This window comes from Streptomyces sp. NPDC056738 (assembly GCF_042790435.1).
GTDB lineage: Bacteria > Actinomycetota > Actinomycetes > Streptomycetales > Streptomycetaceae > Streptomyces.
In genome coordinates this window covers 333,763-376,755 of sequence record NZ_JBHTZF010000011.1, presented here as the reverse complement: position 1 = coordinate 376,755, position 42,993 = coordinate 333,763, and the positions used below count along the sequence as shown (strand labels likewise).

Annotated in this window: 34 protein-coding genes; 21 read left to right on the top strand and 13 right to left on the bottom strand. The window is 72.1% G+C overall.

The window, feature by feature from the left end:
- Nucleotides 1-1,097, bottom strand: a 1,097-nt coding sequence (locus ACFRIC_RS28450; protein WP_382791264.1) for a maltotransferase domain-containing protein, incomplete at its 3' end; no start/stop codon positions are given.
- Between the two features lie 221 nt (nt 1,098-1,318).
- Nucleotides 1,319-2,605, bottom strand: a complete 1,287-nt coding sequence (locus ACFRIC_RS28445) for a S8 family peptidase (RefSeq protein ID WP_382791261.1) — start codon at nt 2,603-2,605, stop codon at nt 1,319-1,321.
- Between the two features lie 327 nt (nt 2,606-2,932).
- On the opposite strand from ACFRIC_RS28445, the gene ACFRIC_RS28440 reads away from it, so the two are divergent.
- Nucleotides 2,933-5,551 carry a glycosyltransferase family 1 protein gene (locus tag ACFRIC_RS28440; protein WP_382791258.1) on the top strand — a complete coding sequence of 873 codons (2,619 nt, stop codon included), beginning with the start codon at nt 2,933-2,935 and terminating at the stop codon, nt 5,549-5,551.
- Nucleotides 5,552-5,627: 76 nt separating this feature from the next.
- Here the strand turns inward: ACFRIC_RS28440 and ACFRIC_RS28435 are convergent, their stop codons facing one another.
- The 3 genes from ACFRIC_RS28435 to ACFRIC_RS28425 all read right to left on the bottom strand — a co-directional run bounded on the left by ACFRIC_RS28435 (nt 5,628) and on the right by ACFRIC_RS28425 (nt 10,215).
- Nucleotides 5,628-6,128: a DUF1990 family protein gene (locus tag ACFRIC_RS28435; RefSeq protein WP_382791256.1), complete on the bottom strand. Its 501-nt coding sequence runs from the start codon at nt 6,126-6,128 to the stop codon at nt 5,628-5,630.
- Nucleotides 6,129-6,198: 70 nt separating this feature from the next.
- Nucleotides 6,199-7,860, bottom strand: a complete 1,662-nt coding sequence (locus ACFRIC_RS28430; RefSeq protein WP_382791254.1) for a M4 family metallopeptidase — start codon at nt 7,858-7,860, stop codon at nt 6,199-6,201.
- A 309-nt stretch (nt 7,861-8,169) separates the two neighbouring features.
- Nucleotides 8,170-10,215 (bottom strand): M4 family metallopeptidase, encoded by a 2,046-nt coding sequence (locus ACFRIC_RS28425; RefSeq protein WP_382791251.1) that lies wholly within the window; start codon nt 10,213-10,215, stop codon nt 8,170-8,172.
- 562 nt (nt 10,216-10,777) lie between these two features.
- Here ACFRIC_RS28425 and ACFRIC_RS28420 point away from each other — a divergent pair.
- A complete protein-coding gene (locus ACFRIC_RS28420) occupies nt 10,778-11,581 on the top strand; it encodes a TNT domain-containing protein (protein ID WP_382791248.1) in 804 nt (267 codons plus the stop codon).
- A gap of 92 nt (nt 11,582-11,673) precedes the next feature.
- A complete protein-coding gene (locus tag ACFRIC_RS28415; RefSeq protein ID WP_382791246.1) occupies nt 11,674-12,072 on the top strand; it encodes a hypothetical protein in 399 nt (132 codons plus the stop codon).
- 36 nt (nt 12,073-12,108) lie between these two features.
- Here the strand turns inward: ACFRIC_RS28415 and ACFRIC_RS28410 are convergent, their stop codons facing one another.
- The 4 genes from ACFRIC_RS28410 to ACFRIC_RS28395 form a co-directional block, all read right to left on the bottom strand.
- A complete protein-coding gene (locus ACFRIC_RS28410) occupies nt 12,109-13,866 on the bottom strand; it encodes an ABC transporter ATP-binding protein (RefSeq protein ID WP_382791244.1) in 1,758 nt (585 codons plus the stop codon).
- The gene (locus ACFRIC_RS28405) at nt 13,863-15,635 is read right to left on the bottom strand and encodes an ABC transporter transmembrane domain-containing protein (protein ID WP_382791241.1); all 1,773 of its coding nucleotides are present in this window, start codon (nt 15,633-15,635) and stop codon (nt 13,863-13,865) included. Before ACFRIC_RS28405 ends, ACFRIC_RS28410 begins: the two co-directional genes overlap by 4 nt.
- A 67-nt stretch (nt 15,636-15,702) precedes the next feature.
- Nucleotides 15,703-17,568 (bottom strand): ABC transporter ATP-binding protein, encoded by a 1,866-nt coding sequence (locus ACFRIC_RS28400; protein WP_382791238.1) that lies wholly within the window; start codon nt 17,566-17,568, stop codon nt 15,703-15,705.
- The gene (locus tag ACFRIC_RS28395) at nt 17,565-19,457 is read right to left on the bottom strand and encodes an ABC transporter ATP-binding protein (protein WP_382791236.1); all 1,893 of its coding nucleotides are present in this window, start codon (nt 19,455-19,457) and stop codon (nt 17,565-17,567) included. Before ACFRIC_RS28395 ends, ACFRIC_RS28400 begins: the two co-directional genes overlap by 4 nt.
- A gap of 279 nt (nt 19,458-19,736) precedes the next feature.
- Here ACFRIC_RS28395 and ACFRIC_RS28390 point away from each other — a divergent pair, with 279 nt between their 5' ends.
- The 4 genes from ACFRIC_RS28390 to ACFRIC_RS28375 are packed head-to-tail and all read left to right on the top strand — an operon-like array spanning nt 19,737 to nt 23,299.
- On the top strand, nt 19,737-20,639 hold the full coding sequence (locus ACFRIC_RS28390; RefSeq protein WP_382791233.1) for an ABC transporter ATP-binding protein: 903 nt from the start codon (nt 19,737-19,739) through the stop codon (nt 20,637-20,639).
- The gene (locus ACFRIC_RS28385; protein WP_382791230.1) at nt 20,636-21,370 is read left to right on the top strand and encodes an ABC transporter permease; all 735 of its coding nucleotides are present in this window, start codon (nt 20,636-20,638) and stop codon (nt 21,368-21,370) included. The genes ACFRIC_RS28390 and ACFRIC_RS28385 overlap by 4 nt, the downstream gene beginning before the upstream one ends.
- A 35-nt stretch (nt 21,371-21,405) precedes the next feature.
- Nucleotides 21,406-22,671: an ATP-binding protein gene (locus tag ACFRIC_RS28380; RefSeq protein WP_382791227.1), complete on the top strand. Its 1,266-nt coding sequence runs from the start codon at nt 21,406-21,408 to the stop codon at nt 22,669-22,671.
- Nucleotides 22,661-23,299, top strand: a complete 639-nt coding sequence (locus ACFRIC_RS28375) for a response regulator (protein WP_382791225.1) — start codon at nt 22,661-22,663, stop codon at nt 23,297-23,299. Before ACFRIC_RS28380 ends, ACFRIC_RS28375 begins: the two co-directional genes overlap by 11 nt.
- Before the next feature lie 52 nt (nt 23,300-23,351).
- On the opposite strand, the gene glgX is transcribed toward ACFRIC_RS28375, so the two are convergent.
- A complete protein-coding gene (glgX, locus tag ACFRIC_RS28370; protein ID WP_382791223.1) occupies nt 23,352-25,688 on the bottom strand; it encodes a glycogen debranching protein GlgX in 2,337 nt (778 codons plus the stop codon).
- A 151-nt stretch (nt 25,689-25,839) separates the two neighbouring features.
- Here glgX and ACFRIC_RS28365 point away from each other — a divergent pair, with 151 nt between their 5' ends.
- The 6 genes from ACFRIC_RS28365 to ACFRIC_RS28340 all read left to right on the top strand — a co-directional run bounded on the left by ACFRIC_RS28365 (nt 25,840) and on the right by ACFRIC_RS28340 (nt 32,681).
- Nucleotides 25,840-27,069, top strand: coding sequence for an Ig-like domain-containing protein (locus tag ACFRIC_RS28365; protein ID WP_382791220.1), 1,230 nt, complete (start codon nt 25,840-25,842; stop codon nt 27,067-27,069).
- Between the two features lie 169 nt (nt 27,070-27,238).
- On the top strand, nt 27,239-28,486 hold the full coding sequence (locus ACFRIC_RS28360; RefSeq protein ID WP_382791217.1) for an Ig-like domain-containing protein: 1,248 nt from the start codon (nt 27,239-27,241) through the stop codon (nt 28,484-28,486).
- 168 nt (nt 28,487-28,654) lie between these two features.
- Nucleotides 28,655-29,422, top strand: coding sequence for an enoyl-CoA hydratase/isomerase family protein (locus ACFRIC_RS28355; protein ID WP_382791214.1), 768 nt, complete (start codon nt 28,655-28,657; stop codon nt 29,420-29,422).
- A 345-nt stretch (nt 29,423-29,767) separates the two neighbouring features.
- Entirely contained in the window at nt 29,768-30,271 is a 504-nt protein-coding gene (locus ACFRIC_RS28350) for an ATP-binding protein (RefSeq protein WP_382791212.1), read from the top strand.
- 431 nt (nt 30,272-30,702) lie between these two features.
- The gene (locus tag ACFRIC_RS28345) at nt 30,703-31,482 is read left to right on the top strand and encodes a polysaccharide deacetylase family protein (protein ID WP_382791288.1); all 780 of its coding nucleotides are present in this window, start codon (nt 30,703-30,705) and stop codon (nt 31,480-31,482) included.
- Nucleotides 31,482-32,681, top strand: coding sequence for a YncE family protein (locus tag ACFRIC_RS28340; RefSeq protein ID WP_382791209.1), 1,200 nt, complete (start codon nt 31,482-31,484; stop codon nt 32,679-32,681). The genes ACFRIC_RS28345 and ACFRIC_RS28340 overlap by 1 nt, the downstream gene beginning before the upstream one ends.
- A gap of 22 nt (nt 32,682-32,703) precedes the next feature.
- Here the strand turns inward: ACFRIC_RS28340 and ACFRIC_RS28335 are convergent, their stop codons facing one another.
- Nucleotides 32,704-33,339, bottom strand: coding sequence for a GNAT family N-acetyltransferase (locus ACFRIC_RS28335; protein ID WP_382791205.1), 636 nt, complete (start codon nt 33,337-33,339; stop codon nt 32,704-32,706).
- 57 nt (nt 33,340-33,396) lie between these two features.
- Here ACFRIC_RS28335 and ACFRIC_RS28330 point away from each other — a divergent pair, with 57 nt between their 5' ends.
- From ACFRIC_RS28330 to ACFRIC_RS28320, 3 genes are all read left to right on the top strand, one after another.
- Nucleotides 33,397-34,311, top strand: coding sequence for a MerR family transcriptional regulator (locus tag ACFRIC_RS28330; protein WP_382791202.1), 915 nt, complete (start codon nt 33,397-33,399; stop codon nt 34,309-34,311).
- Nucleotides 34,312-34,370: 59 nt separating this feature from the next.
- Nucleotides 34,371-34,583: an EF-hand domain-containing protein gene (locus tag ACFRIC_RS28325; RefSeq protein WP_103553197.1), complete on the top strand. Its 213-nt coding sequence runs from the start codon at nt 34,371-34,373 to the stop codon at nt 34,581-34,583.
- Nucleotides 34,584-34,729: 146 nt separating this feature from the next.
- On the top strand, nt 34,730-35,392 hold the full coding sequence (locus tag ACFRIC_RS28320; protein WP_382791199.1) for an NADPH-dependent F420 reductase: 663 nt from the start codon (nt 34,730-34,732) through the stop codon (nt 35,390-35,392).
- A 63-nt stretch (nt 35,393-35,455) separates the two neighbouring features.
- Here the strand turns inward: ACFRIC_RS28320 and ACFRIC_RS28315 are convergent, their stop codons facing one another.
- Nucleotides 35,456-36,631, bottom strand: a complete 1,176-nt coding sequence (locus ACFRIC_RS28315) for a N(5)-(carboxyethyl)ornithine synthase (RefSeq protein WP_382791197.1) — start codon at nt 36,629-36,631, stop codon at nt 35,456-35,458.
- A 144-nt stretch (nt 36,632-36,775) separates the two neighbouring features.
- Nucleotides 36,776-37,333 (bottom strand): glycoside hydrolase family 25 protein, encoded by a 558-nt coding sequence (locus tag ACFRIC_RS28310; RefSeq protein WP_382791194.1) that lies wholly within the window; start codon nt 37,331-37,333, stop codon nt 36,776-36,778.
- A gap of 398 nt (nt 37,334-37,731) precedes the next feature.
- On the opposite strand from ACFRIC_RS28310, the gene ACFRIC_RS28305 reads away from it, so the two are divergent.
- From ACFRIC_RS28305 to ACFRIC_RS28285, 5 genes are all read left to right on the top strand, one after another.
- Nucleotides 37,732-38,817, top strand: coding sequence for a hypothetical protein (locus ACFRIC_RS28305; RefSeq protein ID WP_382791191.1), 1,086 nt, complete (start codon nt 37,732-37,734; stop codon nt 38,815-38,817).
- 216 nt (nt 38,818-39,033) lie between these two features.
- Nucleotides 39,034-40,122: a hypothetical protein gene (locus ACFRIC_RS28300; RefSeq protein ID WP_382791189.1), complete on the top strand. Its 1,089-nt coding sequence runs from the start codon at nt 39,034-39,036 to the stop codon at nt 40,120-40,122.
- A 21-nt stretch (nt 40,123-40,143) separates the two neighbouring features.
- Entirely contained in the window at nt 40,144-40,872 is a 729-nt protein-coding gene (locus ACFRIC_RS28295; protein WP_382791186.1) for a hypothetical protein, read from the top strand.
- A gap of 11 nt (nt 40,873-40,883) precedes the next feature.
- Nucleotides 40,884-41,651: a hypothetical protein gene (locus ACFRIC_RS28290; protein ID WP_382791183.1), complete on the top strand. Its 768-nt coding sequence runs from the start codon at nt 40,884-40,886 to the stop codon at nt 41,649-41,651.
- Between the two features lie 95 nt (nt 41,652-41,746).
- Entirely contained in the window at nt 41,747-42,865 is a 1,119-nt protein-coding gene (locus ACFRIC_RS28285; protein WP_382791179.1) for a M14 family metallopeptidase, read from the top strand.
- Nucleotides 42,866-42,993 lie beyond the last annotated feature (128 nt).

Sequence of the window (42,993 nt, the reverse complement as noted above, 5' to 3'; positions counted from 1 at the left end):
ACCGGCGCGTCGACCCGACCGCCCTCCGAACGCGGGAAGAACTCGTACCACGCCCCGTAGAGCGCCCGCTCCCGCTCCACCAGCAACGGCAACGGCTCGGACGAGGTCACCAGCTCGCGCAGCGGGTGCTCCGCGAGGACGGCGTCCACCTGCGGGGTCAGCGCGGCGGCGAGACGGGAGGCCACCGGGCGGCCGGTGTCGCGCAGCGCGTCCACGGCTCCGAGGAGCGTGTCCCTGCTCCTCTTGCCCCGGGTCCCCTTCGGCAGGCCGGCCACCGCCCGCTCGTACAGCAGGGCGCCCTCCTCCAGCACCAGCTCGGTGTCGAGACCGGCCGGGATCTTGATGCCCGCGTGATGCCGCCAGGTCGTGACCGGGTCTCCCCACGCCTCCACCGTGTACGTCCAGCGGCCCTCCGTGCCGGCACTCACCCTCGCCCCCCAGCGGTCCGTGCCGGGGGCCAGCTCGCGCATCGGTGTCCACGGGCCGGGGCGGCCGTCCGGGTCGCGCAGGACGACGTTCGCGGCGACGGCGTCATGGCCCTCGCGGAAGACCGTGGCCGACACCTCGAACTCCTCGCCCACCACCGCCTTGGCGGGACGGCGTCCGTGCTGGACGACCGGGCGGACGTCGAGGACGGGGATCCGCCCGACGGCCGTCGCCGGAGTGACGGCGGTGAGGGGCGCGTCGGGGGCGCGGGTGGCGGGGACGGCGGCCCGGGCCGTTTCGGGAGCGGCCTTCGCCCCCTTCGGAGCGCTCTTCCCCGCCTTGGGAGCGGCCGTCTTGGCGGTCTTGGCCGCCTTGGCCGTCTTCGGGGCGGAGGACTTGGCCGTCTTGGGAGCGGACTTGGCCGCCTTGGAGCGCGCCGTGGTGGCCTTGCGCTCGGACGTCGCCGGAGCCGGCGCGTCCGCGGACGGCGTCTCCGGCGTGGTGGCGGGGGTGCCGGCGGCGGAGGTGCCGGGGTCGGTGCCGGCCGCGGCCGACGGTTTCCCGGGTGCGGCGGACGAAGCGGGTGTACGGGACCCGGATTCGGCCGCGCGTGTCCGGGGGGTCTCGGGGGTGGTCGTCGGGGGTGGCGACGTGTGGTGCGTGGCGGGCATGACCGCTCCTGTCCGCGTCAACGTGGGTGGGCGGATGGCGTGTGGGGAGGTGGGGCCTGCGGGCGTACCGGAGGAGCCTTCCCACCCTATGCGGGTGGGCATTCCGGCACTTTGTTAACTACTCACGCGTATGTCTACACACAAGACCGGCCTCGTCCCGGGCAGGCGAGGCCGGTGCGGTGTGGCCGAATCACCCTGGTCGTGCCGGCGTCACCCCAGGGTCAGCCGATGTGCAGGAGCCTGTCCGGCGAACCCGTGCCCGCACCCGACACCTTTCCCGGGACCGCCCGTCTCACCAGCGCCTTCGCCACCTGCGCGGGTGCGGCCCGTGGATGGTCCGCCAGATACAGCGCGGCCGCGCCGGCGGCGTGCGGGCTCGCCATCGACGTTCCGGAGTAGGTGGCTTTCGCCCTGTCTCCGGTGTACGAAGTCGACGTGATGTCCACCCCCGGCGCGAAGAGGTCCAGCGAGGGCCCGGAGTTCGAGAAGCGCGCCCGCGCGTCGGTCCGGTCCGTCGCGCCGACCGTGAGCGCCTCCGCGACCCGGGCGGGGGAACAGAGCGAGGCCGGCAGCCCGGAGTTGCCCGCCGCGACCGTGTAGGTCACGCCGGAGGCGATGGAGTTGCGGACGGCCGCGTCGAGCTGGGCGTTGGCGGGTCCGCCCAGACTGAGGTTGGCCACGGCCGGCTTCCTCGCGTGCCGGGTGACCCAGTCGATGCCGGCGATGACCTGGGCGGTGGAGCCGGCGCCCCTGTCGTCGAGGACGCGGACGGCCACGATCCTGGCCTTCTTCGCCACGCCGTACCCGGCCCCGGCGACCGTCCCCGCGACGTGGGTGCCGTGGCCGTTGCCGTCCTGGGCCGTCCCGTCGCCGTCGACGAAGTCCCAGCCGTAGCTCGCCCGGCCGCCGAAGTCCCGGTGGGTGACACGGACACCGGTGTCGATGACGTAGACGGTCACCCCCGAGCCGGCCGAGCCGGGTGCCGTGTACCGCCGGTCGAGCGCCCGGCCCCTCTGGTCGATCCGGTCCAGCCCCCACGACGGCGGGTCGCTCTGGACCCGGTCGGCGCTCGCGCGGCCGGCCGGCACCGAGCCGGCGGCCACGCGGTCGGCCAGGGCCCGGCCGACCGTGACACCCGGATCTCTCACCCCCTCGAACGTCACCCGGGTGTCCTGGACGACGGAGGCCACACGGGGGTCCGCGGCGAGCCGCCCGGCCTGTCTCGCGTCGGCCCGCACGGAGAAGCCGTTGAGAGCCGTGCCGTAGGTGTGGCTGATTCTCGCTCCGTACCGTTCGGCGACGCTCACGCCGGCCGACGACGGAGCCCGCGTACCGCCCTTGAGTGTCACGATGTAGCTGCCGCTGACGGAGCCCGGCTCCCCCGCGCCGGACATCCGTCCCGCCCGGGCCGCCCGCGCGGGCGGGGCGTTGGCCGAAAGCACCGCGGCCGTCGCGACCGCCGTGAGCCCCGCCGCCCAGCGCAGACGCCACTTCCTCGTCCGTGCCATGACCTGAGTTCCCCTCCTCGACGCGACGTACCGAGGCCGGTCCGGCCGCTGGGACGGGGTCCGGCCGTACGCCACCCAGTGAGCCTCTCGTGCGGTGCGAAGCATCACAAGACCGCCTATGCGGGTGGAATCGGCCATGCCCTCCCTGAGCCGTCCGCGAAGGTTGCGTCGATTTCACGCCGATGTCACACGGTCGGCTCCGATCGGGGGCCGTGCCGCGATGCGCCGTGTCGCGAAGGCACCCTCGCCGCTAACGTCGTGGGTGACGAAGGGCGCACAACGCCGTGCGTCCCTCAGCCGCGTACGTCCTCCGTGAAGGTGGAATTCGTGAAGGCGATCCGCAGATTCACCGTCCGACCCGTGCTCCCCGAAGCCCTTCACCCGCTCAGTGACCTGGCCCGCAACCTCCGCTGGTCCTGGCACGCAGAGACCCGCGACCTCTTCCGGTCCGTCGACCCCGAGCGCTGGGCCGCGTGCGGCGACGACCCCGTGCGCCTGCTCGGCAGCGTGCCCGCCGGGCGGCTCGCGGAACTCACCGAGGACAGCCGCTTCCTGCGCCGTCTGGCCGAGGTCCGCGACGACCTGCGCGAGTACATGGGCGGCGACCGCTGGTACCAGACACAGACCTCCGACCTGCCCGCCGCCATCGCCTACTTCTCGCCCGAGTTCGGCATCACGGCCGCCCTGCCGCAGTACTCGGGGGGCCTCGGCATCCTCGCGGGCGACCACCTCAAGGCGGCCAGCGACCTCGGTGTCCCGCTGATCGGCGTCGGCCTGCTCTACCGGCACGGCTACTTCCGCCAGTCCCTGTCCCGCGAGGGCTGGCAGCAGGAGCACTATCCGGTCCTCGACCCCAACGAACTGCCCGTGGTGCCGCTGAGCGAGGACGACGGCACCCCCGCCCAGGTGTCCCTCGCGCTGCCCGGCGGCCGCGCGCTGCGCGCCCGGATCTGGCTGGCCCAGGTCGGCCGCGTCCCGCTGCTGATGCTCGACTCCGACGTCGAGGAGAACGGCGTCGGCGAACGCGGGGTCACCGACCGGCTCTACGGCGGCGGCAGCGAGCACCGGCTGCTCCAGGAGATGCTCCTCGGCATAGGAGGGGTGCGGGCGGTCAGGACGTACTGCCGCCTGACCGGGCACCCGCAGCCCGAGGTGTTCCACACCAACGAGGGGCACGCGGGGTTCCTCGGCCTGGAGCGGATCGCCGAACTCGGAGACAAGGGACTGGACTTCGACTCCGCGCTGGAGGCGGTCAGGGCCGGCACGGTCTTCACCACCCACACGCCGGTGCCCGCCGGCATCGACCGCTTCGACCGGGAGGTGGTCGCCCGCCACTTCGGCGCCGACGCCGAACTCCCGCGCATCGACGTGGAGCGCGTCCTCGCCCTCGGCATGGAGACCTATCCCGGAGGCGAGCCGAACCTCTTCAACATGGCCGTGATGGGCCTGCGGCTCGGCCAGCGGGCGAACGGCGTCTCCCTGCTGCACGGCCAGGTCAGCCGGGAGATGTTCTCCGGGCTCTGGCCGGGCTTCGACCCCGACGAGGTGCCGATCACCTCGGTCACCAACGGCGTCCACGCACCGACCTGGGTGGCCCCCGAGGTCTTCCGCCTCGGCGCCCGGCAGGTCGGCGCGCAGCGCACCGAGGACGCGCTGACCGTCGGCGGCTCCGACCGCTGGGACGCGGTGGCCGAGATCGCCGACCAGGAGATCTGGGACCTGCGCAGGGTGCTGCGGGAACAACTGGTCATGGAGGTACGGGACCGGCTGCGGGCCTCCTGGCGCCAGCGCGGCGCCGGCACGGCCGAACTCGGCTGGATCGACGGCGTCCTCGACCCCGACGTCCTCACCATCGGCTTCGCCCGCCGCGTCCCCTCGTACAAACGTCTGACGCTCATGCTGCGCGACCGCGACCGGCTCATGGACCTGATGCTGCACTCCGAGCGGCCGGTCCAGATCGTCGTCGCGGGCAAGGCGCACCCCGCGGACGACGGCGGCAAGCGGCTGATCCAGGAACTGGTCCGGTTCGCGGACGACCCGCGGGTGCGCCACCGGATCGTCTTCCTGCCCGACTACGGCATGGCCATGGCGCAGAAGCTCTACCCGGGCTGCGACATCTGGCTCAACAACCCGCTGCGTCCGCTGGAGGCGTGCGGCACGAGCGGGATGAAGGCCGCGCTCAACGGCTGTCTCAACCTCTCCGTCCTGGACGGCTGGTGGGACGAATGGTTCCAGCCGGACTTCGGCTGGGCGATCCCGACCGCGGACGGCACCGCGACCGACGACGACCGCCGGGACGAGCTGGAGGCCGCGGCCCTGTACGACCTGCTGGAGCAGCGGGTGGCCCCCCGCTTCTACGAGCGCGGCCAGGAGGGACTGCCCGACCGGTGGATCGAGATGGTCCGCCGGACGCTGACCCACCTCGGGCCGAAGGTCCTGGCCGGCCGGATGGTGCGCGAGTACGTGGAGCGCCTGTACGCCCCGGCGGCCCAGGCCCACCGTTCCCTCACCGCCGGGACGGCCCGTGAACTGGCCGCCTGGAAGTCACGGGTCCGGGCCGCCTGGCCGCAGGTCACGGTCGATCACGTCGAGGCGTCCTCGGCCACCACGACCGCCGAACTGGGCACCACGCTGTCGCTGCGCGTCCGCGTCGGCCTGGGCGACCTCGTCCCCGACGACGTGGAGGTGCAGGCGGTGGCGGGCCGGGTCGACGGGGACGACCGCATCGCGGACGCGGTCTGTGTCCCGCTGAAGCCGACCAACGGCCCGGACCTGGAAGGCCGTTGGGCGTACGAGGGCCCGTTGTCCCTCGACCGCACGGGCTCCTTCGGCTACACGGTCCGGATCCTGCCGTCGCACCGCCTGCTGGCCTCCGGCGCGGAACTGGGTCTGGTGGCGGTGCCCTCGGAGGAGACGGGAGAGGGCGCGGGTCTGCTGATGCGCTGAGGCGCAGCCCGCGCGACCGGCGTGATCGGGGCGAGCCGTGCACCACGGCTCGCCCGGGTCGCGCCGGTCTGCCGTCTCAGGAGTCGAGCCCCGCGCACAGCCGCCGCATCACCTTGCCGCAGCGCTGGGCGTAGGCGTGCTGCAGACCGCGGGTGACGGCGCCGCCCGCGCGGGCGTACCACTTGGCCGCGCGGCTGAAGGCCGTGATCGTGAGCCAGACGGTGCCGTCGCCGGTGCGCGAGACGACGAAGGCCTCCTCGCCGCACTCGGGATGACCGGAAAGGGTCCCGTAGGCCCAGGCGGTGCGCCGGTACTCCTCGGCGGTCCAGACTATGCGGCAGGGGGCCTTGATCAGGCCGATGCCGACCGTGACGTCGACCCCCGGCGCCGCCTTGCCGGCCTCGGAGACCATGCGGATCCCCATGGCCCGGTGCATCTCCCAGGTCATCAGGGCTTCGGACGCGCGCCGGAAGACGGCTTCGCCCTCGCCGATGCGGGAGCGGACGTGCAGTCGGTGGAAGCCCGGGGGGCAGCGGTCCTCGCGGGTCGCGCCCACGTCCTCGTACGTGTAGGGCATGGGGGCAAGCGTAAGGCGGCACCCGGCACGATTCCGTGCCGGGTGCCGCCTCGGTTCGATTACGTTCGCACTAGCTGACGTTGACCGCGGTCCAGGCCGCCGCCACCGTCGCGTACTCGGTGCTGCTGGAGCCGTACAGCGCGGACGCCGCCGACAGGGTGGCCGTACGGGCGCCCTTGTAGTTCGTCGACGAGGTCATGTAGGTCGTCAGCGCCTTGTACCAGATCTGCAGGGCCTTGGCCCGGCCGATGCCGGTGACCGTCGAGCCGCTGTAGGTCGGGGAGTTGTAGCTGACACCGTTGATCGTCTTCGAACCGCTGCCCTCCGAGAGGAGGTAGAAGAAGTGGTTCGCGACGCCGGACGAGTAGTGCACGTCCTTGTTGCCGACGGTGGAGGACCAGTAGTCCGCGGAGCCGCCGTCCTTGCTCGGCTTGTCCATGTAGCGCAGCGGGGTGCCGTCGCCGTTGATGTTGATCTTCTCGCCGATGAGGTAGTCGCCCACGTCGGAGGAGTTCGCCGCGTAGAACTCGACACCGGTGCCGAAGATGTCCGAGGTGGCCTCGTTCAGGCCGCCGGACTCGCCCGAGTAGTTGAGGCCGGCGGTGTTGGCGGTGACGCCGTGGCTCATCTCGTGGCCCGCGACGTCGAGCGAGGTCAGCGGGTGCGTGTTGCCCGAGCCGTCGCCGTAGGTCATGCAGAAGCAGCTGTCGTCCCAGAACGCGTTGACGTACGCGTTGCCGTAGTGGACGCGCGAGTACGCCCCGACGCCGTTGTTCTTGATGCCGCTGCGGCCGAAGGTGTTCTTGTAGAAGTCCCAGGTCACCTGCGCGCCGTAGGCGGCGTCGGCGGCCGCGGTCTGGTCGGTGGTGGAGCTGGAGGCCGCGCCGGTGCCCCAGACGTCGTCCGCGTCGGTGAACAGCGTGCCCGCCGACGACGACGTGGTGTGCGACTTGTTGTACGTCTTGTGGCTGCCGCGGGTGCCGTCGGTCAGGCTGTACGTCGAGCCCGACAGGGTGGTGTTGAGCGTGACCGTGCCCGAGTAGAGCGTCTTGCCGGTTCCGGTCTCGATGCCCTGGTACTCGTAGAGCTTCTTGCCGGTGGCCGCGTCGGTGATGACGTGCAGCTCGTTGGGGGTGCCGTCGTCCTGGAGGCCGCCGACGACGGTCTCGTAGGCGAGGGTCGGCTTGCCGCTCGCGGCCCAGATCACCTTGCGGGGAGCCTGGTCGGCGGCGGTCTTGGCCGAGCCGGCGTCCTTGGCGGCGGTCAGCGCCTGCTTCTCGGCCTTGGCGGTGGTGACCAGCGGCTTGAGCGAGGCGACCTTGATGGCCGTCTTGGTCGCACGGGTCACGCCCTCGGTCTTGCCGGCCTTCTCGTGCACGACGAGGTCGCCGCCGAGGACCGGAAGTCCGTTGTACGTGCGCTCGTAGCGGGTGTGGACCGTGCCGTCGGCATCCTTGACGACGTCTCTGACGACGAGCTTCTCCTTGGCACCGAGGCCTATGCGCTGAGCCGTCTCCGTCTTGGCGGCGTCGGCCTTCTGGATGAGCGCGGTGCGGGCGGAGGCGGAGAGCTGGACCGGGGCCGCGGCGAGGGGGGTGACCCGGCCGGCGGGGGAGGCCTCGGTCTGGGCGGAAGCTCCGGTGGTCAGACCGGTGGTGAGCAGGGCTCCGGCGGCGACAGCGGTGGCGATGGCCAGAGTGGTGCGCTTGTGACGCGCGTAGAGGGGGGTCACGCAAGCTCCTTCTTGTGGGGACGTCCGAACGGCGTGGGGGCCGGATGGACGGTTGGGAAGTTGCGGTGCAGGTGAGCCGTGCGGGTGAAGCGTGCCATCCCAGCCGCGTACATGTCAGGAGCCCATAAAGACCTTGGCCGAAAATCGTCGACCAGGTGAACAGTTGGGTCACCGGAGCGCGATCCGGCCCGCGCCAAGGGCGGGTCGGCGCAAACTCCCTTTCCGGCAAAAGGAGGGCGCCGCCCCGGGGAGTCGAACCTCCGGGGCGGCGCCCTGGCGCACCGCTCGCGCGCGGACTTCCGGCGCGGCCTACGGGAAGGTGAGCTTCCAGCTGTTGATGTAACCGGTGTCCTGGGCCGCCTTGTCCTGGACCTTCAGTTTCCAGGTGCCGTTGGCGACTTCGGAGGACGCGTTGACCGTGTAGGTCGCGTTCACGTTGTCCGCCGAGTCGGACGAGCTGGTGCTCTTCAGGCGGTAGGTCGAGCCGTCGGGGGCGACCAGATCGATCTGAAGGTCACCGCGCCAGGTGTGCACGATGTCGACCGCCACCGCGAGGTTCGACGGGGCGTTGCCGGTACGGCCGCTGACCGTGATCGACGACGTGACCGCGGCGCCGTTGTCCGGAATCGATACGTCGGCCGTGTTCTCGAACGACGTGCCGCCACCGCCGCCACCGCCCGGCCGCGAACCGACGTTCACGGCGGCCCAGGCGTTCTGCACCGCCGTGTACTCGGCGCTCGTGGTGCCGTACAGCTCGCCCGCCGCCGCCAGCGTGCCGGTACGGGCCGACGCGTAGTTGGTGGTCGAGGTGAACTTGGTGGTGAGCGCGCGGTACCAGATCTGGAGCGCCTTGTCGCGGCCGATGCCGGTGACCGGAAGCCCGTCGGAGGTGGGCGAGTTGTAGCTGACGCCGTTGATGACCTTGGCGCCGCTGCCCTCGCTCAGCAGGTAGAAGAAGTGGTTGGCGACACCCGACGAGTAGTGCACGTCGACGTTGCCGACTCCGGAGTACCAGGAGTCCTTGGAGGCGCCGTCCTTGCTCGGCTTGTCCATGTAGCGCAGCGGGGTGCCGTCGCCGTTGATGTCGATCTTCTCGCCGATGAGGTAGTCGCCCACGTCGGTCGAGTTGTTGGCGTAGAACTCCACGCCGGTGCCGAAGATGTCGGAGGTCGCCTCGTTCAGACCGCCGGACTCGCCCGAGTAGTTGAGGCCCGCGGTGTTGGAGGTGACGCCGTGGCTCATCTCGTGGCCGGCCACGTCGAGCGCGGTCAGCGGGTCGGCGTTCCCGGACCCGTCGCCGTAGGTCATGCAGAAGCAGCCGTCGTCCCAGAACGCGTTGACGTACGCGTTGCCGTAGTGGACGCGCGAGTACGCCCCGACGCCGTTGTTCTTGATGCCGCTGCGGCCGAAGGTGTTCTTGTAGAAGTCCCAGGTCTCCGCGGCGCCGTAGTGGGCGTCCGCGCCGGCCGTGGCGGCGTTCGACGTGGTGCCGTTGCCCCAGGTGTCGTTCGTCTGCGAGAACAGCGTGCCGGTGCCCGACGAGCCGTGGTTCAGGTTGTACGTCTTGTGGCCGCCGCGCGCGCCGTCGGTCAGCGTGTAGTTGGAGCCCGACTGCGTCGTCGTCAGGGTCACCTGGCCGCTGTACTGGGTGTTGCCGATGCCGGTCTCGATGCCCTGGTACTCGTAGAGCTTCTTGCCGGTGGCCGCGTCGGTGATGACGTGCAGCTCGTTGGGGGTGCCGTCGTCCTGGAGGCCGCCGACGACGGTCTCGTAGGCGAGGGTCGGCTTGCCGCTCGCGGCCCAGATCACCTTGCGGGGAGCCCGGTCGGCGGCGGTGCTCTTCGAGCCGGCGGCCCTGGCGGCGGCCAGCGCCTGCTTCTCCGCCGTGCCCGCGGCGATCGAGGGCTTGAGGTCGGCGACCTTCAGGGACGCCTTCGTCGCCTTGTAGACGTGCCCGGTCCGCCCCGACTTGGAGGTGTCGACGACCAGGTCGCCGCCGAGGACCGGCAGTCCTTCGTACGTCCGCTCGTAGCGGGTGTGGACGGTGCCGTCCGCGTCCTTCATGACGTCACGGGCGACGAGGCTCTCGCCGGCGCCGAGACCCAGGTCCCGGGCGGTGGTGGCCTTGGCCGCGTCGGCGTCGCGTATCAGCTCGGCGCGCTGGGAGGCGCTGAGCTTCATGGCGACGGCGCCCGGGTTGACCCGGCCCGCACGGGGGGCCTGTTCGGGGGCGGCGCTCGCGGCGCCCGACTGGACGGCCGCGGCCAGCAGGGCGGTGACGCCGACGAGGGCGACACCGGTGACGCGGCGCTTGGTGATGTGGGAGGTGCGTCTGTGGGGAGAACTGCTGCTCAACACTGACTCCTTCTGCATGGCCGCGGATCGCGCGGCCAGGGGAGACCGGACGATCGACGAAACCGTCCGGGCAGAACTGGGCGTACGCGGAACCAGGTGCATGGGGTCGTTCGGCCCGTCACAGCCGACGTTGCTGTGAGGTGGCTGTGAAGTGGCCGAGGGAAGAGTGGCAGGAGATAACCCTTTCTGTCAGGACCGCGTCACAAAAATGGCCGGAAACGGTCCGTTGTCCGGTTAGTCATGTTCGATATACGGACTGGCCTTCGGATGTTCGCCCCGGCGTGCGGGGTGACGGTGTTTCGGCCAAACCCTCCGGCCAACCTGCGGCCGGCCTTCGGGGCGCCCCGGCGCGGGGCCCCGGCCGGCCGCGCGTACCGCCAGATGACCGGCCCGCCGTCAGCAACGGAATGAAGCCCCGACCCTTTCGGGGGCCTTCCGGCACGTCCGCCCGCCCGGTCCCGGCCCCTGCGGTTTGAGTGATCAACGGCATTCCGGTCCGTACCCGGCGTCCCCGACCGGGCGAGGCGGTGCGATCCGGACAGGCATACCCGCAGGAGGTTTGGTGAGAAGGTCACATTGGTGTGCGAGCCTTGCGGCGCTGGGAGGCCTGGCCGGCTCCCTGATGCTCGGCTCCTCCGTCCCGGCCGCGGCGTCCGGCCACCCCGGCGACAGCCGCACGGCCGGCACCGTCCCCACCCTGTCCGCCACCCCGGAGCCCAAGCCGGCCCCCGGGCACGTGAAACCGGCGGACCAGCCGAACGCGTCCGACCCCTCGCGCGTGTGCCGGGGGCTCGTGCCCGACCCCATCCCGCCGAGGCTGCGCCGCCTCTACTTCTGCGGTGACTGGCGCCTCGGTCCCCGGTGGCTGCCGACCAGGGGCATCCTGGGGAACATCCTCCAGCGCTACGACCGCCTCGGCGGTCTCACCGCCGTGCAGTTCCTCGACAAGTGGTGGGACCCCACCGCCGACTCGGGCCAGGGCGACTGGCGTTACCCGCCGGACGACGGCTTCACCCACCGCAACGGAACGGTGGTCGCCGCCCCGCTCGTCCTCCACGCCGGCCTGCGGCTCGACCGCTTCGGCAGCGAGGCGGGCCGCTTCCTGGCCCCGAAGGGCACCAAGTACGGCAAGCGTGTCATCCCGCCGTCGAGCCTCAACACCTCCGACCCGCGCTACCCGTACAACTACCACTCCTACAAGCTGGCCAAGGACGTCACGGTCTGCGCGGGCAGGACCGCCCCCGGCTTCGAGCAGCCCGGCCTCGGCACCCAGTACGTGACGTCGAGCCGGTTCTGCCCCGACATCCCCCGCACGACGGTGGCGGATCTCGTGAGCAACGGCACGCTGGTACGCACCAACGGCTGACCACGCGCCCTCCCACGGAGGCGCACGACCGCGCGCGGAAGCCGGACCCGGCGACGACCGGGCCGGCTCCGCCCCGGCGGAAGGCCGATCACATGGACCGGTTCGCGCTGTGCCGGGCCCTCGAAGCGGCCCGGATCCCCGCCACGTCCTACGAGATCGTGGACTGCCCGGGCCGGCACCTCGCCGCCGACCGCTACTTCCTCGACGGCCACGAGGGCGACTGGACCGTGGGTGTCCACGAGCGGGGGGCCCGCCAGGTCTTCGAGCGGTTCACCGATGAGGACGAGGCCTGCCGGTGGATCCACGACCGGCTTCTCGGCGGGCCCCCGCCCGCCGCGGCCCCCGCCCCCGGAGAGCCCGCCGCCCCGCCCCCGGACCCCGAGGCCCTGCAACGCCAGGCCGACGACGACCTGGAAGCGGCCCTCGCCGAACTGCTCCGCGGGACGGCCGGGACGCCCGGCGAGGAGCCCCCGGAAAGCCCTCCCGCGTAGCCGGCGCCGTGAGCCGGCCGCCTCCGCCGACGCGGTTCAGCCGGCGGAGGGGTCCCGGTCCCCGTGCCACGAGTGCCACAGCGCCGCGTACGGCCCCCCGGCCGCCACCAGTTCGTCGTGCGTGCCCAGTTCGGACAGCCGGCCGTCCTCCATCACCGCCACCCGGTCCGCGTCGTGGGCGGTGTGCAGCCGGTGGGCGATCGCGATGACGGTCCGCCCCTCCAGCACGGTGGCCAGCGCCCGCTCCGTGTGCCGGGCGGTCGTCGGGTCCAGGAGCGCCGTGGCCTCGTCGAGGATCAGCGTGTGCGGGTCGGCGAGCACCACCCGGGCCAGCGCGAGCTGCTGGGCACGGGAGCCGTCGACGTGCAGGGCCTGGGCCCCCAGCTCGGTGTCCAGCCCGTCCGGGAGGTCCCCGGCCCAGTCCTTCGCGCCGACCGCCGCGAGGGCGGCCCACAACGCGGCGTCGTCGGCGTCCGGTTCGGCGATGAGCAGGTTGTCGCGGAGCGTGCCGAGGAACACGTGGTGCTCCTGGGTGACGAGCACGACGTGCCGGCGGAGCTGCTCCGGGTCGAGGTCGACGACCGGCACCCCTCCGACCGTCACCGACCCGCTGCCCGGGGCGTCGACCCCCGCGAGCAGTCTGCTCAGCGTGGTCTTCCCCGCCCCGGAGGGGCCCACGACCGCCAGCCGTTCCCCGGGCCGCACCGTCAGATCGACCCCGCGCAGCACCTCGCCGCCCCGCTCGTACGCGTAGCGCACGCCCGTGACGTCGATCCGGTCGTCCGCCGGCACGGGTGAGCCGGCCGGGACGGCGCGCGGCGCGCCCGCCAGACCCTCCACACGGGCGAACGAGGCGCCGCTGCTCTGCAGTTGCTCGACCTGGCTCAGGATCTGGTCGAGCGGTTCGGCGAGCCGGTGCAGATACAGCGTCGCGGCGACCACCGTGCCGAGACTCAGCGTGCCCCGGGCGTGCAGCGAGCCGCCCACCAGGAGGACCGCCACGACCGGCACGACGTACGAGGTCTCCACGGCCGGGAAGAACACGCTGCGCAGGAACAGGGTCCGCATCCGCGTCACCCGGGACACCTCCAGCGCGTCCCGGCTCGCCCGGGTCCGGCGCTCGCCCAGCCCGAACGCCTCCACCGTGCGGGCGCCCGACGCGGTGGCCGCGAGGATCTCGGCGACCTCCGAACCGGCGGCGCCCTGGGCGAGATAGGCGGTGCGCGCCCGGCGCAGATACCAGCGCAGCGCGAAGCCGATCCCGGTCAGTCCCAGCACCCCGCACAGGCCGAGCAGCGGGTCGATGACGAAGACGGCGACGAGGACGAACAGCGCCTGCGCGCCGGAGATCAGGAGCTGGGGCCCCGTGTCGCGCAGGGTGGTGCCCACCTCGGTGACGTCGGCGGTGGCGCGTGCCGTCAGATCACCGGTGCCCGCCCGTTCCACGACCGACGCGGGCAGCGTCAGGGTCCGCTCCACGAACTCCTCGCGCACCCGCGCGAGCGTCCGCTCGCCGAAGCGGTAGCCCACGTACGCGGCCCAGCGCGACAGCAGGAGCTGGACCAGCGCGGCCAGCAGGATGACGAGCGCCGGCCCGTCCACCGCCTCGACTCCGGCGCCGTCGCGCACGTCGTCGATCATCCGCCCGAGCAGCCAGGGGCCGACCAGACCGGCTCCGGCGGCCAGCGCGTTGAGGCCGAGCACGGCGGCGAACACCCGCCCGTCCGCGCGGATGAGCCGCAGCGCCGCCCGCCGCACCTCGGCGCGTCCCGCCACCGGCAGCCGGCCCGTCACAGCGCCACCTCCTCGTCCACGCCCCCCACCGGGCCCGCGTCCCCGGCGTCCCCCGGCTCCGCGTCCTCCTCGGGCTCCCCGTCGCGGGAGACCAGCGACCGGTATCCCGGTTCCGTCCGCAGGAGTTCGCGGTGGCTGCCGGTGGCCGCGGCCTTGCCGTCGACGAGGAAGCAGACGGTGTCCGCGTGGTCCAGGACGAGCGGCGACGTGCTCGTCACGACGGTCGTACGGTCCGTGCGGGCGGCGCGCAGCCGGGCCGCGACCGTCGCCTCGGTGTGGGCGTCGAGCGCCGAGGTCGGTTCGACGGCGAGCAGCACCTCGGGATCGGCGAGGAGCGCGCGCACGAGCCGGACCCGCTGCCGCTGGCCGCCGGACAGGTTGCGGCCCTGTGCGTCGAGGGCCGCGTCGAGGCCGTCCGGCAGCCCGAGGACGATGTCGTCGGCGGCGGCCGCGCGCACGGCCCGGCCGATGGTCCCGTCGTCGGGCTCCCGGCGTGCCCCGACGGTCTCGCGCAGCGTGCCGGCGAACAGATCGGCCTCGTTGTCGGCGACCAGGATCCGTTCGCGCACCTGGGGCAGGGCGACCGCGTCGAGCCGTACACCGCCCCAGGTCACGTCCGAGGCGGCGTAGCGGCCGAGGCGGTCGACCACGGCGGCGGACTGTTCGGGGCGGGCCCCGGCCAGCACGGTCAGCCTTCCCGGGACCACCCGGACCCCGGACTCCGGATCGTGCAGCACCGCCGGGGATCCCGGGGCGTCGAGCGCGTCCGGGGGAGTGGCGACGGGCTCCAGGGAGAGGAACCGTACGACGCGCCGGGCGGCGACCACGGCCCGGGAGAGTTCGTAGCCGCACTCGATGAAGAAGTACACCGGCAGGACGAGGACCGCGACATAGCCGTACACGGACACCAACTGGCCGATGGTGATGTCGCCCTGGGCCGCCAGCCGGGCCGCGAGCCAGGTCACCGCGGCCAGCAGGACGGTCGGCATGCCCACGCCCAGGGCCTGGATCCAGCTCGTCACCGCGCCGACCCGGTAGCCCTGTTCGCGCAGCTTCCGCGAGTCGCGGCGGAACGCGTCCGCGAACAGCCCCTTGCCGCCGAGCCCGTTCAGGACGCGCAGACCGCCGGCGAGGTCGCCGACGCGCGCGGTCAGGACGGACTGCCGTTCGCGGTAGCCCGTCTCGGCTCCCTGGAGGCGGACCGTCAGCGGCCCGACGAGCCCGGCCGTCAGCGGCACCCCGAGCAGGATCACCGCGGAGAGCTGCACCGAGACCGGCAGCAGCAGCGCGGCCACCACGCCGTAGGTGACGACCGCGGCCAGACCGGGCCCGACGACCGTCAGCGAGTTGCTGATCGTGTTCACGTCGCGGACACCGACCGTGACGATCTCCCCCGTGCCGGTCTGCCGCGAGAGCGCGGCGCCGAGCCGGGCCGCGTGCTCGACCACGAGCTTGACCGTACGGAAGTTGGCGTCCATCCGGACCCTGGTCATCGTGCGGTGCCGCACGACACCCAGACCGGCGTTGAACGCCCCGGTGCCGAGCACGGCGGCCGTCCAGCCCGCCAGCGCGGCCCCGTCCCCCGGCTCCAGCCCGTCGTCGATGGCCCGGGACAGGAGATACGGCGTCAGTGCCGTGAGCCCCATCCACACGGTGGACACCACCGCGCCGGTGACCGAGCGGTGCGCCTGCCGGGTGACCAGCCACCACAGGAACCGCCAGCCGCCCCGGCGGTCCGGTGTCCCCGGATCCCCGTACGTGTCGATCATCAGCCCTCTTCCGCTCCCTCTCCGGCCGCCGCCCGCGGCGTGACCGGCCCGTGGGCACGCCCGTCCACTAGACGAGACTGTCCCGCCAGGCCTTGTGCAGGTCCGCGAAACGGCCCGTGCCCGCGATCAGTTCGGCGGGCGGCCCGTCCTCGACGATCCGGCCGTGTTCCATCACCAGGACCCGGTCGGCGATCGCCACCGTCGACAGCCGGTGCGCGATGACCACCGCCGTACGGCCCCGCAGGACCGTCGACATGGCGCGCTGCACCGCCCGTTCGCCCGGGATGTCCAGCGAGCTGGTCGCCTCGTCGAGGATCAGGACCGCCGGGTCGGCGAGCAGTGCCCGGGCGAAGGCGACGAGTTGGCGCTGGCCGGCGGAGATCCGGCCGCCGCGCTTGCGCACGTCCGTGTCGTAGCCGTCGGGCAGCGCGCTGATGAAGTCGTGCGCGCCGATCGCCTTGGCCGCCCGCTCGATCTCCTCGCGCGACGCCTCGGGGCGGCCGATCGCGATGTTCTCGGCGACCGTGCCCGAGAACAGGAACGCCTCCTGGGTCACCATCACGACGCCGCGCCGCAGTTCGGGCACCGCGAGCTCGCGCAGATCGACGCCGTCGAGCAGGACCCGGCCGTCGGAGGGGTCGTAGAACCGGGCCAGCAGCTTGGCCAGCGTCGACTTGCCGGCGCCGGTCGAGCCGACCACGGCCACCGTCTGTCCGGCGGGCAGGGTGAGCGAGAAGGAGGGCAGGACATCGCCGCCGGTGCGGTACGCGAAGCGGACCTCGTCGAACACGACCTCGCGGCCGGGGTGTTCGGACGCGAGGGCCGGAAGCTGCCGGGGCACGGACGGCTCCGGCACGGACGGTGTCTGGGCCAGCAGACCGGCGATCTTCTCCAGCGAGGCCGCGGCGGACTGGTAGGAGTTCAGGAACATGCCGAGCCGGTCGATGGGGTCGTAGAGCCGGCGCAGATAGAGGACCGCGGCGGCGAGCACACCGAGCGCGAGGGAGTCCGAGGCCACCCGGTAGGCGCCCCACAGCACGATGCCCGCGACGGCCGTGTTGGCGACCAGGCGGGAGCCGACGACATAGCGGGCCATCTCCAGCAGCGCGTCGCCGTTCGTCCGCTCGTGGCGTCGGTTGAGGACCTTGAACTCGGCCTCGTTGGCGGCCTCCCGGCGGAACGCGCGCACCGGCCGGATGCCGTTCATCGTCTCCGCGAACTTCACGATCACCGCGGCGATCGTCGTCGAACGGACGGCGAAGATCTGTCCCGCGCGGCGCTGGTAGCGGCGGATGAGCAGGTAGAGCGGCACGAAGGAGGCCACCGCGACCGCGCCCAGACCGAGGTCGAGCCAGAGCAGCATCGCCGAGATGTAGACGAAGGACAGGATGACGGTGACGAGCTCCTGGAGCCCCTCGCTGAGCAGTTCGCGCAGCGACTCGACGTCCGTCGTGGAGCGGGAGATCAGCCGGCCCGAGGTGTAGCGCTCGTGGAAGTCGACGCTGAGCGCCTGGGCGTGCCGGAAGATCCGGCCGCGCAGGTCGAGCAGCACGTCCTGGTTGACCCGGGCCGAGGCGATGATGAAGGCGTACTGGAGCCCGCCGGAGGCCGCCGAGCACAGCAGGTAGGCGGCGCCGACCGCGATCAGCGGCCCGTGGTCGTCCTGCCGGAACGCCGGTACGGCGCGGTCGATGGCGTACGCGACGAGCAGCGGGCCCGCCTGCACGGCCGCCTGCTGGAGCAGCAGCAGAACGGTGGTCAGGGCCACCCGGGCCCGCAGTGGGGCGAGCAGCGAGCGCAGCAGGGTCGCGGTCGCGCCCGGGGGAGCGGGCAGGGTGTCGTGGTCGAAGGGGTCCTGGTGCGGCTCGGGCCCCGAGGGCGCGTCGGTCTTCGGTTCCTTGTCCGGTGCGGTGGTCGTGGGCGCCGCCGTCATCGGCCGTCCTCCTCTGTCCCCGACATCAGGTGGGCGTATTCGGCATGGGTGCGCAGCAGTTCGTGGTGGGTGCCGACCGCCGTGATGCGGCCGTCGGAGATCAGGGCCACCCGGTCGGCCAGCAGGACCGTGGAGGGGCGGTGCGCCACGATCAGGGCGGTCGTCTCGGCCAGCACCCGGCGCAGGGCGGCCTCGACCGCCGCCTCGGTGTGCACGTCGAGCGCCGACAGCGGGTCGTCGAGCACCAGGAAGCGCGGGCGGCCGACCACCGCGCGGGCCAGCGCGAGCCGCTGCCGCTGCCCGCCGGACAGGCTGAGGCCCTGTTCGCCGACCTGGGTCGCCGTGCCCTGGGGCAGCGTGTGCGCGAAGTCGGCCTGGGCGACCGCGAGAGCGCGGTCCAGCTCCTCGCGGCCGGCACTCTCGGGGGCGCCCATCAGGACGTTCTCGCCGACGGTGGCCGAGAACAGGGTGGGTTCCTCGAAGGCGACGGCCACGAGTTCGCGCAGCTCCTCGCGGGGCATCCGCGTGATGTCCCGGCCGTCCAGGGTGATCCGGCCGGACGTCACCTCGTGCAGGCGGGGCACGAGGGCGGTGAGGGTGGTCTTTCCGCTGCCGGTGGCGCCGACGAGGGCCATGCTCTCGCCGGAGCGGACGTGCAGGTCGATGCGGGCGAGCACCGGGGGCGTGTCCGCGGGGGCGTCGGGGTAGCGGAACTCGACACCGTGGAAACGCAGTCCGCTGTCGCTGTCGTTGTCGCTGTCGCTGTCGCTGTCGCTGTCGGTGCTGGTGCTGGTGCTGGTGCTGGTGCCGGTGCCGGTGCCGGTGCCGGTGCTTGTGCCGGTCGCGGGCGGGGCCGCGGGGGCGACCGCGGCCGCGGTGCCGTCCGACTCCGGTGTCGCCCGCATGACCTCGAAGTACCGCTCGGTGGCCGTCGCGGCCTCCTGGCTCATCGCGAGGAGGAAGCCGATCGAGTCGACGGGCCAGCGCAGCGCGAGCGCCGTCGACAGGAACGCCACCAGCGTGCCGGCGGACAGACGGCCGTCGGCGACCTGCACCGTGCCGAGGACGAGGGCCGCGCCGATCGCGAACTCGGGCAGGGTGACGATGACGCCCCAGATGGAGGCGAGCAGCCGGGCCTTGACCAGTTCCGTGCCGCGCAGCGTCCGGGACAGCTCGCGAAACGCCCGCGCCTGGCTGCGATGGCGGCCGAACCCCTTGATGATCCGGATGCCGAGCACACTCTCCTCGACCACCGTCGTCAGATCGCCGACCTGGTCCTGGGCCCGCCGCGCCACCTCGGCGTAACGCCGCTCGAAGAACCAGCAGACGATCATGACGGGGACGGCGGGGGCGAGGAGGACCAGCCCGAGGGTCCACTGCTGGGCCAGCATGATGCTGATGCCCGCGAGGATCGTCACGCCGTTGACCAGCAGGAAGGTCAGCGGGAACGCCAGGAACATGCGGACCAGCATCAGATCGGTGGTCGCCCGGGACAGGAGCTGGCCGGACGCCCAGCGGTCGTGGAAGGCGACCGGCAGGCGCTGGAGATGACGGTACAGATCGGCCCGCATCCCGGCCTCGACCCCGGCCAGCGGGCGGGCCACCAGCCAGCGGCGCAGCCCGAACAGACCGGCCTCGGCGATGCCGAGCAACAGCAGATACAGCGCCCCGAGCCAGACGCCCGCCGGATCGTGCCCCGTGACGGGACCGTCCACCATCCACTTCAGGATCAGCGGGAACACGAGCGAGAGACAGGAGGCGACGACGGCGACGAACGCCGCGGCGAACCATCTCGCCCGCACCGGGCGGACGTAGGGCCACAGGCGCAAGAGGCTGCGTACGGTCGAACGGTCGGGGTGGCCGTGGGCGGCGGCGTCGGAGGAGGTCATCATGAGCGAGCCTACGTTTCACCACTGACAGTGCCCACCGAGTTTTCGGCACGTCCGGACCGTCCGGGGCGCTCCGCGACCGGTCGTCCCCGGGGCCTTCGAGGAGCGGTACGGCGCTGAACCCCGGGGCCTTCGAGGAGCGTCGCGGCGCTGATCCCCAGGGGGCGTCGCGACGCCGCCCCCGAGGCACGTCGTACCGCTCCGTCAACCGATCGGACGATGCCGGTCCGAGCGCGACGGCCGATGCGACGGCGGGGCCCCCGCTGCGACGCTCGGGGCATGTCAGTCATCGAAGTGAGCGGACTGCGCAAGTCCTACGACGGCCGGAGCGTCGTCGACGACGTCTCCTTCCGCGTCGAGGAGGGCGAGATCTTCGGGATCCTCGGCCCGAACGGCGCCGGCAAGACCACCACCGTCGAATGCGTCGAGGGACTGCGGGTCCCCGACGCGGGCCGCGTCCGGGTCGCCGGCCTCGACCCCTTCACGGACCACGAGGCCACCAGCCGTGTCCTCGGCGTGCAACTCCAGGAGAGCGGACTCCAGCCGAAACTGACCGTCCGCGAGGCGCTCGAGCTGTACTCCGCGTTCTACCCGAAGCCCGCCGACTGGCGCCCGCTGGCCGAGCGCCTGGGGCTGACCGGCCGGCTCGGCACCGGCTTCGGCAAGCTCTCCGGCGGCCAGAAGCAGCGCCTGTTCATCGCGCTTGCGCTCATCGGCGACCCGCGTGTGGTGGTGCTCGACGAGCTGACCACCGGGCTCGACCCGCGGGCGCGCCGCGACACCTGGGAACTCATCGAGGACGTCCGCGACCGGGGCGTCACCGTCCTGCTGGTCACGCACTTCATGGAGGAGGCGCAGCGGCTGTGCGACCGGATCGCGGTCATCGACAAGGGGCGCCTGGCCGCCCTCGACACCCCGGCCGGTCTCGTCCGCCGCTCCGCCGGTTCCACCGTCATCAGCTTCACCCCGTCCGCGCCGCTGGACGACCGTGACGTCCAGGCGCTCCCGGCGCTCGCCTCCGTGGCGACCAAGGACGGCCGCGTCACGCTGTCCGGCACCGACGAGACCGTGAACGCGGTCATCACCCTGCTCGCCCGGCACCGCGTCACCGCCCACCAGCTCCGCGTCACCGACGCCACCCTGGACGACGCCTTCCTGGACCTGACGGAGGTCACCGCGTGAACACCGCCGTGCTGCGCGCCGAGTTGCGGCTCTTCCGCCGTGAACCGGGCGCCCTCTTCTGGATCCTGATCTTCCCCACCCTGCTGCTCGTGATCCTGGGGTCGATCCCGGCGCTCCGGCACCACCGGCCCGAACTGGGCGGCCTGCGCACGATCGACGTCTACGTCCCGGTCGCCGTGCTCCTCGGCATGATCGTCGGTGGTCTGCAGTCGATGCCGCAGAACCTCACCGGCTACCGCGAACAAGGCATCCTGCGCCGGATGTCCACGACGCCGGTCCGGCCGTCCGCGCTGCTGTCCGCGCAGATGCTGGTCTACGGTTCGGCGGCCCTGCTCTCCGCCCTGTGCGCCCTCGTCGTGGGCCGGCTCGCGTTCGCCGTGCGGCTTCCCCGGCAGCCGTACGGCTATCTCCTCGCCCTGCTCCTGGCGGTCCTGGCCGCGCTCGCCCTGGGCGCGGTGGTCTCCGCGCTGTCCCGGACGACGAAGATCGCGGGCGCGATCGGATCGGCCGTGTTCTTCCCGGCCATGTTCTGCGCGGGCGTGTGGCTGCCGGTGCAGTCCATGCCGGACACCCTCGCCCGGATCGTCGGTTGCACGCCGTTCGGCGCCGCCGCGCAGGCCCTGAACCGGGCGGCGGCGGGGAACTGGCCGGGCTGGACGCACCTGGGGGTGCTGGTGGCCTGGACCGCGCTGCTCACCGCGGGTGCCTCCCGCTGGTTCCGGTGGGAGTAGGCACCGCCCGGAGCGGGCCGATGCAGACTGGGGGCATGGACGCGGGGGACGGGCGGATCGAGCGACGTCTGGAGCAACTGCACACCTGGGGGCCGTACGGTCTGCTCGGCATCAGCGTCGTCCTCGCGCTGGTCGCCACCGGCCAGGTGGAAGGCCGGGCCGAGTGGCAGACGGACGCCGGCCTGGTCGCCGCCGCGATCGCGCTCCAGCTCTGGTGGCACGGCACCCGCTCACGCCGCCCCGCCCGCGGCAGGATTCCCTCCCCGGCCGGGACGGCGTACTACGTACTGCGCTGGGCCATCGCCTTCACACTCACCCTGAGCAGCGGGTTCTTCGCGTTCTACGCCTCCGCCGGATACATGGACGCCGACGAGCTGATCCCGGGCATGTGGCGCAGGCTCGGGCTGTTCGCCGCCGCGATCACCGTGGCGGGGGCGCAGTGCGGCGGGCTGCCGCCGAGGGGCGCGGCCCAGTGGGCCGCGTTCGGGGCGCTCCTGGCCGCCAACTCCGGTCTCCAGACGATCGTGGCCCACCTCACCGAGCAGGAGGAACGGCGCTCCCGCGAACGGGCCGGGACCATCGCGGAGCTCGAACGCACCAACGCGGCGCTTCAGCAGGCCCTCGACGAGAACGTCGCCCTGCACGCCCAACTCCTCGTCCAGGCGCGGGAGGCCGGGATCGCCGAGGAACGCCGACGGCTGGCCGCCGAGATCCACGACACCATCGCCCAGGGCCTGACCGGGATCATCGCCCAGCTCCAGGTCGCCGCGAACGCGGCCGGTCCGGCCGCCGCCCGCGTCCACCTCGAACGGGCCTCGGCGCTCGCCCGCCACAGTCTCGGCGAGGCCCGCCGCTCCGTGCACAACCTGGCCCCCGTGGCGCTGGCGGACGACGGGCTGCCCGAGGCGCTGAAGAAGACGGTCGCCGAATGGGCGGAACGCACCGGAATACGCGCCGAGTTCACCGTCACCGGAACCAGCGAGCAGCTCCACGACGAGGTCGCGGCCACCCTGCTGCGCATCGCCCAGGAAGCCCTCTCCAACGCCGGGCGCCACGCGGCGGCCGGCCGGGTCGGAGTGACGCTGAGCTTCATGGGCGACGAGGTCACCCTCGACGTGCGCGACGACGGCCGCGGCTTCGACCCGATTGCCGTCCCCGCCCGCACGGGCGCCGGCGGATTCGGCCTCGACGGCATGCGCGCCCGCGCCGAACGCATCGCGGGCCACCTCGCCGTGGAGTCCGAACCGGGCCACGGCACCGCGCTGTCCGCTCGCGTACCGTTGGTACGCCATGACCGATGACACCCGCATCTCGCTGCTGATCGTCGACGACCATCCCGTCGTACGGGACGGCCTGCGCGGCATGTTCGAGTCCGCCCCCGGCTTCACCGTCCTCGGCGACGCGGCCGACGGGGCCGAGGCGGTCGAACGGGCCGCCGTCCTGGACCCGGACGTGATCCTGATGGACCTGCGGATGCCGGGCGGCGGGGGAGTGGACGCCATCGCCGAGCTGACCCGGCGCCGCTCCCGGGCCCGCGTCCTCGTCCTGACCACCTACGACACCGACTCCGACACCCTGCCGGCGATCGAGGCGGGTGCCACCGGCTATCTGCTCAAGGACGCGCCCCGCGACGACCTGTTCACGGCCGTGCGGGCCGCGGCGCAGGGCCGTACGGTGCTGTCCCCGGCCGTCGCCTCCCGCCTGGTCTCGGCCGTGCGGGCGCCCGCCTCCGCCGAGACCCTCTCGGCCCGCGAACGCGAGGTGCTGGCCCTGGTGGCCAAGGGCACCTCGAATCGCGAGATCGCCCGCGAACTGTTCATCAGCGAGGCGACCGTGAAGACCCATCTCACGCACGTGTACGCCAAGCTGGGCGCGAAGGACCGCGCGGCCGCGGTGGCGACGGCGTACGAGCGGGGCATCCTCGGCTGACCGGGCCGCGCCCCGGTCAGCCGGCAGGGCGTGCCGCCGTGGGACCGCGCCCTCAGCGGACCCTGAGCAGCAGCACGGACCGCGCCGGCACCGTGATCGCCGTGCCCGCCCGGTGGGTGAGCGCGGGCGCCGCGGCCTGGTCCTCGCGCGAGGTGTCCACGACCACCTCGTACGCGGTGGCCCAGGGCGTCCCCGGCAGCTCGAAGGAGGCCGGCCGGTCCCCGGCGTGCAGCACGGCGAGGAAGCTGTCGTCGACGACCGGGGCGCCCCGCGCGTCCCGTCCGGGGATGTCCCGGCCGGACAGATACATGCCGAGGGTGGCGGCCGGCGCGTACCAGTCCCGTTCCGTCATCTCGGTGCCCCGCGCGGTGAACCAGGCCAGGTCCCGCAGTCCGTCGGCCGAGTGGGCGCGCCCGGAGAAGAAGGCCCGGCGGCGCAGCACGGGATGCGCGTGCCGCAGCGCGATCAGACGGGACGTCAGCTCGAACAGGGCCCGCCAGTGCGGGTCGTCGAGCTGCGACCAGTCGACCCAGCTGATCTCGTTGTCCTGGCAGTAGGCGTTGTTGTTGCCCCGCTGCGTGCGCCCGAACTCGTCCCCGGCGACGAGCATCGGCACCCCCGTCGACAGCAGCAGCGTCGTCAGCAGGTTCCTCAACTGGCGCCGCCGCAGCGCCCGCAGGCCCTCGTCCTCGCTCTCGCCCTCCGTGCCGCCGTTCCAGGCCCGGTTGTCGTCCGTGCCGTCCCGGTTGCCCTCGCCGTTCGCCTCGTTGTGCTTGCGCTCGTACGACACGAGGTCGCGCAGGGTGAAACCGTCGTGCGCGGTGACGAAGTTGACGGAGGCGTACGGGCGCCGGCCGCCCCAGGCGTACAGGTCGCTCGACCCCGACAGGCGGTAGCCCAGATCCCGTACGTCGGGCAGCGCCCCGCGCCAGAAGTCCCGTACGGCGTTGCGGTAGCGGTCGTTCCACTCCGTCCACAGGGGCGGGAAGGCGCCGACCTGGTAGCCGCCGGAGCCCACGTCCCACGGTTCGGCGATCAGTTTGACCCGGCGCAGCACCGGATCCTGGGCGATGACGGCGAGGAACGGCGAGAGCATGTCGACGTCGTGCATGGACCGGGCCAGGGCCGCCGCCAGGTCGAAGCGGAACCCGTCGACGCCCATCTCGGTGACCCAGTACCGCAGCGAGTCCGTGATCAGCCGCAGCACCTGCGGCTGCACGACGTGCAGGGTGTTGCCGCAGCCCGTGTAGTCGGCGTAGCGGCGGGCGTCCGACTGGAGCCGGTAGTACCCGCGGTTGTCGATGCCGCGCAGCGACAGCATCGGGCCGAGCTCGCCCGCCTCGGCGGTGTGGTTGTAGACGACGTCGAGGATGACCTCGATCCCCGCCGCGTGCAGCGCGCGCACCATCCGTTTGAACTCGCCGACCTGCTGGCCCCTCGTGCCGGAGGCGGCGTAGGCGGCGTGCGGGGCGAAGTAGCCGATCGAGTTGTAGCCCCAGTAGTTCTTCAGGCCCCGGCGCAGCAGATGGTCCTCGTGCGCGAACTGGTGCACCGGCAGCAGCTCCACCGCCGTCACCCCGAGGTTCACCAGGTGCTCGACGGCCGCGGGGTGGGCCAGTCCGGCGTACGTGCCGCGCAGTTCCTCGGGGACCGAGGGGTGCAGACGGGTGAATCCGCGCACGTGCAGTTCGTAGATGACCGAGTCCGCCCACGGGGTCTTGGGGCGGTGGTCGTCCGACCAGTCGTCGTCGTCCTGGACGACAACGCCCTTGGGGACGAGGGGCGCCGAGTCGCGGTCGTCGCGCACGGTGTCGGCGACCTGCTGCTGCGGCCAGTCGCGGACGTGCCCGTACACCTCCGGCGGCAGGGTGAAGTCGCCGTCCACGGCGCGGGCGTACGGGTCGAGGAGCAGTTTCGCCGGGTTCCAGCGGGCGCCGGTCCACGGGTCCCAGCGGCCGTGCACCCGGAAGCCGTAGCGGCGGCCGGGGAGCACTCCGGGCACGAAACCGTGCCAGATCTCGTGGGTGAGCTCGGTGAGCGGGACGCGGGTCTCGGCGCCCCGTTCGTCGAAGAGGCACAGGTCGACGGCCTCCGCGCCGCCCGCCCACAGGGCGAAGTTGGTGCCCGTGGTGCCGTCGGGACCGACCCGGAAGCGTGCTCCGAGCGGGGTCGGGGAACCCGGCCAGGCACCGACGGGAGGCGCCGCCGGGCGCCGTGAGCCGTTCAGCGCGGGAGCGGCCGGCTCCACCGCCGGGTCCGCGGGCGCCGGTACGGCGGCGGGCGGTGCGGCGGGGGCCGGCCCCGCCGGGTCCGTGACGGTCTGCGCGGGCAGCCCGCCGCCCGCGGCGCGTCCCTCCTGGACCGCCTCCTGCTCGGGTGCGCTCGACACCGGTCAGCCTCCCACGGCTCGTGGAACGGCACGGAAAAGGGTGCGCGGCGTCCCGGCCGCGGCTCCTTGGCGCGTCGTCCTCCCCACTGTTCTGCCCAGAGCGTGGCTCGCACTCACGTTTCCCCGGAGGGGCGGCGTCGTTGGGTCCCTTGTGAAGCACGTACAGACGCGCGCGCGGCGCGCAGGGGCCGCGCTGGCCGCCGTACTGACCTGGGCCGGCCTGCTGGCCGGAGCCTCCGGCTGCACCTCCGGCGGGATCTCGGACGGGATCGGGGAGGCGTTCGGCAAACCGCGGTCGCCCGAGGACGTCATCCATGTGGCGCCCGACGACGGCACGAAGGGCGTACGACCTCAGGAGGCACTGCTGGTACGGGTGCCCGGCGGACGCCTGGAGTCCGTCAAGGTCGTCAAGTCCCAGGACGCCCGGGAGTCACCCGTACCCGGGCACATCAGCGACGACGGCCTGTCCTGGAGACCGGACGACACCCGACTCGCCCTCGCCGCCAAGTACACCGTGGACGCGGTGGCCCTGGACGGCGCCGGGCACCGTTCGGCCCGCCACACCACGTTCACCACGGCCGTGCCCGACGAGCGGTTCATCGGGTACGTCACCCCGGAGGACCGCTCCGTCGTGGGCACCGGGATGATCGTCTCCCTGGAGTTCAACCGGGAGATCGAGAACCGGGCCGCCGTCGAGCGCGCGATCCACGTCGAGGCGCGGCCCGCGGTCGAGATCCGCGCGCACTGGTTCGGCGGCGGACGCGTCGACTTCCGTCCCGAGCGCTACTGGAAGCCGGGCACGAAGGTCACCGTGGCGCTCGGGCTGCGCGACGTCGAGGGATCGCCCGGCGTGTACGGACTCCAGTCGCGGACCTTCTCGTTCACCGTCGGCCGCGACCAGCGGTCCCTCGTCGACGCCGGTGCCCACACCATGGAGGTGCGCCGTGACGGCAACCTCCTCGCCACGGTGCCGATCACGGCCGGAGCGCCGAAGACGACGACGTACAACGGGAAGATGGTCGTCACCGAGATGCTGGAGGTGACCCGGATGAACAGCCGGACCGTCGGCTTCGGCGGCGAGTACGACATCCCGGACGTCCCGCACGCGATGCGCCTGACCGACTCCGGGACCTTCCTGCACGGCAACTACTGGGCGCAGGACGTCTTCGGCCGCACCAACGTGAGCCACGGCTGCGTCGGTCTGCGGGACGTGAAGGGCGGCAGCTCGGACACCCCGGCGGGCTGGTTCTTCGACCGCAGTCTCGTCGGGGACGTCATCGAAGTCGTGCACAGCAAGGACAAGCAGGTCGCCCCCGACAACGGACTCGGCGGCTGGAACATGGGCTGGAAGGCGTGGAAGGCCGGCAGCGCGGTCGACTGATCTTCGCTCCCCGGTGCAACCATCTTCGCGGTCGTCGGTCCAAGTTGCGACGGAACGGTGACATTGACCTGACACGGAGCTCAAAACCGTGAGGTTAATATGCGCCAATGATCGCGTGGGACGCGCCGGGGTGGGGGCCTGATCAGGGCCTTGCGAGGGGAGAACGACTGTGAACGTGCGACCGATATCGGGGGCGTCGGCGGGTGGACGCTCACGCGGCCGCAACAAGCGGTGGGCGGTGATCGTCGGCGGTGCGCTGCTGGCCGTCACGGCCTGCGGCGGGGGCGGGGGAACGGACTCGGGGTCCGAAGGGAAGGACAAGGACGGCAAGGGCGTCACCAGCACGGAGAGCAAGCAGTCGGTGGCCGTCGTCACGATCGCGCCGAAGGCCGGTGCCAAGGACGTCGACACCAGCGGCACCCTCAAGGTCTCGGCCAGCAAGGGCAAACTGACCGAGGTCACCGTCAAGGACAACGACGGCACGAAGATCGACGGCGAGATATCGGCCGACGGCAGCGGCTGGACGCCCGCCACACACCTCGCGGCGTCCACCAAGTACCAGGTGCACGCGGTCGCGAAGGACTCCGAGGGCCGCACGGCGGCCGAGGACTCGTCCTTCACGACGCTGAGCCCGCAGAACACCTTCACCGGCAACTTCACGCCCGAGGACGGCTCCAAGGTCGGCGTCGGCATGCCGTTCTCGGTCCGCTTCACCCGGGGCATCACCAAGCCGGACGACGTCGAGAAGGCCATCAAGATCACGACCGAGCCGGCCGTCGACGTCCAGGGCCACTGGTTCGGCAACGACCGCCTCGACTTCCGGCCCGAGAAGTACTGGAAGGCCGGCACCAAGGTCACCGTGAAGCTGAACCTCGACGGCGTCGAGGGCCGCAAGGGCGTCTACGGCAAGCAGGCCAAGACGGTCTCCTTCACCATCGGCCGCGACCAGGTGTCCGTCGTGGACGCCAAGAAGCACACGATGAAGGTCATGCAGGAGGGCAAGGTCGTCAAGACCATCCCGGTGACGACCGGCAAGCCCGGCTACGCCACCTGGAACGGCCAGATGGTCATCAGCGAGAAGTTCACCGTGACCCGGATGAACGGCGACACGGTCGGCTACGACGGCGAGTACGACATCAAGGACGTCCCGCACGCCATGCGCCTGACCAGCTCCGGCACCTTCGTGCACGGCAACTACTGGGGCGGCGGCGCCTTCGGCAACTACAACGCCAGCCACGGCTGCATCGGCCTGCGGGACGTGCGCGGCGGCTACGACAGCGGCGTGCCGGCCGCCTGGTTCTTCAACCACTCGATGGTCGGTGACGTGGTGGTCGTGAAGAACTCGACCGACCCGACGGTCGACCCGGCCAACGGTCTCAACGGCTGGAACATACCCTGGTCGGACTGGATCAAGTGATGCGCCGGAGCGGTCCGTGTGACGGTCCGGCAGGGGATCGGCCGGCCGCCTCCGAGCGGATCGGGTGACTCCGTCCGACCCGATCGCGTGAGCGTTCTCCACCGGGCCGGGTGTGCTGTGACTCAGCACACCCGGCCCGGTGCCGTTAACGGCCACTAACCTGCTTCCATGACTGTGCATCTCGAAGTGGCCGAAGGCGTGGGCACCATCCGCCTGGACCGCCCTCCCATGAACGCCCTGGACGTGGCGACGCAGGACCGCCTCAAGGAGCTGGCCGAGGAGGCCACCCGGCGGCCCGACGTCCGCGCCGTGGTGCTGTACGGCGGGGAGAAGGTGTTCGCGGCGGGCGCGGACATCAAGGAGATGCAGGCCATGGACCACGCGGCGATGGTCGTGCGGTCCCGGGCCCTGCAGGACTCCTTCACCGCCGTCGCCCGCATCCCCAAGCCCGTCGTCGCCGCCGTCACCGGATACGCGCTCGGCGGCGGCTGCGAACTGGCCCTGTGTGCCGACTACCGCATCGCCGGGGACAACGCCAAGCTGGGCCAGCCCGAGATCCTGCTCGGCCTGATCCCCGGCGCCGGCGGCACCCAGCGGCTCTCCCGGCTGATCGGCCCCTCCAAGGCCAAGGACCTCATCTTCACCGGCCGTATGGTCAAGGCCGACGAGGCCCTCGCGCTCGGTCTGGTCGACCGGGTCGTCCCCGCCGACGAGGTGTACACCGCCGCGCACGGCTGGGCCGCCAGGCTCGCGCAGGGCCCCGCCATCGCGCTGCGCGCCGCCAAGGAGTCCATCGACGCGGGCCTGGAGACGGACATCGAGACCGGGCTGGCCATCGAGCGGAACTGGTTCGCGGGCCTGTTCGCGACGGAGGACCGTGAGCGCGGCATGCGGAGCTTCGTGGAAGAGGGCCCGGGCAAGGCGAAGTTCCTCTGATCCGTCCGCCGCGCCGGCCCGGGAGACGGTGTCCGCCTCCCGGGCCGGCACGGCCGGTCGCGCCCTCTCCGATCCCCTTCGATCCACCTGCGGTTGACGGGGTGTCCGACGGGCGTCGCTCGATGGGGCGCTTTATCGCAGGCTTAAGGCAGCCTTAAGCGCTCCTTGTCCCGAGGCGGTGGCGATTGCCCTCGACGGGGCCGTTCCGGCAGGTCGGGCGGGCTGTCCGCACCTCCGAACTGCCTGTGGCATATGCCGATCGGATGGTGCGGAATGTCCCGTTCCGGGGGGCCCAATCCTCCGGAACGGCCCCGGAGGGGGCGCCGGACGGCCATGATGGGGGGCATGGCGGGGCTGGAGGGTATGGAACAGCCGCGGCGGCACGGAAGTGCGACCGCGGCGCGCTGGACACCTGCGGTCGAGGACGAACGGGCGCTCAAGGCACTGGAGTTGTTCGGCAATCCCACCGAGGGGGAGGTGCTGCTGCCGTCCCGCCCGGAGTCCGCGGCCACCGCGCGGCGGCTCGCCCAGGTCGTGGTCCTGCGGCACTGGGGCCAGTCCCCGAAGATGACCGAGGACGCGGTCTTACTCGTCTCCGAACTCGTGGGCAACGCCGTGCGGCACACCGGCGCCCGCGTCTTCGGACTCCGTATGCGCCGCCGTCGCGGCTGGATCCGTATCGAGGTCCGTGACCCCTCCCGCGGCCTTCCCTGTCTCATGCCCGTCCAGGAACTGGACCTGAGCGGCCGGGGCCTCTTCCTCGTCGACAAGCTCTCCGACCGCTGGGGTGTCGACCTGCTGCCCCGCGGCAAGACCACCTGGTTCGAGATCCGCGTCGCCGAGCGCTGACCCGCTCCGCCCGGGCACGCGAAAGCCCCGGCCGCGTGGCAGCCGGGGCTTGCGGGGTGTCGCGGAACGAATTGGGGTGTGAACCGCGCCACCGGCGACAACCGTGGCCCGGGTCAATGGGTGGAGGTCGCATCGCCGACTATCGCAGACCGGACCCACTGATCCAAAAGAGGGCCCGCACTCCGCAACGCGGGTCCTGCCGCGGTGGTGAGTTCCCCTTGTCCGGTGAGGGTCCTGCTTCGCGGTGAGGGCCCCGATTCGCTCGTGGGGGCGGGTGGTCCCGTCCGGCCCGAACGTGGGTGCGGTGAAGCGACCCGCACCACCACCCGGTCGGATCAATCGCCGGTTTTTCGGTCGAATCGCCCTTAAATGGTCCGGTGACCACGCCCGCCGAAGACCCCGCAGCACCCGCCACGCCCCGGCGCGCCGCCCTGCTCACCGGACTCGCGCTCACCGCGGGAACCCTGGCCGCCGGAGCGAGCGCGGGCTGTTCCGCCCCGCGGACGACCCACCCGCACCAGCCCACGACGCCTCCGGCCGCGCCCAGCGCCCCCGCCGCCACGGCGACCCGGCGGGCCACCGCGCCCGCCCCCCGCCGCTATCCCGCCCAGCCCCCCGAGATCACCCACGGCCCCCGCACCCACCCCTCCCGAGTGGCCCTCACCTTCCACGGACAGGGCGACCCCGCCGTCGCGAAGTCGCTGCTCGGCGAGGCGGAGAGGGCCGGTGCCCGGGTCACCGTCCTCGCCGTCGGGACCTGGCTCGACGAGCACCCGGACCTCGCCCGCCGCATCCTCGACGGCGGCCACGACCTCGGCAACCACACGATGAACCACCTCGACATCAACGCCATGACGGCGACGGAGGCGGCCGCGGAGATCCGGGGCTGCGCCGACCGTCTCAAGCGGCTCACCGGTTCGATCGGGACCTGGTTCCGGCCCTCCCGCAGCCCCCGCGCCTCCCCCCTCGTCCAACGCCTCGCCCGCGACGCGGGCTACCCGCACACGCTCTCCTACGACGTCGACTCGCTCGACTACACCTCGCCGGGAGCCGCCGCCGTCACCCGCAAGGTCCTGGCCGAGGTCCGTCCCGGCTCCGTCGTGAGCCTGCACTTCGGATACGCCGGCACGGTCGCCGCCCTCCCCGCCCTTCTGCACGAACTCGACCGCCGCGGCCTCGGCGCGGTCACCACCACGGAGCTGCTGAGCTGATGCCGACACCACCCTCCTCCCCGCGCCGCGTGCTGATCGCCGGCACCGCCCTGACCGCGCTCGCCCTCCTCGCCGGGTGCGGCGGTTCCTCCCCGGACCACGCAGGCCAGGGCCGCGAGACCACCAAGGCGGCCGTCCGGCCCGCACCGGTGAAGAAGCCGGTCGTCCAGGGCCTGCCCGGCATGCCCCCCTTGCTGGACCCGGCGGACGTCTACGCCGCCGACCGTCCGGGCCGGCTCTCCCCGGTGGTCAAGGACTTCCCGTCCCGCGTCTACGTGCCCAACACCAACTCCAACACGGTCTCGGTCATCGACCCGAAGACGTACAAGGTCATCGAGACGATCCCGGTCGGCAACCAGCCCCAGCACGTCGTGCCCTCCTGGGACCTGAAGACCCTGTGGGTCAACAACGACCGGGGCAACACCCTCACCCCCATCGACCCGAAGACCGGCAAGGCGGGGCAGCCGGTCGACGTGCACGACCCGTACAACCTCTACTTCACGCCCAACGGCAAGTACGCGATCGTCATGGCCTCCCTCGACCGCGAGCTGGTCTTCCGCGACGCGCACACCATGAAGACCGTCAGGACCGAGCCGGTGAGCTGCTACGGCGTCAACCACGCCGACTTCTCCCCGGACGGCCGCTACTTCATCGTGTCCTGCGAGTTCAGCGGTGAGCTCCTGAAGGTCGACACCGAGCGGATGAAGGTCATCGGCCAGCAGAGGCTGCCGTTCCACGGGGCCATGCCGCAGGACGTGAAGATCTCCCCCGACGGCAAGAGGTTCTACATCGCCGACATGATGGCCGACGGCGTGTGGGTCCTCGACGGCGACAAGTTCACCGAGCCGACCCTGCTGCGCACGGGCAAGGGCGCCCACGGCCTGTACGTCAGCCGGGACTCGCGGGAGATGTACATCTCCAACCGCGGCGAAGGCACCATCTCCATCTTCGACTTCACGCAGAACCGGCTCACCAAGAAGTGGCACCTGCCCGACGGCGGCAGCCCCGACATGGGCGGCGTCTCGGCGGACGGCAAGGTCCTGTGGCTCTCCGGCCGGTACAACTCCGAGGTGTACGCGATCGACACCGGCACGGGTGAACAGCTCGCCCGCATCAAGGTCGGCAGCGGACCGCACGGCCTCGCCGTCTATCCCCAGCCCGGCCGGTACTCCCTCGGCCACACCGGCATCTTCCGCTGATCCACGCCGGCGCCCCGCCCGCTCAGCGGGGCAGGAGCAGCGCCTCCGCGCCCACCGGCCGGTAGCCCGCCGCCTGGAACGCCCGCAGACTGCGGGCGTTCCCCGCGGCCACCTGGGCCCAGACCGGCTCCCCGGCCAGGTGCCGCGCCGCCGAGGCGAGCGCCCGGCCCAGCCCCCGGTGCCGTACGCCCTCGTCCACCTCCACCGCGACCTCCAGCCGGCCCCCGACCCCTCGTCCGAGGACCAGGACCCCGCCGTCTGCGGCCCACGCCCGCACCTCGTCGCGCCGCCCGCGGGAGCTCGTGATCCGGGGGTGGGCCAGGTCGCCGATCTCCGTCAGCGCGAGGGCCGCGGGGCCCGGGAGCGGGGCGGCGACGGACAGCAGGTCGACGGTGTCGTTCGACCGCCCCGTCCGCTCCATGAGCGCGGCGAGGAACCGCGGGTTCATGGCCGCCGCGAGCGCGTCGCAGTCCAGCGCCCCCAGCGCGGCGCGCACCCAGCCCTCGTCCTCGTCGGTGAAGACGACGGAGTGCGCGGTGAAGGCGAGGACGCCGGCGTCACGGGGGCGGTGCTGGCGTACGACGGTGATGGCGCCGTCGGGCGGCGGGAGGACTCCCCGGGCCGCACGGTCCAGAATGTCGCGCAGAGTTCCGGACACGACTGACGCCCCCCGCCGCTTGAGTCTCCACCCACTGGAAGGCCCAGACTCGCAGACATGATCGACGACGGCACCGGACTTCTCACCATCGGCGAGCTGTCCCGGAGCACCGGCCTGAGTGTCCGCACCATCCGCTACTGGTCGGACGAGGGCGCGCTGCCCCCGGTGACCAGGTCGGCGGGCGGCTACCGGCTGTACGACGCCGGCTCCGTGGCCCGTCTGGAGCTGATCCGGACCCTGCGCGAACTCGGACTGGGGCTCGGCGACGTCCGGGCGGTCCTGACCGGCGAGCGGACGGTGGCGGAGGTGGCGGCCGCGCACGTGGCCGCGCTGGACGCGCAGATCCGCTCCCTGAAGGTGACCCGGGCGGTGCTGTCGACCGTGGCACGACGTGGTTCGAGCGCACAGGAGACGACACTCATGAACAAGCTGGCGCGGCTCTCGGCCGCCGAGCGCGGACGCATCGTCGACGACTTCATGGAGGAGACCTTCGGCGGACTGGACACCGCCGACCCCGACATCCGTACCCGGCTGCGGTTCCACGCCGGTGAGCTGCCGGACGACCCGACACCCGAGCAGGTGGACGCCTGGGTGGAGCTGGCCGAGCTGATCCAGGACCGCGGCTTCCGCGCCCGGATGCGCGAGATGATCGAGTTCAACGCGGCGGACCGGGGGCCGGGGGTGGCGCCGGGCACCTCCCTGTGGTTCATGAGCCGCCTGGTGCACCTCGCGGGCCAGGCGCTGGAGCGGGGCGTCGACCCCGCGGATCCGGAGGCGGACACGGTGCTGAGCGGCCTGCTCGGCGACGCGGACCGGGCTTCGGTGCTGGCCCGCATGGAGTCCGCGGCCCATACGGAGATGGCCCGTTTCCGGGAGCTGAGCGCCGTGATGCGCGGCCTGGACCCGCTGTCGGCGCACCGCGAGGAGTTCGCCTGGGTACTCGCCGCACTGCGCGCTCACCCGGACCGTTAATCTGACCTCCGTACACCAGGCAGTAACGCATGCAGTGATGCACGACGAAGGGGCGGACAGTGGCCGACATCGAGGAAGCACGCAAGCAGTTCGAGCGGATCGATTCGGACGGTGACGGGTTCATCACCGCGGCCGAGTTCAAGTCCGCTCTCGCCCAGGGCGGCGACTGGAACGTCACCGAGTCGGTGGCCGAGGCCGTCATCGCCAGCCGCGACCTCAACGGCGACAAGGTCCTCTCGTTCGACGAGTTCTGGACCCACCTGAACAAGTGACCCGGGAAGAGGGGGACCCGACGAGGGTCCCCCCTTCTTTGTCCGCGCTTCGCCCGTTTGCCGCGTCGGCGGAATAGGCCGCGCCGGACCGCAGTTGACGCCCTTCGACAGAAGCATGCATGTGCATCTACTTCGGAAGGCGTGTCATGAAGATCGGCATCATCGGCGCGGGCAACATCGGCGGCAACCTCACCCGGCGGCTCACCGCTGTCGGGCACGACGTCTCCGTCGCCAACTCCCGTGGTCCCCAGACGCTCGCCGAACTCGCCGAGGAGACGGGGGCGACCCCCGTCACCGTCGAACAGGCGGCACGGGGCGCCGACGTCGTGATCGTCACGATCCCGCTCAAGGCGGTGCCGAACCTGCCCGACGGCATCCTGGACGGAGCCGCCGAGGACGTCGCCGTCATCGACACCGGCAACTACTACCCCCAGCAGCGTGACGGCAGGATCGCGGGGATCGAGGACGACGGCCTCACCGAGAGCGGCTGGACCGCCCGGCAGATCGGCCACACGGTCGTCAAGGCCTTCAACGGCACCTACGCCCAGGACATCCTGGACCGCGTCCGCCCGGCCGGCGACCCCGACCGCATGGCCCTCCCGGTGGCCGGCGACGACGAGGCGGCGAAGCGGCGCGTACGCGACCTCATCGACGAGATCGGCTTCGACACGGTCGACGCGGGCGGGCTCGAGGACTCCTGGCGCCAGCAGCCCGGCACCCCCGTCTACGGTCTCCGTGAAGGCCGCGACGCGGTCGCGAAGGCCCTGACGGAGGCCTCCCCGGACCGCTCGCCGGACTTCCGCGGCTGAGCGCCCGGACCGCCACGCACCCTCACCGGTCCGCCGGCACCCTCACCGGCCCGCCCCGCACGCTCAGCCGACCGCCTGGCTCAGCACGCCGGCCGGGACCCTCGGGGCGTGCGGGTAGTCGGCGGACCGGTGCTGGAAGGACAGGATCTTCGGGTTCCGGACGACTCCGTCACGGATCTCGATGGCCTTGCGCAGCGTGACGTCGGCGTCCCACGCGGCGGGACCGCTCATGACCTTGCGCAGGTAGGGGAGGAGCGCCTCGCTGATCTCCCAGGTGGCGGAGTTCCACAGATGGGACGGGCTGTGGTCCACCGCGTAGTAGTGGCAGCCCGCCCCGACGGTGGGCATGGGCTCGTCGAAGGTGGTCGGGCGGGCCCATGCGAAGCCCATGCCCTCGTCGCAGGCGACGTCGATGAAGAACGTGCCCGGCCGGAACAGGGCGAGTTCCTCCTCGGTGACGAACATCAGCGGCGCGTCGGTGTCCTGAAGGACGCAGTTGACGATGATGTCGAACCCGGCCAGGTACTCCGCCAGCGGCACGGGCCCGGCCGGAGTGGCGGCCTGAAGGCGCGCGGGGGCGCCCGGCTCCTCCGCGAAGTGGCCCATCACGACCGAGGGCATCGGTGAGGCCACGGCCGCGGCGGCGCGCTGGGTGAGCACCGTGACGTCGGAGACCCCCATGGCGCCCAGGCCCGTGACCGCTCCGCGCGCGGTGGCGCCGAAACTGATGACCGCCGCGCGCAGGCGGCGCCCGTAGCTGCCGGTCAGCCCGCCGAGCTGCAGGGCGTGCAGCACCGAGCAGTAGCCCGCGAGCTCGTTGTTCTTGTGGAACACGTGCACGCTGAAGGCGCCCGCGGAGGTCCAGTGGTTCATGGCTTCCCAGGCGATCAGCGTCAGCCGCCGGTCGATGCCGATCTGGGTCGTCCGCTCGTCCTGCACGCAGTGCGGCCATCCCCACAGCACCTGGCCCTCGCGCAGCTCGGCGAGATCCTCGTGCAGGGGCTTGGGCAGCAGCAGGACGTCGCACTCGGCGACGAGTTCCTCGCGGGAGCGCAGCCCAGCCACGAGGGGCCGCAGCGCGTCGTCGGCGACGCCGAAACGACGGCCGTAGCCCCGTTCCAGGAAGATCCTCTCGCGTACGTCCGGGGCGATGCGGTCGAGATGGCCGGGGTGCAGCGGCAGCCGGAACTCGTTCTCCTTGCGGGACGAGGCGACTACTCCGAGACTCATCAGGCTCATGTGGGGCGGCTCTTTTCCTGCCGGACGCGAACCGCTCCGGCCTTGCCGTTCCCCGAGGGCGACGCCGCGACGGATGGCGGCGTGCGAGGTGCGCTCGGTAAGCCAACCGTACTCCGGTCCCGGTGGGCGCAGGACCGCCGGCGGCTAGGCCTCGCCCGCCCACGCGCGCAGGGCGGCCTTGCTCGCGAAGTCCGCGACGTCCCGGTCCACCGGCTCGGAGGTGTACTGGTGGAAGCGCCACTTCGCCTGGATGCGGGGTTCGCCGGCGGTCACGTAGTCGGCGATCCACAGACCGTCACCGGCGTACGAGGTGGTGTCGACGTTCAGCCAGAAGTCCCGGTTCGTGTAGAGCACCACGCGGTTGTCCGGGCGGAGTTCCTTCACCCTGCGGATGAAGCGGTCCTTCTCCGCGTTGCTGGCGTGCGTGCCCTCGCCGGTCGTCTCCCAGTCGACGGCGAGCAGGTCGCCCGCCCTCTCGGGGGCCTTGCTCACGAAGTACGCGGCCTGGGCGGTGATGTTGCCGGGCCACAGGAAGTGGTAGAAGCCCACGACGCAGTCCGCGTCGCGGGCGGTCCGCGTCTGCGCGGTGAGTTTCGGGTTGACGTACGAGCGGCCTTCCGTCGCCTTGACGAAGACGAAGGAGAGACCGGCGGTGCCGTACGCGGACGGCTGATAGGCGCTGACGTCGATGCCTCGCAGCATGGGTGGGGCCTCCGTGCGTGGGGGGAGGGGGACGGGGCACGCGGGGCGCTGCCCGGTGACCGATGCCCGGCGGCCGTGGGGAACGGCCGCCGTTGCCCAGGGCGGTCCGTGAAAGGGCAACTGTCATGGGGGTGCCCGCACTTGGCCGTCTCCACGCTCGCACGTGTGACCGCCCCCCCGCCGGACCGCACGCGCCTTCCCGCTTCCGGGCCGCGCCCCGCCGCCGGCCGGCCCCTCGGGAGGGAGAAGGCGGCCGTAGAAAATACAGCACCGCGGACAGGTGCCGACACAGGCGGAAGTACCAGTCGCGGGAATCGGTGCGGGGACCATCGTCCTATAGTCACCGCACCCCACGAACCGTCACATTGGAGACCACGGCGAGAAAACGTGCAAAGGTCATGACGGGAGTGATCGTGTCCGCGCAGATAGCAATTGATCCCGGCCGCTTCAGCCAATTCGGTGAAGCCACCGGAAGCACCTTCTGTCTGATCACGAATTCCGAGCTGGTCGATCGGATCGAAGTCGTCGAGACGGCCCCGTACCGGGAATTCCTCACCATCACGCTGGACGCCGGCGACCGGTTCGAGGAAATCCTGGAGAAGCGGATCCCGGAACCCGCGCACGTACTCGTGGTATCGCCCCACAGGTTTTTCGAATCACCCGACCCCGACCTCGTGGGCCAGCGGAAGATCATGGGAATGGCGTGCAACTCGACGCCGACCGGCCTCGACGAGATCCGGCACTTCCTCGGCGTGATGGAGCGGACCTCGGCGGCCGAACAGGCGGCGTTCTGCGACACCTTCTTCGAACTCGCCGAGGACTCCGACCAGCTCGTGTACGTCGACCCCGTGCACGGCACCCGCGCCACCCTCGACCATCTGCGCGAGGGCCTGGTGTGGAACCAGCAGGCGGGACCGCTGGACTGGGGCGACCAGCAGATCGTCCCCTCCGGCGAGATCAGCGTGCTGCCCGTCGAGATCAGGGAGTTCGACGAGGCGCTGAAGCTGCCCCTGGAGGGCGAGATCACGCTGCGCGGCTACCCGATCCTGCACAACGGCACCCCCTCCTTCTCGCGCGCCGACCAGGCCCGTGTCCACTCCCAGCTCTGGGCGATGCGCGACAACGCGATCAAGGCCACCGTCGAGGACGGCAGGATCACCCGCCTTCGGGCACTGGACGCGGGAGCGGCGCCGGCCGTCGCGATGCTGGAGCAGATGTTCGCCGTGGACTCCCGGTACCGGATCGTCTGGGAGATCGGCCACGCGCTCAACACCTCGCACGACATCCTGCCCGGCAACCACGCCATGAACGAGGTGTACGGCGGTACCGAGGGGTGCCTGCACTTCGGCCTCGGACTCACCCCGTACACCCAGTACCACCTCGACATCATCTCGCCCGACACCCGCGTGCTGACCAGTAACGGCGTCGCGGTGATCGGCCACCCGGACCACCCCACCGTGGAAAGGGTCGTGCCCCTCGCATAGCGGGTCACGACCGCCCGGCCGGGGTGAACGCAAGGAAATTCAACCCAACAGGAGGTGACTCCCCATGAAGAAGATCAAGGTGCAGAAGAACCGCAACTACCTGGGCACGCTCCTGGGCTGAGTACCGACCCGCGGCGGGGCAGTGACCATGCCCCGTCGCGGGGTTCCCCTTTTCCTCTCGTGAGGTTCCCGTATTTCTCTTCCAGGGAGTTCTCCGTGCCACCGCTTGACATCGCGACGAGCGACTTCGACCAGTTCGGCCGGCCGGCCGGTACATTCTGTCTGATCACGAGCGAACAGCACGGCGGCCTCGTCTCCCTGCGTCCCGGCGACGGATGTTCCCGCGTGCTCCCGCTGACCCTTCCGCCCGGCGTCCGCCTGGGCGAGCTGATCGAGCGGAGCGTCCCCGCGGACGCGCACGTGCTGGCGGTCTGCCCCGGACGGTTCCTCGACTCGCCGACCGAGCGGGAGCTGGGCGGCCGCAAACTGGCCGTGCTGCCGGCCGGATCCACGCCGCTGACCGACGAACACGTCCGCTACTTCCTGCGCACCGCCGCCCTCACCGACGTCGCCCGGCACGCCCAGGTGGCCGAGGAGTTCTTCGACCTGGTGGGCGACAGCGACCGGCTGACGATCGTCGACGACGTCTCCGGCACCGAGGCCGAGTTCGACCACACGGCCGGCGACTGCGTCTGGAACCAGCAGGCCGGCGTCCTGGAAGAGGGCGACCAGCAGATCTTCCCCTCGGGCAAACTGAGCGTCACCGCCGCCGAGATCACCACCTTCGAACCGGAGGCCCGGCTGCTCGGCCTGCACGGGGAACTGACCCTGCGCGGCTGGCCGATCGTCCACCGCCACCAGGACCCGGCCGACGGCGCCGACCAGCGGCGGCTGTTCGAGGCGCTCGCGCCGCTCGTCTCCAACGCCGTGACGCTGCGCGTCGCCGCCGGAAGCATCGAGAGCGTCACCCCGCAGACCCCGGGGGCGACATCGGCCGCCGTGGAGCTGGAGAAGCTGCTCACCGACGATCCGCGCTACCGCGTCATCTGGGAACTCGGCTTCGGGATCAACACCAGCACGGAGATCATCCCGGCGAACTGCGGACCGAACGAGGTGTACGGCGCCACCGGCGGTGTCGTGAACCTCGGCCTGGGGATCACGCCGGCCACGCGCTTCGCCCTGGCCTTCCTCTGCCCCCGCAGCTCGCTGCTGACATCGGACGGCACCGCCGTCCTCGGCGCCCGCAAGGCGGTACGCCGCGGCCGGATGCAGCGCGTCTCCAGCGCGGGCTGCGGCTGCCACTGACCCCAAGGAGGGAAGCACGCCATGACGATCAACTCCGAACTGCGCAAGAAGGTCGACGCGGTCCTCGACACCTTCATCAAGGACTTCTACGAGACCGTCCCCTACGCCCAGCACCAGAAGGACGCCTCCGAGCTGAACCTCGACTACTACAAGCGGCACAACATCGAGACGATCCTGCGCCTGCGCCGCAAGCGGACCGTCGACGCGCTGGCCATCAAGTACTTCACCAAGGTGGACCCCGTGCAGGCCAAGGCCTGGGCGCACTACACCGACGACGAGATGCTGCACGACCGGCTGTTCGCCGCCGACCTCGCCAAGGTCGGGGTCACCAAGGACCAGATCTACTCCACGGAACCCCTGCTCTCCACCAAACTCCTCACCGGATACCTCCAGTTCGGCATGGAGTTCGAGGACAGCCCGATGGCGCTGATCACCAGCGTGTACTTCGTCGAGTACGTCACCACGCGCACCCAGCCCGACTGGCTGGACAACCTGGGCGACGTCCTCGGCGAGGAGAACGTCAAGGGCGCCCGCGCGCACGTCAACACCGACCTCGACGACGACCACGACGACTTCGTGTGGCGGGTGCTGTCCACGCTGATCCACTCCGAGGACGACGAGCGCAAGGTCGTCGAGCACCTCCACAACGTCTACTGGCTCTGGAAGCTCTACTTCGTGGAACTGCACCAGCTCACCGTGCTCGGCAAGAGCGACGCCCAGATCCCGCTGCCCACCACCTCCGAGGTCTGAGCGGGGCGACGGTGGCCGACGACGACCGGGGCACACGGCCCGGCGGGCGGTCCGGGGTCGAGGTACTGGCCCTGCCGCCCGGCCGGGAACTGCCGAGCAGCACCGAGAAATGGATCGTGGACGGTCTGGTCCTCGCCATGCCGGGACTCCACACCCGCCAGCTCTTCACCCTGCGCCGCGAGATGCTGACCGACGCCGAGTACGTCGTCGTCGGGGTGGACCGCGCACGCGACCGGGTCGTCTCGCTGCTCACCTCCCGCTGGGCCGAGATCCCGTCCGGGCGGCCCTGCCTCCACATCATGATCCAGTTCGTGGGGGACGCGTACCGGGGCGGCACCGTCTTCAAGGAGAGCTGGGCCCTGCACTTCGCCCGGCTGCTCGCCGACGGCCGCCCGTTCCCCGAGGTGATCGCCCTCAAGACGTACAACCCCGTGGTGCACTGCGCGATGGCGGCGTTCAGCGGCCATCCGGACATCACTATGTACCCGGACCTCGCGGGCAAGGACGACAGCCAGGAGGCGCTGGCGGCCGAGGTGGCCGCGGCGCTCGCCCCCCGGGCCGCGTTCGACCCGGTGCGCGGGGTCGTCCCCGGCATCGGCCGTCCGCTGGACCTCTACCGGGAACGGCCGCTGAGCCATGTGCCCGAGGCCAACCGGTACTTCGCCGAGCACACGCGGCCGGGGGACCGGGTGCTGTGTCTGCTGGACGTGCCCACCCGGGAGGGGGCGCACGCGATCCTCACGGCGCTCGGGGTGCCGCTGCCCTCCGGGCGGGGCTGAGTCCCGCCGGCGGGCCGGGCGAGGTTCCGGCCCGTCCCCCGGGCGCGGCCGCAGGACGGCCGGCCGGTCCACTACTCCAGGAACGCGAGGCGGCAATGGCGGACACATCGATCATGTTTCCTCCCGACTACTCCCGGGCCCGCGCGGCCTTCCTGGGCGCCGCCGAGGAGGCTGGCGCGAGGCTGAGGACCTTCACCCTGCCGGGGCACCTCGGGCCCGACGGCGGCGAACTCTGCGTGGACACCGCTCAGATGGGGCCGCCCGACCCGGCGAAGCTCCTGGTCACGGTCTCCGGGACCCATGGCGTCGAGGGCTTCTGCGGCTCGGCCTGCCAGACCGGCGTCCTGCTGCGGGAAGGTGTCGCCAAGGCCGCCGCGGGGCCCGACACCGGCGTCCTGCTCGTCCATGCCCTCAACCCCTACGGCTTCGCCCATCTGCGGCGCGTCAACGAGGACAACGTCGACCTCAACCGGAACTTCGTCGACCACGCCGCCCCGCCGCACAACGACGCCTACGACGCCGTGCACCGCACCCTGGTGCCGGCTCGGGCCGCCGCGTTCGTGCCCGGCGACCTGGTCGCGGAGCTCACCGCGCTCCGCGACCGGCTCGGCCCGCAGCGCCTCCAGGAGGCCGTCACCCGCGGCCAGTACCGCCACCCCGACGGCCTGTTCTACGGCGGAGACGCACCGGCCTGGTCCCGGCGGGTGTTCGAGACGGTGGTCGCCGAGCGGATCGCCGGCGCCGGTCACGTCGCCTACATCGACCTGCACACCGGGCTCGGCGAGCGGGGCGTCGGCGAGCCCATCTTCCGCGGCGGAAGGGACGCGGACGCCCACGAGCGTGCCCGCCGCTGGTACGGCGACGCGCTCACCGCCTCGGAGGAGGGAACGTCCTCCTCCACCCCGATCGTCGGCAACACGGCGACCGCGGTGGCCGACGGCCTCGGCGCGGGCGGCCTGCTGACCGCGATCACCCTGGAGTTCGGCACCCAGCCGGGCCCCGAGGTGCTGGTGGCGCTGTGCGCCGACGCCTGGCTGCACCGGAACCGTCCGCCGGCCGAGGCGGTCCGCTCCGGCCTCAAGCGGCTGATCCGCGACGCCTTCTGCCCGGTGGAGGACGCCCGGTGGCGCGAGCGGGTCCTCCAGCGGGCGCGCGAGGTCTTCGACCAGGCGCTCACCGGCCTGGCCGACGCCAAGCCGGGGGAGCCCGGCTGACCGGTCCGCGACCCTGCCCGTACCACCGCGGCGGGCCCCCCGCCGGGGGGGGGCCGCCCCCGGGCCCCCCCCCCCGCCGGCGGCCCCCCCCCCCGGCCGGCCCCCCCCCCCCCCCCGGGCGCGGCCCC

What these genes read in the sequence shown, in the direction of transcription:
- ACFRIC_RS28395 (WP_382791236.1), bottom strand. Translation starts at nt 19,457, where the DNA reads ATGACCTCCTCCGACGCCGCCGCCCACGGCCACCCCGACCGTTCGACC.
- ACFRIC_RS28350 (WP_382791212.1), top strand. Translation starts at nt 29,768, where the DNA reads ATGGCGGGGCTGGAGGGTATGGAACAGCCGCGGCGGCACGGAAGTGCG.
- ACFRIC_RS28285 (WP_382791179.1), top strand. Translation starts at nt 41,747, where the DNA reads ATGGCGGACACATCGATCATGTTTCCTCCCGACTACTCCCGGGCCCGC.
- ACFRIC_RS28340 (WP_382791209.1), top strand. Translation starts at nt 31,482, where the DNA reads ATGCCGACACCACCCTCCTCCCCGCGCCGCGTGCTGATCGCCGGCACC.
- ACFRIC_RS28400 (WP_382791238.1), bottom strand. Translation starts at nt 17,568, where the DNA reads ATGACGGCGGCGCCCACGACCACCGCACCGGACAAGGAACCGAAGACC.
- ACFRIC_RS28435 (WP_382791256.1), bottom strand. Translation starts at nt 6,128, where the DNA reads ATGCCCTACACGTACGAGGACGTGGGCGCGACCCGCGAGGACCGCTGC.
- ACFRIC_RS28415 (WP_382791246.1), top strand. Translation starts at nt 11,674, where the DNA reads ATGGACCGGTTCGCGCTGTGCCGGGCCCTCGAAGCGGCCCGGATCCCC.
- ACFRIC_RS28405 (WP_382791241.1), bottom strand. Translation starts at nt 15,635, where the DNA reads ATGATCGACACGTACGGGGATCCGGGGACACCGGACCGCCGGGGCGGC.
- ACFRIC_RS28305 (WP_382791191.1), top strand. Translation starts at nt 37,732, where the DNA reads ATGACGGGAGTGATCGTGTCCGCGCAGATAGCAATTGATCCCGGCCGC.
- ACFRIC_RS28295 (WP_382791186.1), top strand. Translation starts at nt 40,144, where the DNA reads ATGACGATCAACTCCGAACTGCGCAAGAAGGTCGACGCGGTCCTCGAC.
- ACFRIC_RS28320 (WP_382791199.1), top strand. Translation starts at nt 34,730, where the DNA reads ATGAAGATCGGCATCATCGGCGCGGGCAACATCGGCGGCAACCTCACC.
- ACFRIC_RS28310 (WP_382791194.1), bottom strand. Translation starts at nt 37,333, where the DNA reads ATGCTGCGAGGCATCGACGTCAGCGCCTATCAGCCGTCCGCGTACGGC.
- ACFRIC_RS28330 (WP_382791202.1), top strand. Translation starts at nt 33,397, where the DNA reads ATGATCGACGACGGCACCGGACTTCTCACCATCGGCGAGCTGTCCCGG.
- ACFRIC_RS28355 (WP_382791214.1), top strand. Translation starts at nt 28,655, where the DNA reads ATGACTGTGCATCTCGAAGTGGCCGAAGGCGTGGGCACCATCCGCCTG.
- ACFRIC_RS28375 (WP_382791225.1), top strand. Translation starts at nt 22,661, where the DNA reads ATGACCGATGACACCCGCATCTCGCTGCTGATCGTCGACGACCATCCC.
- ACFRIC_RS28380 (WP_382791227.1), top strand. Translation starts at nt 21,406, where the DNA reads ATGGACGCGGGGGACGGGCGGATCGAGCGACGTCTGGAGCAACTGCAC.
- ACFRIC_RS28315 (WP_382791197.1), bottom strand. Translation starts at nt 36,631, where the DNA reads ATGAGCCTGATGAGTCTCGGAGTAGTCGCCTCGTCCCGCAAGGAGAAC.
- ACFRIC_RS28390 (WP_382791233.1), top strand. Translation starts at nt 19,737, where the DNA reads ATGTCAGTCATCGAAGTGAGCGGACTGCGCAAGTCCTACGACGGCCGG.
- ACFRIC_RS28445 (WP_382791261.1), bottom strand. Translation starts at nt 2,605, where the DNA reads ATGGCACGGACGAGGAAGTGGCGTCTGCGCTGGGCGGCGGGGCTCACG.